This is a genomic window from Roseovarius salincola (genome assembly GCF_026891095.1).
GTDB classification, from domain to species: Bacteria; Pseudomonadota; Alphaproteobacteria; order Rhodobacterales; family Rhodobacteraceae; genus Roseovarius; species Roseovarius salincola.
The window spans coordinates 55673-113343 of record NZ_JAPTNL010000006.1 but is presented as its reverse complement, the minus strand read 5'-3'; the positions used below and the strand labels follow the sequence as shown (position 1 = coordinate 113343).

At 62.2% G+C, this 57671-nt stretch carries 52 protein-coding genes and 2 pseudogenes (2 of these 54 running past the window's edge); 33 read left to right on the top strand and 21 right to left on the bottom strand.

Going from position 1 to position 57671, the window contains the following annotated elements; genetic code table 11:
* On the top strand, positions 1-365 hold the final stretch of the coding sequence (locus N5A93_RS09155) for a Fe(3+) ABC transporter substrate-binding protein (protein WP_268954781.1). The gene continues 658 nt to the left of window position 1, outside the view; 365 of the gene's 1023 nt are visible here — the last part of the coding sequence; its start codon lies beyond the left edge, outside the window; it ends in the stop codon at positions 363-365.
* 108 nt (positions 366-473) lie between these two features.
* Here N5A93_RS09155 and N5A93_RS09150 read toward each other — a convergent pair whose 3' ends face one another.
* Complete coding sequence (locus N5A93_RS09150) at positions 474-1130, bottom strand: GntR family transcriptional regulator (protein ID WP_268954780.1); 657 nt, start codon at positions 1128-1130, stop codon at positions 474-476.
* 139 nt (positions 1131-1269) lie between these two features.
* On the opposite strand from N5A93_RS09150, the gene dctP reads away from it, so the two are divergent.
* The 5 genes from dctP to N5A93_RS09125 all read left to right on the top strand — a co-directional run bounded on the left by dctP (position 1270) and on the right by N5A93_RS09125 (position 6972).
* On the top strand, positions 1270-2256 hold the full coding sequence (gene dctP / locus N5A93_RS09145) for a TRAP transporter substrate-binding protein DctP (protein WP_268954779.1): 987 nt from the start codon (positions 1270-1272) through the stop codon (positions 2254-2256).
* Positions 2257-2332: 76 nt separating this feature from the next.
* Positions 2333-2881: a TRAP transporter small permease gene (locus N5A93_RS09140; RefSeq protein ID WP_268954778.1), complete on the top strand. Its 549-nt coding sequence runs from the start codon at positions 2333-2335 to the stop codon at positions 2879-2881.
* Positions 2881-4197 carry a TRAP transporter large permease gene (locus tag N5A93_RS09135; RefSeq protein ID WP_268954777.1) on the top strand — a complete coding sequence of 439 codons (1317 nt, stop codon included), beginning with the start codon at positions 2881-2883 and terminating at the stop codon, positions 4195-4197. The genes N5A93_RS09140 and N5A93_RS09135 overlap by 1 nt, the downstream gene beginning before the upstream one ends.
* Complete coding sequence (locus N5A93_RS09130) at positions 4194-5450, top strand: malonyl-CoA decarboxylase (RefSeq protein WP_268954776.1); 1257 nt, start codon at positions 4194-4196, stop codon at positions 5448-5450. Before N5A93_RS09135 ends, N5A93_RS09130 begins: the two co-directional genes overlap by 4 nt.
* 4 nt (positions 5451-5454) lie before the next feature.
* Complete coding sequence (locus N5A93_RS09125) at positions 5455-6972, top strand: malonate--CoA ligase (RefSeq protein ID WP_268954775.1); 1518 nt, start codon at positions 5455-5457, stop codon at positions 6970-6972.
* Here the strand turns inward: N5A93_RS09125 and N5A93_RS09120 are convergent.
* Positions 6967-8172, bottom strand: a complete 1206-nt coding sequence (locus tag N5A93_RS09120) for an NnrS family protein (protein WP_268954774.1) — start codon at positions 8170-8172, stop codon at positions 6967-6969. The two genes, N5A93_RS09125 and N5A93_RS09120, sit on opposite strands and share 6 nt — an antisense overlap.
* An 83-nt stretch (positions 8173-8255) precedes the next feature.
* Entirely contained in the window at positions 8256-8684 is a 429-nt protein-coding gene (locus tag N5A93_RS09115; RefSeq protein WP_268954773.1) for a pseudoazurin, read from the bottom strand.
* A gap of 113 nt (positions 8685-8797) precedes the next feature.
* On the opposite strand from N5A93_RS09115, the gene N5A93_RS09110 reads away from it, so the two are divergent.
* Complete coding sequence (locus N5A93_RS09110) at positions 8798-9487, top strand: Crp/Fnr family transcriptional regulator (RefSeq protein WP_268954772.1); 690 nt, start codon at positions 8798-8800, stop codon at positions 9485-9487.
* Positions 9488-9587: 100 nt separating this feature from the next.
* Here N5A93_RS09110 and N5A93_RS09105 read toward each other — a convergent pair whose 3' ends face one another.
* On the bottom strand, positions 9588-9812 hold the full coding sequence (locus tag N5A93_RS09105) for a hypothetical protein (protein WP_372920800.1): 225 nt from the start codon (positions 9810-9812) through the stop codon (positions 9588-9590).
* A gap of 126 nt (positions 9813-9938) precedes the next feature.
* On the opposite strand from N5A93_RS09105, the gene N5A93_RS09100 reads away from it, so the two are divergent.
* Genes N5A93_RS09100 through hemN form a run of 8 tightly spaced genes read left to right on the top strand, consistent with a single transcriptional unit; the run spans position 9939 to position 16975 of the window.
* Positions 9939-10391 (top strand): c-type cytochrome, encoded by a 453-nt coding sequence (locus tag N5A93_RS09100; protein ID WP_268954770.1) that lies wholly within the window; start codon positions 9939-9941, stop codon positions 10389-10391.
* A 12-nt stretch (positions 10392-10403) separates the two neighbouring features.
* Positions 10404-11747: a cbb3-type cytochrome c oxidase subunit I gene (locus tag N5A93_RS09095; RefSeq protein ID WP_268954769.1), complete on the top strand. Its 1344-nt coding sequence runs from the start codon at positions 10404-10406 to the stop codon at positions 11745-11747.
* Positions 11748-11750: 3 nt separating this feature from the next.
* Positions 11751-12545: a CbbQ/NirQ/NorQ/GpvN family protein gene (locus N5A93_RS09090; protein ID WP_268954768.1), complete on the top strand. Its 795-nt coding sequence runs from the start codon at positions 11751-11753 to the stop codon at positions 12543-12545.
* A 4-nt stretch (positions 12546-12549) separates the two neighbouring features.
* Positions 12550-14442 (top strand): nitric oxide reductase activation protein NorD, encoded by a 1893-nt coding sequence (locus N5A93_RS09085; protein WP_268954767.1) that lies wholly within the window; start codon positions 12550-12552, stop codon positions 14440-14442.
* Between the two features lies 1 nt (position 14443).
* Positions 14444-14635: a hypothetical protein gene (locus N5A93_RS09080; protein ID WP_268954766.1), complete on the top strand. Its 192-nt coding sequence runs from the start codon at positions 14444-14446 to the stop codon at positions 14633-14635.
* Positions 14632-14868, top strand: a complete 237-nt coding sequence (locus N5A93_RS09075) for an NnrT protein (RefSeq protein WP_268954765.1) — start codon at positions 14632-14634, stop codon at positions 14866-14868. Before N5A93_RS09080 ends, N5A93_RS09075 begins: the two co-directional genes overlap by 4 nt.
* A 4-nt stretch (positions 14869-14872) precedes the next feature.
* Positions 14873-15565, top strand: a complete 693-nt coding sequence (locus tag N5A93_RS09070; protein WP_268954764.1) for an NnrU family protein — start codon at positions 14873-14875, stop codon at positions 15563-15565.
* 54 nt (positions 15566-15619) lie between these two features.
* Entirely contained in the window at positions 15620-16975 is a 1356-nt protein-coding gene (hemN, locus tag N5A93_RS09065) for an oxygen-independent coproporphyrinogen III oxidase (protein WP_268954830.1), read from the top strand.
* 71 nt (positions 16976-17046) lie between these two features.
* Here the strand turns inward: hemN and N5A93_RS09060 are convergent, their stop codons facing one another.
* The gene (locus N5A93_RS09060) at positions 17047-17853 is read right to left on the bottom strand and encodes a formylglycine-generating enzyme family protein (protein ID WP_268954763.1); all 807 of its coding nucleotides are present in this window, start codon (positions 17851-17853) and stop codon (positions 17047-17049) included.
* Between the two features lie 76 nt (positions 17854-17929).
* A complete protein-coding gene (nirK, locus tag N5A93_RS09055; protein WP_268954762.1) occupies positions 17930-19051 on the bottom strand; it encodes a copper-containing nitrite reductase in 1122 nt (373 codons plus the stop codon).
* A 306-nt stretch (positions 19052-19357) separates the two neighbouring features.
* Between nirK and N5A93_RS09050 the strand changes: the two genes are divergently transcribed.
* The 8 genes from N5A93_RS09050 to N5A93_RS09015 all read left to right on the top strand — a co-directional run bounded on the left by N5A93_RS09050 (position 19358) and on the right by N5A93_RS09015 (position 28418).
* On the top strand, positions 19358-20407 hold the full coding sequence (locus tag N5A93_RS09050) for a dipeptidase (RefSeq protein WP_268954761.1): 1050 nt from the start codon (positions 19358-19360) through the stop codon (positions 20405-20407).
* A gap of 22 nt (positions 20408-20429) precedes the next feature.
* Complete coding sequence (locus N5A93_RS09045; RefSeq protein WP_268954760.1) at positions 20430-22025, top strand: ABC transporter substrate-binding protein; 1596 nt, start codon at positions 20430-20432, stop codon at positions 22023-22025.
* A complete protein-coding gene (locus N5A93_RS09040) occupies positions 22026-23081 on the top strand; it encodes an ABC transporter permease (RefSeq protein WP_268954759.1) in 1056 nt (351 codons plus the stop codon). It begins immediately after the preceding gene.
* Complete coding sequence (locus N5A93_RS09035; RefSeq protein WP_268954758.1) at positions 23078-23992, top strand: ABC transporter permease; 915 nt, start codon at positions 23078-23080, stop codon at positions 23990-23992. The genes N5A93_RS09040 and N5A93_RS09035 overlap by 4 nt, the downstream gene beginning before the upstream one ends.
* Entirely contained in the window at positions 23989-24855 is an 867-nt protein-coding gene (locus N5A93_RS09030; protein ID WP_268954757.1) for an ABC transporter ATP-binding protein, read from the top strand. Before N5A93_RS09035 ends, N5A93_RS09030 begins: the two co-directional genes overlap by 4 nt.
* Positions 24852-25598, top strand: a complete 747-nt coding sequence (locus N5A93_RS09025; protein WP_268954756.1) for an ABC transporter ATP-binding protein — start codon at positions 24852-24854, stop codon at positions 25596-25598. Before N5A93_RS09030 ends, N5A93_RS09025 begins: the two co-directional genes overlap by 4 nt.
* Before the next feature lie 306 nt (positions 25599-25904).
* Positions 25905-26741: a 2OG-Fe(II) oxygenase gene (locus tag N5A93_RS09020; protein WP_268954755.1), complete on the top strand. Its 837-nt coding sequence runs from the start codon at positions 25905-25907 to the stop codon at positions 26739-26741.
* A 516-nt stretch (positions 26742-27257) separates the two neighbouring features.
* Positions 27258-28418, top strand: a complete 1161-nt coding sequence (locus N5A93_RS09015; protein ID WP_268954754.1) for a M24 family metallopeptidase — start codon at positions 27258-27260, stop codon at positions 28416-28418.
* On the opposite strand, the gene N5A93_RS09010 is transcribed toward N5A93_RS09015, so the two are convergent.
* From N5A93_RS09010 to N5A93_RS08975, 8 genes are all read right to left on the bottom strand, one after another.
* Positions 28415-29716: an NAD(P)/FAD-dependent oxidoreductase gene (locus N5A93_RS09010; protein WP_268954753.1), complete on the bottom strand. Its 1302-nt coding sequence runs from the start codon at positions 29714-29716 to the stop codon at positions 28415-28417. The genes N5A93_RS09015 and N5A93_RS09010 overlap by 4 nt on opposite strands.
* Positions 29713-30984 (bottom strand): M20/M25/M40 family metallo-hydrolase, encoded by a 1272-nt coding sequence (locus tag N5A93_RS09005; protein ID WP_268954752.1) that lies wholly within the window; start codon positions 30982-30984, stop codon positions 29713-29715. Before N5A93_RS09005 ends, N5A93_RS09010 begins: the two co-directional genes overlap by 4 nt.
* Positions 30981-32288 carry an NAD(P)/FAD-dependent oxidoreductase gene (locus N5A93_RS09000; protein WP_268954751.1) on the bottom strand — a complete coding sequence of 436 codons (1308 nt, stop codon included), beginning with the start codon at positions 32286-32288 and terminating at the stop codon, positions 30981-30983. The genes N5A93_RS09005 and N5A93_RS09000 overlap by 4 nt, the downstream gene beginning before the upstream one ends.
* A 9-nt stretch (positions 32289-32297) precedes the next feature.
* On the bottom strand, positions 32298-33107 hold the full coding sequence (locus tag N5A93_RS08995; protein ID WP_268954750.1) for an ABC transporter permease: 810 nt from the start codon (positions 33105-33107) through the stop codon (positions 32298-32300).
* Position 33108: 1 nt separating this feature from the next.
* Positions 33109-34011, bottom strand: coding sequence for an ABC transporter permease (locus tag N5A93_RS08990; RefSeq protein WP_268954749.1), 903 nt, complete (start codon positions 34009-34011; stop codon positions 33109-33111).
* Positions 34008-35156, bottom strand: a complete 1149-nt coding sequence (locus N5A93_RS08985; protein WP_268954748.1) for an ABC transporter ATP-binding protein — start codon at positions 35154-35156, stop codon at positions 34008-34010. Before N5A93_RS08985 ends, N5A93_RS08990 begins: the two co-directional genes overlap by 4 nt.
* A gap of 5 nt (positions 35157-35161) precedes the next feature.
* Positions 35162-36184 (bottom strand): ABC transporter substrate-binding protein, encoded by a 1023-nt coding sequence (locus N5A93_RS08980; protein ID WP_268954747.1) that lies wholly within the window; start codon positions 36182-36184, stop codon positions 35162-35164.
* 63 nt (positions 36185-36247) lie between these two features.
* Positions 36248-37267: a dimethylarginine dimethylaminohydrolase family protein gene (locus tag N5A93_RS08975; protein ID WP_268954746.1), complete on the bottom strand. Its 1020-nt coding sequence runs from the start codon at positions 37265-37267 to the stop codon at positions 36248-36250.
* A gap of 166 nt (positions 37268-37433) precedes the next feature.
* Between N5A93_RS08975 and N5A93_RS08970 the strand changes: the two genes are divergently transcribed.
* Positions 37434-38321: a LysR substrate-binding domain-containing protein gene (locus N5A93_RS08970; RefSeq protein WP_268954745.1), complete on the top strand. Its 888-nt coding sequence runs from the start codon at positions 37434-37436 to the stop codon at positions 38319-38321.
* A gap of 71 nt (positions 38322-38392) precedes the next feature.
* Positions 38393-40027 carry an amidohydrolase gene (locus N5A93_RS08965; protein WP_268954744.1) on the top strand — a complete coding sequence of 545 codons (1635 nt, stop codon included), beginning with the start codon at positions 38393-38395 and terminating at the stop codon, positions 40025-40027.
* 28 nt (positions 40028-40055) lie between these two features.
* Here N5A93_RS08965 and N5A93_RS08960 read toward each other — a convergent pair whose 3' ends face one another.
* Positions 40056-40967, bottom strand: coding sequence for a LysR substrate-binding domain-containing protein (locus N5A93_RS08960; protein ID WP_268954743.1), 912 nt, complete (start codon positions 40965-40967; stop codon positions 40056-40058).
* A 110-nt stretch (positions 40968-41077) separates the two neighbouring features.
* Here N5A93_RS08960 and N5A93_RS08955 point away from each other — a divergent pair, with 110 nt between their 5' ends.
* Positions 41078-42016: a dimethylarginine dimethylaminohydrolase family protein gene (locus N5A93_RS08955; RefSeq protein ID WP_268954742.1), complete on the top strand. Its 939-nt coding sequence runs from the start codon at positions 41078-41080 to the stop codon at positions 42014-42016.
* 156 nt (positions 42017-42172) lie between these two features.
* Here N5A93_RS08955 and N5A93_RS08950 read toward each other — a convergent pair whose 3' ends face one another.
* Positions 42173-42538, bottom strand: a complete 366-nt coding sequence (locus N5A93_RS08950; RefSeq protein ID WP_268954741.1) for a nucleotidyltransferase domain-containing protein — start codon at positions 42536-42538, stop codon at positions 42173-42175.
* Positions 42535-43368, bottom strand: coding sequence for a Tc toxin subunit A-related protein (locus tag N5A93_RS08945; protein WP_372920837.1), 834 nt, complete (start codon positions 43366-43368; stop codon positions 42535-42537). The genes N5A93_RS08950 and N5A93_RS08945 overlap by 4 nt, the downstream gene beginning before the upstream one ends.
* A 5-nt stretch (positions 43369-43373) precedes the next feature.
* On the opposite strand from N5A93_RS08945, the pseudogene N5A93_RS08940 reads away from it, so the two are divergent.
* A pseudogene (locus N5A93_RS08940) lies at positions 43374-43775 on the top strand (DDE-type integrase/transposase/recombinase); the annotation flags it as partial.
* Between the two features lie 36 nt (positions 43776-43811).
* Here N5A93_RS08940 and N5A93_RS08935 read toward each other — a convergent pair.
* Together N5A93_RS08935 and N5A93_RS19545 are read right to left on the bottom strand one after the other, a co-directional pair.
* On the bottom strand, positions 43812-44249 hold the full coding sequence (locus tag N5A93_RS08935) for a tyrosine-type recombinase/integrase (RefSeq protein WP_440590574.1): 438 nt from the start codon (positions 44247-44249) through the stop codon (positions 43812-43814).
* Positions 44235-44414, bottom strand: a pseudogene (locus N5A93_RS19545) (Arm DNA-binding domain-containing protein); the annotation flags it as partial. The gene N5A93_RS08935 and the pseudogene N5A93_RS19545, both read right to left, overlap by 15 nt.
* Before the next feature lie 453 nt (positions 44415-44867).
* Between N5A93_RS19545 and N5A93_RS08930 the strand changes: the two are divergent.
* The 5 genes from N5A93_RS08930 (at position 44868) to N5A93_RS08910 (ending at position 55991) form a co-directional block, all read left to right on the top strand.
* On the top strand, positions 44868-47717 hold the full coding sequence (locus N5A93_RS08930; RefSeq protein WP_268954738.1) for a DUF3427 domain-containing protein: 2850 nt from the start codon (positions 44868-44870) through the stop codon (positions 47715-47717).
* A 57-nt stretch (positions 47718-47774) separates the two neighbouring features.
* A complete protein-coding gene (locus tag N5A93_RS08925) occupies positions 47775-51224 on the top strand; it encodes a phospholipase D-like domain-containing protein (protein WP_268954737.1) in 3450 nt (1149 codons plus the stop codon).
* 147 nt (positions 51225-51371) lie between these two features.
* Positions 51372-52391, top strand: coding sequence for an IS110 family RNA-guided transposase (locus N5A93_RS08920; protein WP_268954735.1), 1020 nt, complete (start codon positions 51372-51374; stop codon positions 52389-52391).
* Positions 52392-52826: 435 nt separating this feature from the next.
* The gene (locus N5A93_RS08915) at positions 52827-54671 is read left to right on the top strand and encodes an SLC13 family permease (protein WP_268954736.1); all 1845 of its coding nucleotides are present in this window, start codon (positions 52827-52829) and stop codon (positions 54669-54671) included.
* Between the two features lie 300 nt (positions 54672-54971).
* Positions 54972-55991, top strand: a complete 1020-nt coding sequence (locus tag N5A93_RS08910; protein WP_268954735.1) for an IS110 family RNA-guided transposase — start codon at positions 54972-54974, stop codon at positions 55989-55991.
* A 443-nt stretch (positions 55992-56434) separates the two neighbouring features.
* On the opposite strand, the gene N5A93_RS08905 is transcribed toward N5A93_RS08910, so the two are convergent.
* The gene (locus N5A93_RS08905) at positions 56435-57163 is read right to left on the bottom strand and encodes a DUF5765 domain-containing protein (RefSeq protein ID WP_268954734.1); all 729 of its coding nucleotides are present in this window, start codon (positions 57161-57163) and stop codon (positions 56435-56437) included.
* Between the two features lie 108 nt (positions 57164-57271).
* Between N5A93_RS08905 and N5A93_RS08900 the strand changes: the two genes are divergently transcribed.
* Entirely contained in the window at positions 57272-57466 is a 195-nt protein-coding gene (locus N5A93_RS08900; protein ID WP_268954733.1) for a hypothetical protein, read from the top strand.
* Between the two features lie 84 nt (positions 57467-57550).
* On the opposite strand, the gene N5A93_RS08895 is transcribed toward N5A93_RS08900, so the two are convergent.
* Positions 57551-57671, bottom strand: the end of a protein-coding gene (locus N5A93_RS08895; RefSeq protein WP_268954732.1) for a BCCT family transporter. It continues 1559 nt past the right edge of the window; the window shows 121 of its 1680 coding nt (coding positions 1560-1680); its start codon lies beyond the right edge, outside the window; its stop codon occupies positions 57551-57553.

Here is a 57671-nt window from a genome sequence, read left to right as displayed (position 1 = left end):
ATTACTTCCTGCGAGGCTATGAGCAGGATGTCGAAGGCCTGACCGACGGGATCGAGAATATCGGCTTCGTCTGGCCCAACCAGAGCGGGCGCGGCACGCATGTGAACCTGTCGACCGCCGCCAAGGCCGTGCATGCCCCAAACCCCGAGAATGCCGAGAAGCTGCTGGAATTCTTCACCAGCGACTTTGCGCAGCATCACTTTGCCGGACAGAACAACGAGTATCCGGCCGTAAGCGGCGTGCCGCTGGACGAGGATACCGCGCGTCTGGGCATCTTCATCCCGGACACTACCACCAATACCGCAGTCTATGGCGACAATGCCAAGGCCGCGCAGACGATCTTCAACGAGGTCAGCTGGGACTGATCGCGCCTGATCGTTGAACGAGATTGCCCCGCGCCTTTGCGCGGGGCTTTTCGTTTTTTTGGGGGGGATAAGCGGGCACATCGCCGCTTTCGATGGCGGTTTGCGGTCCTACTCGGCGGCGCTTTTGAGGCTGGCCATCAGGTTGTGGAATTTCTCGCCCTGCACGGCGACGTGCTTATGCAGGGTGTCGCCTGCGCGCGCGCCGTCGCCGTCTTCGAGCGCGGCGACGATGGCCTCGTGTTCGGCCATGGATTGCGCCATGCGGCCACGGAACCCGAGCTGTTTGCGGCGGAAGGGTTTGAGGCGTTTATGCAGCTTGGCGGTTTCCTGTTCGAGGAATCCGTTGCCCGATTCCCGGTAGATGATTCTGTGGAATCGTTCGTTCTCGGTATAGTAGCTGTCTGGATCGCGGGCCGTCACGGCGGCGTGGCAGCGGGCGTTGGCGTCGCGCAGTTCGGCCAGCGCGGCGTCGCTGATGCGGCGCGCGGCGAGGCGCCCGCAGGCGGCTTCGAGTTCGGCCATCACCTCGAACATCTCGATCAGCTCCACGGGGCCGGGCTGGCGCACGAAGGCCCCGCGCCGGGGGATGAGATCGACCAGCCCCGATAGAGCAAGCCGTTGAATCGCCTCGCGAAGCGGGGTGCGCGACACCCCGAACTGATCGGCAAGGCGCACCTCGTCGAGGCGCTGGCCGTCCTGGAAGGTGCCATCGAAAATCAGTTCTTCCAACTGGACTGCGATATGATCGGCGCGGCGTTGCTGCATGGGAGAGAACTCTAGCACGAGATCGTTGCGATGCAATATCTCACATCTTGTATACAAAACTGTTGACTTGAAAAACACGCCGCACGTAGTCTTGCCGGACATCCCCGGCCCTGCCGGGGCAATGCTTTGGGAGGAGAACATGAAAACAATGCTTAGAACCGCCGTGGCGGCTGCGGCGCTCATCTCGGTGGCGGGCCTGGCGCAGGCGACCGAGCTGCGCCTGTCGCATCAATGGTCGAACAACGATGTCCGCCACAAGGTGGCGCAGATCGTCGCCGACGAGGTCGCCGCCGCCGATGTGGACCTCGATATCAAGATCTTCGGGTCGAAATCGCTGTTCAAGCCGCGCGAGCAATACACGCCGCTCAGCCGCGGGCAGCTTGACATGACGGTGCTGCCGCTCAGCTATGCGGGCGGGCAGCAGCCGGCCTATAACCTGACGCTGATGCCGGGCCTGGTGAAGAACCACGACCACGCCGCGCGCCTGTCCGCGAGCCCCTTCATGGAGGCGCTGGAGGCCAAGATGGCCGAGGATGACGTGATGGTGCTGGTGCATGGCTACCTGGCGGGCGGTTTCGCGGGCACGGAAGAGTGTCTGACCAAGCCTTCGGATGTCGAGGGCAAGCAGATGCGCGCCGCCGGCAAGGCATTCGAGCAGATGCTGGCCGGGGCGGGCGCGTCGATCGCGTCGATGGCCTCGTCCGAGATCTACAACGCGATGCAGACCGGCGTGCTGGACGCGGCGAACACGTCGTCCTCGTCCTTCGTGTCCTACCGGATCTACGAGCAGGTCAAATGCTATACCCCGGCGGGCGACGTGGCGCTTTGGTTCATGTACCAGCCGCTGCTGATGAACAAGTCCACCTTCGAGGGGCTGAGCGACGAGCAGCAGGCGGCCCTGCTGGCGGCGAGCGAGAAGGCCGAGGCCTATTACCTGGAAGAGGCCAAGAAGGAAGACGCCGAGTCGGTCAAGGTGTTCCGCGATGCGGGAGTCGAGATCGCCGAGATGTCGCAGGAGGATTTCGAGGCCTGGCGCACGCTGGCGACCGAGACATCCTACAAGGCCTTTGTCGAGGAAGTGTCCGACGGGCAGGCGCTTCTGGATATGGCGCTGGCCGTCGAATAAGCTGACATCCGGGGCGGCGCCCAGACCGCGCCGCCCCGGATCCCCGACCAGATCACACGCTTGAGGGAGGTATCGCATGGCCGTTCCAAGTTCGGCAGGCGCAGCGCGCACGGGCAGCAATCCGTTCCTGCGGGCCGTCGCCGCGATCTCGACATTCGCCGGATGGTGTTCGGCGGCGATGATCGTCGCGGCGGTGGGCATCACCTGCCAGATGATCTTCATCCGCTTCGTGCTGAACGGGTCGACGATCTGGCAGACCGAGGCGGTGGTTTACCTGATGATCGCCGCGACGCTGATCGGGTTGCCCTATGTGCAGCGGCTGCGGGGCCATGTGAACGTGGACCTGTTCCCGCTGATGCTGTCGATGCGGGCGCGGTTCGTGCTGGCGATGCTGACGCTGACGCTGTCGATCGCCATCGTCGCGGTGATGCTGTTTTACGGCTATGAGTTCTGGCATTTCGCCTGGGATCGCAGCTGGCGCTCGGACACGGTCTGGTCCGTCAGGCTGTGGATTCCATATCTGTCCATTCCCGTTGGTTTCGCCCTGTTGCTGTTGCAGCTGGTCGCCGACCTGATCGCCGTGATCATCGGCGTGGACAAACCCTTCGGACTGGAGGACGCCTGATGGACCCCCTTCTTCTTGGAGCCCTCGTTGCGGTGGCGACGATCCTGGTACTGTTTTCGGGCGTGTCGGTGGCGATCGGGCTGCTGATCGTATCGGCCGGGTTCCTGATCGTCTTTGACGGGCTGCGCTCTCTTGAACTGATGCCGGAGCTGCTGTTCGGCAAGCTGGACAATTTCGCGCTGCTGTCGATCCCGATGTTCATCATCATGGGCGCGTCGATATCATCGACGCGGGCGGGGGCCGACCTCTACGAGGCGCTGGAGCGCTGGTTGACGCGGGTGCCCGGCGGGCTGGTGATTTCCAACCTCGGCGCCTGCGCGCTGTTCGCGGCGATGTCGGGGTCAAGCCCTGCGACCTGCGCCGCCATCGGCAAGATGGGCATCCCCGAGATGCGCAAGCGCGGCTATCCCGACGGCGTCGCCGCCGGGTCGATCGCGGCGGGGGGCACGCTGGGCATCCTGATCCCGCCATCGGTGACGATGATCGTCTACGGGATCGCCACGGAGACCTCGATCGGGCGGCTGTTCCTGGCCGGTGTCATTCCGGGGCTGATGCTGGTCATGCTGTTCATGGCGTGGTCGCTTTATTCGACATGGCGCTCGGGGGCGCAATCGGTGCTGAGCGCGGGCAATTACAGCTGGCGCGAGAAATTCGAGATCCTGCCGCGGGTGCTGCCGTTCCTCGCGATCATCGTGGGCGTGCTATACGCCATGTATGGCGGTGTCGCGACACCTTCGGAGACGGCGGCGGTGGGCGCGCTGTTGTGCATGGTCATCGCGATGGTGATCTACAAGCTGTGGGATCCCCGCCAGCTTTGGTCGGTGCTGCGCGACAGCACCCGCGAAAGCGTGATGATCCTTTTCATCATCGCCGCGGCGGGCGTGTTCAGCTACATGCTGTCGTCGCTGTTCATCACCCAGTCGATCGCCGAGTGGATCGGCACGCTGGATGTGAACCGATGGGTGCTGATGGGGGCGATCAACGTCTTTCTGCTGATCGCGGGCTTCTTCCTGCCGCCGGTCGCGGTGATCCTGATGGCCGCGCCGATCCTGTTGCCGATCATCACCACAGCCGGTTTCGATCCGATCTGGTTCGCCGTGGTGCTGACGATCAACATGGAGATCGGGCTGATTTCGCCGCCCGTGGGCTTGAACCTTTACGTGATCAACGGGATCGCGCCGGATATCTCGCTGCGCACGATCCTGACGGGATCGCTGCCCTTCGTGGCCTGCATGGTGATCGGCATCGTTCTGCTGTGCCTGTTTCCGGGCCTCGCCACATGGCTGCCCGATGCGGTAATGGGAACGGCGCGATGACATTGCTGGCGGATCTTCTGTCGACGGTGTTCGAGCGGCGCTATCGCCCTTTCGCGCTGCGCCGGCGCGGCACCCGCCCCCTGCCCGAGCTGGCCGATGAACTGGTGGGCGCGGCGGGGGAAACCTCGGGGGTGAGTCTTGCGACCGAGATCCTGTCGGGGTTCGGCGAGATGGAGGACGACGACAAGCGCGCGTTCTTCAGCCATCTGGCCACCGAGATGAATATCGACCCCGAGGCGGTGCGGGCCGCCCTTGACGCCTATGAGCAGGCCCCGTCAAAGGCCACATACCGCGCTTATATGGCCGCAGCCGAGCCCCGCCGCCAGGAGCTGATCCGGCGGCTCAACGGCGTGCCCGGCGCGACACGCACGCTGGTGGAAATGCGCGCGGAGCTGTTGCGGCTGGGGCGCGGCACCCCGGAACTGGAGGCGCTGGACCTCGATTTCCGGCATCTTTTCGCGTCCTGGTTCAATCGCGGTTTCCTTGTGCTGCGGCCGATCAACTGGGAAAGCCCGGCGCATATCCTGGAAAAGATCACCCAATACGAGGCCGTGCACGCGATCCAGAGCTGGGACGACCTGCGCCGCCGTCTGGAGCCGCAGGACCGGCGCTGTTTCGCCTTTTTCCATCCCGCCATGCCCGACGAGCCGCTGATCTTCGTCGAGGTGGCGCTGACGCGCGGCACGCCGGGATCGGTGCAGGCGCTGCTGACAAGCGAGCGCAGCACGCTGCGCGAGGACGAGGCCGATACGGCCGTGTTCTATTCGATTTCCAACTGTCAGGCGGGGCTGGCCAGCATTTCCTTCGGCAATTCCCTGATCAAGCAGGTGGCGGCGGACCTTTCCGCCGAACTGCCGGGGCTGAAGACTTTCGTGACGCTCTCGCCGATTCCGGGGCTGACCCGCTGGCTGGACTCCGAGGGTTATGAATGGCAAGGGGCCAGCAGTGAGCAGATGCGCGCATTGGCGGCCCATTACCTGCTGAATGCCAAGCTGGATAACGGCGACCCGGTCGATCCGGTGGCGCGGTTCCATCTGGGCAATGGTGCGATCGTCCATGCCGTCCACGCCGAGGCAGACACGTCCGAAAACGGCCAGGCGCAATCAGGGGGCACGATGGTGAATTACCTTTACGATCTGGCCAAGGTCGCGCAAAACCACGAACAATTCGCAACCACGCGGCAGATGGTGGCGACATCGGAGGTCCGGTCGCTTGCCAGTTCCGCTACTCTCGTCAAGGCCGAGGATTCCTGAAATCATGGCAAATATTCTTTACGACACGCTGATGGGCAAACATGCCGGCAAACCCACAGCTTTCCTGTATCTGCCGGATGGCGCGGTCGTCACCCATGCGCAATTTCTGGCGCGCGCCGCGCAGCTGGCCAATGCGATCAGCGCGATGGGGCTGAAGCCCGGCGACCGGCTGGCGGTGCAGGTCGAGAAATCGCCCGAGGCGCTGGCGCTTTATGCCGCCTGCGTGCAGGCCGGGGTGATCTTTCTGCCGCTCAACACCGCCTATACGGTCAGCGAGCTGGCCTATTTCATCGAGAACAGCGGCGCGCGGCTGATCGTCTGCGACAGTGCGCAGAAAGACGCGGTGGCGCCGATGGCCGGGCCGCTCGATGCGCGGGTCGAGACGCTGGACGCGGACGGCACGGGCAGCCTGATGGCGGCGGCGCAAGACCAGCCCGAAAGCTTCGACACGGTGGCGCGCGGGGCCGATGATCTGGCGGCGTTCCTTTATACGTCGGGCACGACCGGGCGATCGAAGGGGGCGATGCTGACGCAGGGCAATCTGTTGTCCAATACCGAGGTGCTGGTCGATCACTGGCGTTTCAGCGGCGATGACGTGTTGCTGCACGCGCTGCCGATCTTTCACACCCATGGCCTGTTCGTGGCGACCAATATCATTCTGGCGACCGGCGGCGCGATGATCTTCCTGCCGAAATTCGATGTCGATCAGGTGATCGAGTGGTTGCCCAGGGCAACAACGATGATGGGCGTGCCGACCTTTTACACAAGGTTGCTGGATGACGCGCGTTTCACCGGCGATCTGGTCGGGCATATGCGGCTGTTCATCTCGGGCTCGGCGCCGCTATTGGCCGAGACCCATGTGCAGTTCGAGGAGCGCACAGGGCATCGCATCCTGGAGCGCTACGGGATGACCGAGACCAACATGAACACCTCGAACCCCTATGACGGCGAGCGGCGCGCGGGGACCGTGGGTTTCGCGCTGCCGGGGGTGGAGCTGAAGGTGACGGACCCCGACAGCGGCGAGACCCTGCCGCAGGGCGAGATCGGCCAGATCGAGGTGCGCGGGCCGAACGTGTTCAAGGGCTATTGGCAGATGCCCGAAAAAACGGCAGCCGAGCTGCGCGAGGACGGGTTCTTCATCACCGGCGATCTGGGGCGGATCGACGAGGATGGCTATATCCATATCGTCGGGCGCAACAAGGATCTGATCATCTCGGGGGGCTATAACATCTACCCCAAGGAGATCGAGCTGTTGCTGGACGAGCAGCCCGGCGTGCTGGAAAGCGCGGTAATCGGCGTGCCGCATCCCGATTTCGGCGAGACGGTTCTGGGGATCCTGGTGCCCGAAAAGGGCCGTGAGCCGGACCCGGAGGCGATCATGGAGGCGGCGCAGGCATCGCTGGCGCGCTTCAAGCATCCCCGCAAGCTGGTGGTCATGGACGCCCTGCCCCGCAACACGATGGGCAAGGTGCAAAAGAACATCCTGCGCGACGAATTCAAGGATATGTTCGCCGCCTCATGAGGCGGGGCGCGGGCTGGCCCGGGAGGGCGCGCGCCGCGCGACGCGCGGGCGCGCCAGCCAAGGCGCGAGCCGCCATGCCAGAAGGCCGAAGGAGAGCGTCCAGAGCAGCGCCGAAAGGGCGATGCCGTCAAGCCCGCCAAGGGTGAGCGCATCCCCTGCGAGGCGCGCCAGCGCCGCCAGAAGCAGCAATGCGAACGACGCCGTGAGGCGGCGGCCTGCCACCAGTTCGCGCCCGGTATGGCCCATGGTGGCGCGCATCATGACCGCCACGGTCATGCCCCCGACCACCCCGATCCCGAAGAGATGCGCCGGTGCCGCCATCGTGGCCAATCCGAGGGCCGTGGCGCCGACGGCGATGAACCCGGCAGGGATGACAAGGTAGGCGGCGTGCAGCATCAAGAGGAGCGGCGAACGCCATGTGGCCTGGCCCTGCCAGCGCGAAAGCCGCGCCAGATGCAGGAGCGCCGCCAGCACGCCCAGCACCGCCGCCGCGATTCCGTATGGTGCGAACACCCATGCCAGCAATGCGACCGCGCCGACCACGAGGCAGACGCCATCGAAACGGTTGAACGGCACCGGAAGCCGGGCTGCGCCGCGCTGCGCCAGCCAGTTGCGGGTGAAGCTGGGCAGGATGCGCCCGCCGATCAGCATGATCAGGAACACCAGCAGCGCCAGCCCCAGCCGCCGGCCCGTATCGGCTGTGCCTTGGGTGATGACTTCGGCGTGATAGAGGATATTGGCGCCCCAGAGCAGGGTCACGGGCAGCAAGACCTTGAGGTTGCGCCAGTTCCTGCCAGCCATGATCTCGCGCGCGATCATGGCGACCACCGCCAGAAGAAAGCCCTGATCGATCAGCAACACCAAGGGCGGTGCGAGCCCGCCAGCCCCTGCCAGCGCCAGACGCCCGGCCAGCCAGAGCGTGAGCAGGGCGGCAAGCGGCCAGCCACGCGTCGGCATGCGGCCTGTCCAGTTGGGCACGGCGGTGAACAGGAAACCCGCAACCACCGCCGCGCCATAGCCGAAGATCATCTCATGGATATGCCAATCCGCCGGGGCAAAATGACTGTGGAGCGCCAGATCCCCGCGCCAGATGAGATACCAGACCGGCACGACGCAAAGCGCGAACAGCGTCGCGCCCAGAAAGAAGGGCCTGAATCCGTAGGAAAACAGCGTCGGGCCGCTGTAGTGTTTGGGCGACATGGTCCTGCATCCTTGTCCGGAAGGGAAACAGGGGCGCCACCCGTGGCGGCGCCCCGGCAGGTCAGGCAGGGCGAGACGCTGCCCTAGCGGACCTGCGCGACCAGATCGGCCATACGCGATTTGGCCTTGCCACGGTGCTTGACGGCGCTGGCTTCATCGAGATTGGCCGCATCGCCCACCTGGATCACGGCGACCATGCCCATCGCGTAATGCGGCGTGCATTTGATGCCGTAGACGCCTTGTTCATCGACCGTCAGCTCGAATTCCTCGTCGAACTTCGTCCTGAAGCTGTCGACGCCGTCGGGAAGCATGCCGTCGATGCTTTCGACATTGTGGCCCTTGTCGGTGGACAGGAAGCGGACAATGTCGCCCGGCGCGGCATTGATATAGGCGGGCTCGAACACCATCGCGCCTTCGGCGCCGCGGTTGAGCATCTTGACCTCGTGGGTCTCGGCGGCGGCGGCCGTGCCCACAAGAGCCAGCGCGGCGGTCAGTATCAGCGGTTTCATCATCGGAGTTTCCTTTCATCCTGTCCGGTTCGTGTCGTCCGGTTGTTTCGCTGGCATTTGTTATGGTGTATGAGGTCGGGGCGAACATTGCTCTTTCACAAACTTCCGAAACATTCGTGGCAAAACTCGACGAAAGCCTGCTGACCGGCCTGCCGCCCTTCTCCCGCCTGAGCCGGGAGCAGATTCGCGGGATATTGGATCACGCGACATCACGGCGATACGACGAAGGCACGGTGATCTTTCGCGAGGGGCATGACGCAGAGCGGTTCTATCTGCTGCTGGATGGCTATCTGCGGGTGGTGCGCACGACGCCGGGGGGCGATCAGATCATCGTGCTGCATATCGCGCCGGGGCAATTGTTCGGGATCGCGCCCGCGCTTCAGCGCGACACCTACCCGGCCAGCGCGATCGCGGCGGCGGAATCCATCGCGCTGTCATGGCCGGTGCGGCTCTGGCCGGACTTCACCGCATCCTATGAGGGGTTCGCCTCGGAAAGCTACAAGACGCTGGGCGAGCGGCTGGGACAGATCCAGGAAACCCTGACCGAGATGGCGACGCAGGCGGTGGAAAAGCGGGTCGCCTCGGCGGTGCTGCGGCTGGTCAACCAGAGCGGGCGCAAGACCGGCGAGGGAATCGAGATCGCCTTTCCGGTGACGCGGCAGAACATTTCGGACATGACCGGCACCACGCTGCATACGGTGAGCCGCCTGCTGTCGGCCTGGGAGAAAAGCGGGATCGTGCGCTCGACCCGTAAGCATATTGTCGTGACCGATCCGCATCGGCTGGTGTTGCTGAGCGACGTTTAGCGGACGGTTTGGTGTTTGCGTCGGCGGGTATCGCCGGGCAGGTGAGCGGTCGGGCGATGCCCGGCGGCGCGTGGTGCGCCTTGATTCCGGGCAAGGAGCCCTAGGACGGGTCGGCCAGCGCGGCTATTTCGGCCAGCAGGGCCTCGCGGAAATCATCCTCGTCCAAGTCATATTCGATACAGGCATCGGTGATCGCGTGAAATGGCGCGATCGGGCAGCCCGGACAGAGCATCCGCTGTTCGATGAAGACCCGCATCAGTTCGGGCCATTGGGCGAACAGGTCCGATAGCGGCAGGTCGGGGTCGTCGAAATCGGGGCGTTTCATGGGGTGCTCCAGTCGTTCCATTCATTCTGCGCGCGCGTTTCGCGTCCTTCTTTGCGATTGCGCAACAAGCGGCGCGGCGGCGGCGGCTATCCAGAGCCCATCCAAAACGAATGTCAGGACCGCGAAATGTCAGAATTACTTACGAAATCGCGGGCCAGGAACGTGTTCTACGGGGGATCCATCTTCTTCGTCGTCGTGTTCGTGGCCCTGACGGCACAGAGTCACCGTCACATCACGCAGAGCTCGACCGCAGGCATGGAACTGAGCGAGGAGGTTATCCTTGGCAAGCATGTCTGGGAGCGCCATTCCTGCATCAACTGTCACACGCTGCATGGCGAGGGCGCCTATTTCGCTCCCGAGCTTGGCAACGTGATGACCCGCTGGGGCGCGCTGGACGATCCAGAGACGGCCTATGAGATCCTTGACGGATGGATGCAGGCGCAGCCTTCGGGAATCGAGGGCCGCCGCCAGATGCCGCATTTCGAGATCACCGAGGAGGAAATGCGGGCGCTGTCCGAATTCCTTCGCTGGGCCGATCAGACCGACACCCAGAACTGGCCGCCCAACGACGCCGGCTGAGGAGACATGAAGATGAAATACCAATCCCAAAAGGTGGCTTACGCCTATTTCCTGGTGGCCATGGGCCTTTTCGCCATTCAGGTCATGGGCGGGCTTCTGGCCGGCTGGATCTATGTCGCGCCCAATACGCTGGCCGAGCTTGTGCCCTTCAACATCATCCGCATGATCCATACCAATGCGCTGATCGTCTGGCTGCTGCTGGGCTTTTTCGGCGCGGCCTATTACCTCGTGCCAGAGGAATCCGAGCGCGAACTCTTCTCGGTCAAGCTGGCCTATATCCAGCTGGCGATCCTGGTGGTCGGCACGCTGGGGGCGGTGGGGTCCTACCTGGTCGGCATTCACGGCGGGCGCGAGTTCCTGGAACAGCCGCTCTGGGTCAAGTTCGGCATTCTGGTCGCCGCGGTGATTTTTCTTGTGAACATTTCGCTCACGGTGCTGGCCGGGCGAAAGACCGCGATCACCAATATCCTGCTGATGGGGCTTTGGCTGTTGTGCCTGCTCTGGGTGTTCGCCTTCATCAATCCCGACAACCTGTCGCTGGACAAGATGTATTGGTGGATGGTCGTGCATCTGTGGGTCGAGGCGACCTGGGAGCTGGTGATGGCCGCGATCCTGGGCTTCCTGATGCTGAAGCTGACCGGCGTGGACCGCGAGGTGATCGAGAAATGGCTTTACGTCATTGTCGCCACGGCGCTGTTTTCCGGCATCCTCGGGACCGGGCACCATTTCTACTGGATCGGCACGCCGGGTTACTGGCAATGGATCGGGTCGATCTTCTCGACCTTCGAGGTGATCCCGTTCTTCGCGATGATGTCCTTTGCCTTCCTGATGGTCTGGAAGGGGCGCAAGAACCACCCCAACAAGGCCGCGCTTCTGTGGTCGCTGGGCGCGTCGACGGTGGCGTTCTTCGGGGCCGGCGTCTGGGGTTTCCTGCACACGCTGCACGGGGTCAATTTCTATACTCACGGCACGCAGATCACCGCAGCACACGGGCACCTTGCCTTTTACGGGGCCTATGTGGCGCTGAATCTCGCGATGTTCACCTATGCGATGCCGCAGCTGAAGGGACGCGCGCCTTATAACCAGGTGCTCAACATGGCCTCGTTCTGGCTGATGACGGGGGGCATGGCGTTCATGACCTTCACGCTGACCTTCGCGGGCACGATCCAGACCCATATGCAGCGGATCGTGGGCGACTATTTCATGGACGTGCAGGATCAGCTGGACCTGTTCTACCTGATGCGCTTCGGCTCGGGTGTGGCGGTCGTGCTGGGTGCGTTGCTGTTCATCTATGCCATGCTGGTGGTGCGGCGCGAGGTCGTCGAACCCGGCCCGCTGACCGTTCCGGGAGAATAAGCCATGACCGTCATGACCAAACCCGACCTGCCCTTCTACCAACCCGTCGCGGATGAATGCGATCTGTTTCGCACCGCGCATGAAAACGGTTTGCCCCTTCTGCTGAAGGGGCCGACCGGCTGCGGCAAGACCCGCTTTGTCGAGCATATGGCCGCGAAACTGGGCCTGCCGCTCCATACGGTGGCCTGCCATGACGACCTGTCGGCGGCGGACCTGATCGGGCGCTATCTGCTGAAGGGCGGCGAGACCGTCTGGGTGGACGGGCCGCTGACGCGGGCCGTGCGCGAGGGGGGGATTTGTTACCTCGACGAGGTGGTGGAGGCGCGCAAGGACGTGACCGTCGTGCTGCACCCGCTGAGCGACGACCGGCGGCGGCTGATGATCGACCGCACCGGCGAGGAGCTGGTGGCGCCCAAGGGCTTCATGCTGGTGGCCAGCTACAACCCCGGCTACCAGAACATCCTCAAGAAGCTGAAACCCTCGACCCGGCAACGGTTCCTGTCGATCGGCTTCGATTTCCCGCAACCGGGTGTGGAAACCGCCGTGGTGGTGCGCGTAAGCGGACTGGACGAGGCGCGCAGCGCCGCGCTGGTGCGGCTGGCGGGGCATATCCGCACGCTGTCGGGCATGGATCTGGAGGAGGGTATCTCGACCCGGCTGCTGATATATGCGGCGACGATGATCGCGCGCGGCACCAAGGTCGAGCGCGCCATCGAGGCGGCGATCATCGAACCCCTGAGCGACGAGCCGGACGTGCAGCAGGCGCTGCGCGATCTTGCCGCCAGCGTCTACGGGTGACGCCATGATCCATCTGCTTGACCTCATGGAGCCGGAGGAAACCGTCGGCAACCTCTGGCATGACATGGCGACGCGGCGCGCGCGCGAAGGTGGCGGCGAGGGCGCAGAGGCGCGCACCGTCACCTTTGCGGCGATCCGTCCGAGCGCGGCCACGCTTTACCGCGCGCTTGGCGGCGCGGCGGGGACCGAGATCGTCCCCGCCCCGGCGGCCTGTTCGGATCACCGGCCCGACCGGCTGCGCCGGATCGGCACACCGCGCGAGATGCTGCATGTGGCGGATTTCGACGGCGAGAAGCTGCGCCTGCCGCCGGTCATGGATGCTTTTCCCAGCCGCGAGATGAACCGCACCGCCTATCTTTGGCTGGCGGCGCTGGCGGCCTGTGTCGAAATTCCGGCGCGGCGCGACGATCCGCTGGCCGCCGACCGGGCCGAGATCGCCGCCATCGCCGAGGGCGCGGATCGCGCCTATGACGCCTGCCCGGGATTGCGCGCGCCTTATGCGGCGCTCTGCCGTCATGTGGCCGAAAACCGGGCGCGAACTGGCCTGCCCGCCTGCGAGCGCGGCGTGGAGCGATTGATCCTTGACCAGCTCAACGGCATCAGCCCGGCCGAAGAGTGCCTGACCTGCCCTGCCCCGCGCGGCTATCGCAGCTATGCGCCGGTGCCGGTCTGGCTGCGCCTGCGCACCCGCGAGACCGGCCCCGGTGCCGCGCCAAATGGTGACGAGGCCGCCGCGAACCAGCCGGCCTTTGCGGCACGAACGCGAAAGCAAGCGCGGCGCGAAGAGCGCGATCAGGCCAACCGCAACGACAGTTTCATCATCCACCGTTTCGAATCGATCATGTCCTGGGCCGAAAGCCTCAACATCAACCGGATGGTGGATGACGACGATCAGGACAACGCCCAGAAGGCCGCCGAGGATCAGGACCATATATCGCTCAGCCAGCATTTCAAACGCGCCGCCACACGCCTGCGCCTGTCGCTGGACCTGTCGCCGCAGGATGCCGAACACGAGCGGCTGGCGGGCAAGTTCACCTATCCCGAATGGAACCGGCGCAGCGGCGATTACATGCCCGATCACACGCGGGTTCTGGAGATCGAGGCGAAGCCGGCGGCGCAGTATTGCCCCGACCCGCGATTGGTCGAGCGGGTGAAGCGGCAATTCGCGCCGCTGCATCCGCGCCGGGTGATCCTGCCCCGGCAACTGGATGGCGACGATCTGGACCTTGATGCGGTGATCGCGTCGCAAAGCGATCTTGCCGCCGGGCATGAGGGCAGCGACCGGGTCTGGCAGGCCGGGCGCGCGGTGGCGCGCGATCTGTCGGTGGCGATACTGCTGGACTGTTCGCGCTCGACCGAGGCGGCACTGGGCGATCACACGGTGATCGGGGCTGCGCGAGAGGCGCTTTCGGCGCTGGCCGCCGGGATCAACACGGCGGGCGACCGGCTGGGCATCTGGAGCTTTTCATCGCTGCGCCGCGACCGGGTGTTCATCCAGCGCGCCAAGGGGTTCGACGCGCCGATGTCACCCGATGTGACCGCGCGGATCGGGGGATTCCGGCCGGGGCATTACACGCGGCTCGGGGCGGCGATCCGTCATGTCTCGGCGCAATTGGCCGAAGAGGGCGCGACGCGCCGCCTGCTCTTGGTGCTGACCGATGGCAAGCCCAACGATCTTGACCATTACGAGGGCGTTCACGGGATCGAGGACAGCCGCATGGCGGTGCGCGAAGCGCGCGCGCTTGGGCAGGCGGTTCACGGGGTGATCGTGGATGCCGACGGGCAGGACTGGTTCGCGCGCATCTTCGGGCGCGCCGGATTCACCCTGCTGCCCGATCCCGACCGCCTGCCCCGTGCCCTGCCCGAGATCTACCAGACACTGACACAGGAGACCTGACATGAAAAAGATATGCTTCCCTGCCCGCCTCGCAGCCCTTGCCATGCTTTTGCCCGGCCAGCTTGCCGCGGCGACATTCGAGAGGCCGATACCGCAACCCCAGACCGATGCGGCGGAAGCCTGGTATTTTGTCGCCTCGCTGGTGCTGGTCGTCGCGCTGGCGATGGTGCAGGTGATGGTGAACCGGCGATGAGGCCGCGCCCGTCACCGCGCCCTTCACTGCGCCTGTTCCTGGCGCTTTACCCGTTCGGCGCGGGCGCGATGGGCGTGAACCTGTTCTTTGCCGCGCTGATCGGCAGCTGGCTTGGCTGGCCGGTGCTGACGCCGTGGCAGGCCGCCGCCGGAGGGCTGGTGATCGGCCTGCCCGCGACATGGGCCTTCGCCTGTCATATCGTCAGGCTGATGCAACAGGCCGGGGACGGGTGAGAATATGGGCGGATGGGGCGAATATGGGCTGGCCATGGGGCTGTTCATCGCCAGCCATTTCCTGCCGCGAATCGGCGGGCTGCGGGAGCGGCTGATCGGCGCCGTTGGGCGGCGAATGTATTTCCTGGTCTACGGGCTGGTGTCGCTTTTGCTGCTGGCCTGGGTGATCGTGGCCGCCGGGCGCGCGCCTTATGTCGAGCTTTGGGCGCAGATGCCGTGGATGCGCTGGCTGCTTAATCTGGCGATGCCCCTGGCGGGGCTGCTGGCGATCTGCGGCGCGGGCGTGAACAACCCCTGGACATTGGGCGGGCGCGGCGATGGCGCAAGCGCCACGAGCGGCGCGCCGGGATTCGCGGCGCTGTCGCGTCATCCGCTGCTGCTGGCGCTGGGGCTTTGGGCGGCGGCGCATGCGGTGGTGAATGGCGATCTGGCGCATCTGACGCTGTTCGGGGGATTCGCCTTGCTGGCTTTCGGGGCGATTGCGCTGTTTGACCGGCGCGCGGCGCGGGCGCTTGGCGGGCAGGCACCCGCGTTCTTCGCACGCACGGCGATTCTGTCGCCTGCGCCGCTGGCAAACCTTGGCTGGTGGCGGGCGATGGCGCCGCGAATGGCGGTCCGCGCGGCAATCGCGCTGGCCCTGTGGTTGGCGCTCTTGCATCTGCACGCGCCTGTTATCGGTGTTTCACCATTTCCTTGACGAAACTTGATCCGGCGCAAAGTCAGCGCCCCAGGAAACCGGCATATGAGATTCATGAAACAGATCATCCGCCTTGCCGAACTCGGGTTGTTCGACTCGAGAGTGCCCCGCTACACATCCTATCCGACCGCACCGGTTTTCACCCCGGCAGTCGGTGCCACGCAACAGGCGGCCGAGCTGGCCGCGCTCGATCCGGCGGTGCCGGTCTCGGTCTATCTGCATATCCCGTTCTGCGAGCGGCTGTGCTGGTTCTGCGCCTGCCGCACGCAGGGGACCAAGACCCTGGGTCCGGTCGAAAGCTACATCGGGACGCTCGAACAGGAGCTGGCGCTGATGCGCAAGGTGCTGCCCGAGGGGTTGCGGATGGGGCGCATGCATTGGGGTGGCGGCACGCCAACCATCCTGCCGCCCGCGCTGATCCACCGCCTGGCGCAGGCGGTGAAGGCGGTGATCCCGCCGGCGGATGACTGGGAGTTCTCGGTCGAGATCGACCCGACGATGGTGGATCGCGCCAAGATCGACGCGCTGGCCCGCGAGGGCATGAACCGAGCCAGCATCGGCATTCAGGATTTCGACCCCGAGGTACAGGCGGCGATCGGGCGCATCCAGCCCTATGACATCACGAAAGCCTGCGTGGAGGACCTGCGCGCGGCGGGGATCAACTCACTCAATGCCGATCTGGTTTACGGGCTGCCGCATCAGGATCTGGTGCGGATCGACGACACGGTGAGCCGGGTGCTTGAACTGGCCCCGGATCGGGTGGCCCTGTTCGGTTACGCGCATGTGCCCTGGGTGTCGAAGCGCCAGAAGCTGATCGACGATACCGCGCTGCCGGCTGATCTGGACCGCTATCACCTGGCCGAACAGGCGGCTGCGCGGTTCCGCGCTGCGGGGTTCGACGCGATCGGCATCGACCATTTTGCGCTTCGTGACGACGGGCTGGCGCGTGCCGCCCGCGAGGGGCGCTTGCGGCGCAATTTCCAGGGTTACACCGATGACACCTGCCCCACGCTGATCGGCATGGGCGCGTCGTCGATCTCGCGCCTGCCGGGGGGCTACGTTCAGAACGCGGCCGCGACGGCGGCCTATGTGCAGCGCATCGAGGCCGGAGAGCTGGCGGGCGCGCGCGGCCATGTGATGACGCAGGACGATCTGCTGCGGGCGCGCGCCATCGAGATGCTGATGTGTGAATTTCGTCTGAACCGGCGTGAATTGCAGGCCACGTTCGGTGCGCAGGCATCCTCGCTTGATGCGACGCTGGCGCTGCTGGCGGAGCGGTACGGCGATCTGGTGGCGCTGGACGATGATGCGCTGGAGATCCGCCCGGAGGGGCGCGCACTGACGCGGATCGTGGCCAGCGCGCTTGATGCGCATATGCCCGAGGGTGTGCGTTACAGCCGCGCCTCGTGAGGCGCGGCGCAGCATCGCGACGAGACCGGCGCAGGGCGGCGTGATCCGACCTGCGCCTTTTTGCTGCTGTGTCAGTCCTCGCGCACCAGGCGAAAGCCCAGGAAATCGGGCGGCAGGCCCGCGGCGCAGCCTCCGACGCTGGCGTCGCGGATGAAGTCGATCACCGCCGCGCGGTGTCGCCCGCCCGCGATGCGCACGCCGCAATAGGGCTCGGTTTCCGCAAGGCTGCCATCCTCGAGGATGGTGCCGTTGCGAAAGCAATCGTCGGTCCATTCCCAGACATTCCCGGCCATGTCGGCCACGCCAAGGCTGTTGTCGCCAAAGCCGCCGGGCGGCCTGAGCGCCAGATTGGCGCTGCCGCGCAACAGGATACCGGATTGGTATTGCGCCAGCATCCGTTGCCCCGGATCGAGGTCCTCGGGTTCAGGCAGGGCATCGCCGTGGCGCTCGGCGGCGGCGCGCTGCCATTCGGCTTCGGTGGGCAGGCGCCATGTCATGCCGCTGCGCTGCGAGAACCAGACGGCATAGGCGCTGGCGTCCTGCCAGCTTACATGGGTCTGGGGCAGGCTGCCGCCCTGTGCGGGCACTTCGGCGCAGCCGCCATCGGCCACGCATTGCGCGTAGGCATCGCGCGTGACCTGGTGCTTCATGATCTCGAACGCCGCGACCGGCACCGTTGTCCAGCCCGGCTGGCGGGTCTTGCCCGCCTGGCTGAAATTTCCCAGCGGCCGGAAAGCGATTTCGCCTGCGGGAATGGCGACGGTCGCGGGCAGGTCCTGTGGCGGCAGCGACGGCGCGGGCGCGAGGGACTCGCGCTGCACAAGCACTCCGGCCAGCGCGGTGACGGCAAGCAATGGCAGCAACAGCAAGGATTTCATGATCCCGATCCTTTCAAGGACAAGCGGGGCGGCCGTTTTGCACGACCGCCCCACCCTGCCCGGTCTTCCGGTTGGTTCAGATTCCGGTCAGTTCGGTCGGCGCAAGCACCTGTTCCATCAGGTCGTTGTTCCAGTCGCCCTCGACCACCACATGGCCTGTCGCGCCGAGATTCACGGCCTCGATCAGGTTGTGGTTCACATAGGCGTAGACGCCCGGTTGCAGGAACTCGTAGAGCGCCGCCCCGGCGGAACCGCCACGGATGAACCAGGTTTCAAGGTCGCGTTCGGGCGGGTTGTTGAACTTGCCCGTCTCCCAGACCAGGTCGCCATGCCCACCGATCAGGTGGGGCCGGGTGTCGCGGTTGGCCTGGCTGTGGACGAACAGCACCTTTTCGCCCTGGTTGGCCTTGAGCGCGTTATCCCCGGTCAAGGCGCCGACCGAGCCGTTGAAGACAACGTGGCTGGGGATCAGCCCGTTCATCAGGTCGACCGTGTCGCCATAGCTTTCACCGACATCAGCGAAACGCATGTAGCTGCCATCGGCGTTCTTGGGAATGTAGTATTCGTTCTCGCCGATATAGTAGACGCGGTCGTATTTCACCTGCCGTCCTTCATGGTCGCGCAGGCCGTCGCGCGGCAGCACCATGATCGTGCCGGCCATGCCGGCAACCACATGCCAGGGGATCATCGGGCCGCCCGGCGCACAGTGATAGACGAAAGTGCCCGGGCGCGTCGCCTTGAAGCGCAGGATCGTCTTTTCGCCGGGATTGACCAGCGTCAGCGCCCCGCCACCAAGCGCGCCGGTGGCGGCGTGGAAGTCGATATTGTGCTGAAGCATGTTATCGACCGGGTTGATCAGGGTCAGTTCGACGTAATCGCCCTCGTGCACCACCATCATCGGGCCGGGCACCGAGCCGTCGAAAGTCATCGCCTGCAACCAGGCGTCATCGGCGACCTGCAGTTCCTTTTCGATGATCGTCATCTCGAATTCGACGATGCAAGGGTCATTGGTCGCGACCTGCTCGTGCTCGTGCACAAAGGGCGGCGCGACCAGCTCGCGGCGGATGCGCTTGAGCTTGGACAGGTCAGCGGGCGCGGCGACGGGCGTGAAGGATTCATCGGCTTTCGCGGCCTTGGCGAGGATGGGCAGGGAGGCCATTCCGGCGACCCCCATCAGTGCGGCTCTTCTCGTCAGCATTGTCATTCTCCTTTCAGGTATGAATGTCGTTTGAAAGGAGATTAGGGCCGATGCGGACACGGAACGTTGTGCAAATGCAATATAGAATGCGGAAGCGGGTGATTGAGCGCCGCAAAACCGCGTTTCGCATAAGGCCGCGCCGCCGGGGACAGGCTGTGTCTGATCGATGCGAATAATCCGATTGCAGTCCGGCGCGCATTGGTCGAGGTTTGAGCGGCGACATGCAGTCGGGCGAATTGCGCCCGGAGCATCTGCCTGCGCCCCGGGATCGCGGCGGCTTTATATCAAGACAATACAGGTGAAAGAATGAGCGGATTTCCAGTTTTTGACGGTCATAACGACCTGACCCTGCGCCTGCTTCGCGGCGATGTGACCGCCGAGGGCGTGGCCGGGGGGCTGGCGGATGGCCATATCGACAAGCCGCGCGCCAGGCGCGGCGGCTTTGGCGGGGGGATGTTCGCGATCTTCGTGCCCAGCCCCGGCAACAAGGATATCCGCCATGACGAAATGCGCAACGCGTCCTATGACATCCCCCTGCCCGACCCGGTGACGGAGGACGAGGCGCTTGCCTGGACCGAACGCGGCTTTGACGTGATGGACGACCTTGAAAGCGCGGGGGCGGTGCGGATCTGCCGGACCGCTGACGAGGTGGCGGCAACGCTGCCTGCCGACGAAATGGCCGCCGTCATTCACATCGAAGGCGCGGAGGCCATCGACCGGGAGTTCGAACGCCTGAACGCCTGGTATGATCGCGGGCTGCGCTCGCTCGGCCCGGTCTGGAGCCGCGACACCGTTTGGGGGCATGGGGTGCCCTTCCGTTATCCGTCGGATCCGGATACCGGGCCAGGGCTGACCGAGGCCGGCAAGGCCCTGATCCGGGAGTGCAACCGACTGGGCATCCTCGTCGACCTGTCGCATCTCAACGCGAAGGGGGTCGAGGACGTGGCGCGCATTTCCGATGCGCCGCTTGTGGCCACGCATTCCAACGCCTGGGCCGTCTGCCCGCATTCGCGCAACCTGACGGACCGCCAACTGGGCATGATCCGCGACAGTGATGGAATGGTGGGCATCAATTTCGCCAGCGCCTTTTTGCGGCCCGACGGACGGATGGATTCGGAGTTTGAGCTTGACATCGTGCTCAGACACTTTGACCATCTGGTCGAGAATCTGGGTGAGAACCGGGTTGGCTTTGGATCCGATTTCGACGGCGCGCTGGTTCCCGAACCCATCGGTGACTGCGCGGGCCTGCCTCATCTGCTGAGTGCGCTGCGTTCTCATGGTGTGGATGATGGTCTGATGACCAAGGTCACGCATGGAAACTGGATACGGGTCCTGCGCAATACGTGGAAAGAATAAAAATGAAACAGGCAGTTACACCATGAAGAAATCATTTGTCGCAGCTGCGGTCGCGTCATTCCTGGCCGTCGGCCTTGCCGTGCCGGTTGTCGCGGAAACGCCACCCAACATGCTGGTCATCGCCAATAGAATCGATGACATCAAGACTTTCGATCCGGCGGAGAGCTTTGAATTCGCCGGCGCCGATGTCAGCCGCAATGTCTATCAGAAGCTGGTCAATTTCGACCCGCTCGACCTTGACGCAGGATATCAGCCGCAACTGGCCGAAAGCTGGGAAATTTCCGAGGACGGCAAGACCATCACCTTCACGATGGCCGAGGGGCATGTCTTTGCCTCCGGCAATCCGGTGACGGCCCAAGATGCGGAATTTTCTCTGCGCCGTGCGGTGACGCTGAACAAGACACCGTCCTTCATCCTCACCCAGTTCGGCTTCACGCCCGAGAACGTCGAAGAGACCATCGTCGCGACGGATGACAGGACGCTCGTGCTGACGCTGGACAAGCCCTATGCGCTGTCCTTCGTGCTGAACTGCCTGACAGCGACCATCGGCGGGATCGTCGACATGGAAACCGTGATGGCGAATGAAACCGATGGCGACATGGGGAATGACTGGCTGCGCACGAACACCGCCGGGTCCGGCCCCTACAAGGTGGTGGAATGGCGCCCGAGCGAAAGCGTGCTGCTGGACCTCAACCCGAATTATGGCGGCGAGACACCGGCGATGGAGCGGGTGATCGTTCAGCACATCCAGGAAAGCGCCACACAGCGCCTTCAGCTTGAGCGCGGCGATATCGACGTGGCGCGCAACCTGTCGCCCGAAGACGTTGCGGGCCTTGAGGATGCCGAAGGCGTCAAGATCGTCGACGAGCTGCGCGGCCGCCTGATGTACTGGGCCGCCAACCAGAAGAAAGAGATGCTGTCGGACCCGAAGGTTCTGGAGGCACTGAAGCTGGCGACCGATTACGAGGGCATGTCGGATTCATTCCTCAAGGGGCAGTATACCGTGCATCAGGCATTCCTGCCGCGCACGTTCCTTGGGGCGCTGGAGGAAACGCCCTATTCGTTCGACATGGACGCCGCCAAGGCGGCCTTGGCCGAGTCGGCGCATCCCGACTGCGGGCCGATCAAGATCTCGGTGCGCGACGCGCAGGAACGTCTGGATATCGGCCAGTCGCTTCAGAACACCTGGGGTGAGTTGGGCTGCGATATCGAGCTGATTGTCGGGACCGGGGCGCAGACGCTGGATCGCTATCGCGCGCGCGAGCATGACATCTATCTTGGTGCATGGGGGCCGGACTATCCCGACCCCAATACCAACGCCGGGACATTCGCGGTCAATCCCGACAATTCGGACGAGGCGGGCGCAACCGGCCTGCTGGCATGGCGCAATGCCTGGGGCATCCCCGAAATGACCGAAAAGACCCTTGCCGCGGTGGTCGAGAACGACACCGACGCCCGCCGCGAGATGTATCGCGAATTGCAGCGCGAGCATCAACAGGTCAGCCCGTTCGGCGTGATGTTCCAGCAGATCGAACAGAACGGCATGAATGAAAGTGTCGAGAACTTCGTGGCCGGTGGTGCGACCACCGCGGTTTCCTACTGGGTCATCACCAAGTAAATGGCGGATACGACACATGGGGAGGGACGGCCCGGGCCGTCCCTCCCGCCTTGGCTGAAGAAGACCCTGGCCACGCTGGCAACCGTGGCGGCGACGATCCTCGGCCTTCTTTTCGTGACATTCATGATCGGCCGGGTGATGCCGATTGACCCGGTTCTGGCGGTCATCGGTGAACGGGCGACGCAGGAGCAATACAACCAGACCTTCCGCGATCTCGGGCTGGACAAGCCGCTGCTGGTGCAGTTCTGGATCTATGTCACCGATGTTCTTCAGGGTGATCTGGGCAAATCCATCCGCACCGGCCAGGAGGTCACGACCGACATCGCGCGCGTGTTTCCCGCAACGCTGGAACTGGCGACGCTGGGCACGCTGTTCGGCGTCGTTCTGGGTGTTCCGCTGGGTGTCATAGCGGCCGTGCGCCGCGGAAGCTGGATCGACCAGCTGGCGCGCTTCGTCGGGCTGATCGGGTATTCGATGCCGATCTTCTGGCTGGGCCTTGTGGGACTGCTGATCTTTTACGGGATACTGGGCTGGGTGTCCGGCCCGGGACGGCTCGGCATTTTCTACCAGGGCATTGTCGAACCGATCACCGGGATGCTGCTTCTGGACAGCGCGCTGCGCGGCGAGTGGGCGGTTTTTCGCAGCGCGTTTTCGCACATCATCCTGCCGGCGTCCCTGCTGGGCTATTTCAGCCTCGCCTATATCAGCCGGATGACGCGGTCCTTCATGCTCGAACAGCTTGGATCGGAATATGTCATCACCGCCAGGGTCAAGGGCCTGAGCGAGTGGCAGGTGGTCTGGGGACATGCCTTTCGCAACATCCGCATCCAACTGGTCACGGTGATCGCGCTGGCCTATGCGAACCTGCTGGAGGGCTCCGTGCTGACCGAGATCATCTTCGCCTGGCCCGGCCTTGGGCAGTATATCACCACATCGCTGCTGGCCAATGACATGAACTCGGTGCTGGGCGGAACGATCGTCATCGGCACGATCTTCGTGGCGATCAATATCTTCTCCGACCTGCTGTACCGCTTTTTCGATCCGAGGTCCAAATGAGTGCATCCCAAGGGCTACGCGACTGGCTTCTGGCCGAAGAGCCGACCTCGCGGCGGCAGGCGCGCTTCGCCGCCTGGTACAAGGGCTGGCTGACGCTCAGGTCGAACACGCTGGCGATGCTGGGGCTTTTCGTGCTGGCCTTTCTGATCCTCGCGGCCATCTTCGCACCGTTCCTTGCAACGCATGATCCCTTTGCACAGGACCTGGGGCAGCGATTGCTGGCGCCGGGCGTGAACGGCCATCTTTTCGGCACCGACAGTCTTGGACGAGACATCTATTCAAGGCTGCTTTACGGGGCGCGGATCTCGATCTACATCGTCGCGCTTGTCGTCATGGTCGCGCCGGTCGTCGGGCTGATCATGGGGACCGTCTCGGGCTATGCAGGTGGCTGGATCGACGTGGTCCTGATGCGGGTGACCGACATCTTCCTGGCCTTTCCGCGGCTGATCCTTGCGCTGGCCTTTGTCGCCGCACTCGGCGCGGGCATCGAAAACGCGGTACTGGCGATTTCACTGACGGCATGGCCCCCCTATGCCCGTATCGCACGGGCCGAGACCCTGACTATCCGCAATACCGATTTCATCCACGCGATCAAGCTGCAGGGGGCGGGGCCGTTCCGCATCGTCACGCGCCATATCTGGCCGCTATGCATATCTTCGCTGGTCATCCGGGTCACGCTGGACATGGCAGGAATCATCCTGACGGCGGCGGGACTCGGCTTTCTGGGACTGGGGGCGCAACCGCCCAGCCCGGAATGGGGCGCGATGATATCGGGGGGGCGCAAATACATCCTCGATTACTGGTGGGTCGCGACGGTCCCCGGAATCGCCATCTTCGCCATCAGTCTCGCCTTCAACCTGCTGGGCGACGGGATGCGCGACGTGCTTGACCCGAAAGAGGACAATTCATGAGCGATGATGCCCCCCTTCTGGATGTGGAAAACCTGTGGGTCCGTTTTCGTACGCGATCAGGCGTGTTCGACGCGGTGCGCGGCGTGTCCTTTACCCTGGGCAAGGAACGCCTTGGCATCGTAGGTGAAAGCGGCTCGGGGAAATCCATGACCGGCCGCGCCATCCTGCGGCTGATCCGTCCGCCGGGCATGATCGAGGCCGACAAGCTGGAAATGCATGGCGAGGATATCCTGAGCGCGCCGGAAAAACGCATGCGCCAGCTCAGGGGCGGGCGCGTCTCGATGATCATGCAGGATCCGAAGTTTTCGCTGAACCCGGTGATGAGCGTCGGCCAGCAACTGGTCGAGGCGTTGCGCGCCCATGAAAATGTGTCGCGCGGCGAGGCGCGCCGCCGTGCGCTGGCGATGCTGGACGAAGTGGCGATCCGCGACCCGGAACGGGTCTATGACCTTTACCCGCACGAAGTGTCCGGCGGCATGGGGCAACGGATCATGATCGCCATGATGCTGCTGCCCAATCCCGAAATCCTGATCGCGGACGAACCCACTTCGGCGCTGGACGTGTCGGTGCAGCTTCAGGTGCTGGACATCATCGACAAACTGGTGCGCGACCGCGGCATGGGCCTGATGTTCATCAGCCATGACCTCAATCTTGTGGCCAAGTTCTGCGACCGGATCGTCATCATGTATGCCGGCCGGATCGTCGAGACGTGCAAGGCAAGCGAGCTGGGCAACGCGCGCCATCCCTACACGCTTGGCCTGCTCAATTCAGTGCCCGATCTGGAACACCCGCGCGACCGGCTCGAGGTGCTGAAACGCGATCCCGAGTGGCGAAAAGCCCCGTCCGTGAGTGCGCGGCAATGAGCGCGCTGACGGTCTCGGGTCTGAATGTCTGGTTCGGCACGGACCGGGCCTATGCCGTGCGCGATGTGAGTTTCGATGTCGCTCGGGGCGAGAGTTTCGGGCTTGTCGGCGAAAGCGGCTCGGGCAAATCCACGATCCTGCGCGCCATCGCCGGGCTGGTTCCCACCTGGTCGGGGACGATGATGGTGGATGGTGAAACGCTTGGCCCGCGTCGCAGCAAGGCGTTCTACAGCAAGGTGCAGATGGTGTTCCAGGATCCCTATGCGTCCCTGCACCCGCGTCAGACCGTGGATCGCGTGCTATCCGAAGCGATGAGTTTGCATGGCGTGAAGGACATCAATACGCGGATCGGGCGCTTGCTGGACGATGTCGGCCTTGGGCCGGGGTTCCGCTTTCGCTATCCACACCAGTTGTCGGGTGGGCAGCGACAACGCGTCGCCATCGCCCGCGCCCTGGCCTGCGACCCATCTATCCTGTTGCTGGACGAGCCGACCTCGGCGCTGGATGTTTCGGTCCAGGCGGAGATCCTGAACCTTCTGGTGGACCTGCGGCGCGAACACAAGCTGACATATATCATGGTCTCGCATGACCTGGGCGTGGTGGGCCATCTGTGCGAACGGATCGCGGTGATGCAGCAAGGCGCGTTCGAGGAGGTCCTGAGCGTCGCGGAAATGCGTCGTCTAGAGGCGAAATCGCCCTACACGCGACACTTGCTGAAAAGCTCGATCAAGTCGATCCGCTGAGTTCAGGGTGAGGTGTCAAACCGCTGACCTGAGACCTGGGCACAAAAGGGGTAACGAGCGACCCAGATTCATCGCTTGACAGAAAAACACCCGATCAAGCCTACTGGGCTGAGCCTGTGATCAAAGCGACAGGGGCACAAGCAAGATGAAAAGCGACAAGGAAGTAATTCGTAATTTATTGATATAAATGACTGTCCTACATTTCCGGGACGACCAGATCATGCCCCTTCACAAAGGTGGCGTTGGTATCGATGCCTTCAGGTATCGCTCGTTTGCCCGTTCTTTGAAGAAGAAGGAAACAATATAATGACCGATCCGATTTACGCTCTCGACCCTTCCACCCTTCATATTTCCAATTCACTTGCCAAGGAGACTGGTGCGCGCCTTGCGGCCCAGTATCAAGGTAAGAAACCCTATGACTACGGTTGTTTCGATAACTTCCTGCCGCTTGATGTCGTGGAGCGTGTGCGAGAAGAAGCACTTTCGGCCGGCTCCAAGGACGCCGAGAACGCCAGCGGCAACGAGAAGCTCAAGACATCCTTCAAGCCCTATGACCTGCCCCCCTACACGAAGGCGGTGTTTCATGCCCTGAGTGCGCGCCCCTTTATCCAGTTTCTCGAAGAGATGTCGGGCATCAAAGGATTGATTCCGGACCCCTATTACCTGGGTGGGGGTATCCACCGGACAGAAACCGGGGGCTTCCTCGATATCCACGCGGATTTCGATCATCATAAAGCGATGAATCTGGAGCGCCGCCTGAACGTCCTGATTTACCTGAATCCGGACTGGAAAGAAGAGTATGGTGGGTCATTCGAAGTCTGGACCGATGACATGTTCGAGAAGGTCGCGGGCTTTACGCCGGTCATGAACCGGATGTGCTGTTTTTCGACCGGGCGAGATACCATGCATGGCAATCCCGAACCGGTGAACCATCCAGATGACGAGCCTCGCCTTTCGATAGCGCTTTATTACTACACCGCAACCTGGGAAGAGGGTCGAACCGCGCAATCCACTGTCTTCAAGCCGCGCCCGGGCAAGAGTGACGCAAAAAGCAATGAGGCCGTGCTTCGCGTCGTGCGAGATCTCGTGCCGCCTCTGATCTATCGAAAGTCCCGTAATCTCGTTCGCAGGTTCAAAAGTTGAGCCGCGATGGCGGATCTCTGGCCATTGCAAACGAGGTGAAATGATCCGACGGGATCAGGCGTGGGAAAATAAGCGTGAGATTTGCCCGCTCTGTGCATTTTGGGCGGCACTTCTGTGCGTGAGTTGTCGGCCCTGGTGTGCAGCGCTGTCATGATGACGATACCGCATCAGACCAAGCGTTTTCGCATGTCTCGAATCTCCGGCCATCGATACAGATTTGCGCGATACTGCAATGATCGCCAAAGTACGCGCGGCGTGCGGCTCATGGAAGCGCCACTGTCGGACAATACCGAGTGGGTTTGCCAATTGCCCCGTCATCCGGTCAGAAGCGCGGATCAATCATGCCATATGTTAGTTTCGCTCCGCCAAAGGTGAGAATTAATACCGCAGGAGCGCGTTAGCGCATCTTGCCTTGGGGTCTCGCTTGGCGCAGCCTTGAAGCTGCATTCCGATCCCTGCACCGCTGATCGCGGACGGGGATCCATCACGCAGGTCAGAGGGCAAGGGGCAAGCATCATGCTGCATTTCGAGCGATCAGAATTCGACATGAGACTGGCAGCGGCGCGCAAGCTCATGAAACGCGACGGTCTTGATGCCCTGCTGGTCTTTTCCCAGGAAAGCCATTTCTACCTGACAGGGTTCGACACCAAGGGTTTCGTGTTCTTTCAATGCGCGCTGGTGACGGCGGACGAAGCGCCGGTGATCCTGTTGACGCGCCGTCCCGATCTGGAACAGGCGCGGCGCACTTCGATCATCGAGGATATCCGCCTGTGGTACGATGCGCCGGGGGCGGACCCGACCTCTCAATTGCAGGACATCATGACCGAGAAAGGGTTGAAGGGCGCGCGGGTGGGCGTCGAGTTGCGCAGCTTCGGGCTGACCGGCGACAATCACCAGTTGTTGCGCCAGCGGTTTGAGGGTTGGTGCGCGCTGGTTGACGCATCGCATCTGGTGCGCGAATTGCGCCTGATCAAGTCCGAGACCGAGATCGCTTATGTCCGGCGGGCCGCCGAACTGGCCGACCAGTCCCTTGAGGCGATGGTCGACGCCGCTGGCCCCGGCGTGTTCGAGGGCCGCATCGCCGCCGCCGGGATCGCGCCGATCCTCGAGGGTGGCGGCGACATGCCACCATCGGGGCCGGTTCTGGGTTCGGGCGACCGGGCGTTGCTGGTGCGCAGCGCCACGGGATACCGGCACCTGGACGCCGAGGACCAACTGACCATCGAACATGCGGGCAGCTACCGCCACTATTGTGCTTGCCTGATGCGGACGTTGACCATCGGCAAGGCAGGTACGGCGCATCGCGCCATGTTCGATGCGACGCGCGACGCCCTCGCCGCCATGACCGACGCCGCGCGCAGCAGCAACACCATCGGGCAGATCGACGACGCGCATCGCGCCACATTCGACGCGGCGGGTTATGGGGAGGTGCGCATGTCGGCCTGCGGCTATTCCCTGGGCGCGACCTATTCGCCCTCCTGGATGGACGTGCCGCCGATCATCCATTCCGGCAACGACATGCCGATCCGCGCCGGGATGATCCTTTTCCTGCATGCGATCCTGATCGACGGGCCGGGCAACCTTGCCATGTCGGCGGGCTACACGATCCTGACTCGCGATAACGGCGAGGCGCCCGAGGTTCTGAGCCGCCTGCCGCTGGAGCTGATCAGCCGCTAGCGGCGTCTCCCGGCGCGTTCGAGCCGGTCACGCAGCCATGCCCAGCCGATCGCCCCGGCCATTGCCGGGCGGCGCAGCGCGTGGAAGGGTAGCGGGCGCATGGGCGTCACGGGCAGCGGCAGGCCGTCGGTGCTGTCCCGCATCACCGCCCCGGCGAGCGCCTTGCCCACGGCAGGGGCGATGGCCACGCCGCGCCCGCTGAACCCGATTACCGCCCAGAAACCCGGCTCGGGGTGATGAACACGCAGGGCGCGTTCGGGCGTCAGATCGACCTGCCCGGCCCAGCGATATCGCAATGGAATGTCGCCGATCTGCGGGAAATACTGCCGCATGGTGGCTTCGAGCCGTGCGAGATGGGCGGGTTTCATCGCCTCGCCCCCGGTCGAGCCGCGCCCGCCAAAGACCAGGCGGCCTTCCTCGTTCAGGCGGAAATAGAGCAGCAGGCGGCGCGTATCGCTGACGACGTGATCCTTGGGCAGGATCGTAGCGCGCAGATCGGCAGGCAGCGGTTCGGTAGCGATCTGGAGCGACTGCATCGGCAGGATGCTGCGCCGCAAGGCTGGCACCAAGTCGTCTGAATAGGCCCCTGTCGCCAACACGATCTGATTGCAGCGCACAGCACCGAGGGGCGTGGTGACCCGCCATCCATCGCCTTGGCGCGCGATCCGCCGGGCAGGGCTGGCGGCATGAAGGCGTGCGCCGGCGCGCTGCGCCGCACGCGCCATCCCGCGCGCCAGTGACATCGGGTTGAGCCCGCCGCCGCTGGGATCGAGATAGCCGGCGACATAATCATTGCAGCCGGTCAGCGCCGCGACCTCGTCGCGTCCCAGCATACGCACATCGCGCCCGCGTGCCTGCCATTGGCGCGCACGTCCCTCGATCGCGGGCAGCGCGGATTGCGAATGCACCGCATGAATCCACCCATCACGGTGGAACGCGCAATCGATTTCGTGACGCGCGATCAGGTCGGCGACAAGATCGCCGCCGCCCGCACCCAAATCGGCCATTGCCCCGCCCAGGTCAGGGCCATGGCGCGCGATCAGGTCTTCGGGATTGTCCTTGAAACAGGGAATCAGCTGACCGCCATTGCGCCCCGATGCGCCCCAGCCGAAGCCATGCGACTCGAGCAGCATCGTGTCGCAGCCGCCCTCGGCCAGGTGAAGCGCGCAGGAGAGTCCGCAGAATCCGCCGCCAATGACCACGACATCCGCGCGCTCTTCGGCCGCGAGGGCGGGCGCATCGGGTTCAGGCTGCGCGGTGGCCTGCCAGAGCGAATCCGGCGGCACGGCGCGGATCACTGTCCGGACCCGACGCTCAGGTAATCCCAGGCCGAAAGAACATGGGTGCGCACGACATGCAGAAACTCTTCGATATCCACATGCTCGTCATGCGAGCCCATGCCATGCGGATAAGGTCCGTAGACATAGGCCGGCACGCCGTGATGACGCCATAGGCGCGCATCGGTACCGCCGAGGCTCACGATCGGTGTCGGGCGGGGATGGCCGAAGGCCTCGACATTGCGTTGCAGGATGGAAACCATCTCGTGATAAGGGTCGCACCAGGAGGGCGCATCGCCGCCCGCCACCTCCCATTCGACGCCCGGATGGCGCGCGGCGATCTCGTCGATCCGGGGCAGAAGATCGGACTTGTCCATGCCCACGGGCAAGCGCAGATCGGCGGTAAAGCGACATTCCGTGGGGATCATATTGGCCTTTTCGCCCCCCTTGATCAGGCCGATATTGAGCGTCACGCGCGAGACCAGATCGCCCGCACCCGCGCCCATCATCCGGTCCATCACCGGGCGGCCCGCGTCCACCGCGCTGGCGACGTTATGGGGCAGGTCGCCTTCGAGTTCAGTCAGTTCCTCAAGATCGCGCGCGACGGCCATCGCCACCTTTGTGGCGCTTTCGGTGGCATGCACATAGGCGCCATGCGCGCCCTTGGCGCGGACCGTGAATTCAACCCAGAGCGGGCCGCGTTCACCGAAGCGGATCGATTCCGGACCGCCGGGTTCGCCATTCAGAAGGCAGTCGCCATGCACCTCGGGGTGATGTTCCATCAGGTAACGTGCGCCCCAGGGGCCAAAGGTTTCCTCGTCCGAGACGCAGGTCAGGGTCAGCGTGCCGCAAAGGTCGGGCTGCAACCGGCTGAGCAGGCAATAAGTGATGATCGAAGCGGTGGTGCCCGGCTTCATGTCGCAGGCACCACGGCCATAGATCTTGCCGTCGGCCTCCTCGCCGGCCCAAGGATCATGGCTCCAGCCGTGATGATCCTCTGGGACGGGAAAGACATCCATGTGACCGTTCAGCACCAGGTGCCGCCCGGGCGCGCCACCTTCCAGCGCCGACACGATATTGGGCATCCGGGGATGCGGGTCAATGACGCGATAGTCAAGCCCCGCCGCATCGAGACGATCACGCACCACCTGCGCCGCATCAAGCGTATCGCCGGGGGGATTGGGCGAGCGCGCACGCAGGAAAGCCTTGAGCAACGCGATGATTTCGTCGCGCTCTTCGTCGAGCCAGTCGAGGATGCGCTCGCGGCCCTGTTCGTGTTTCGAGGTCATGAACGGCTCCTTTCAATCTGATCGCGCAGGCGGAACCACATCAGGATGAGCGGCAGCACCCAGGGGTTGCCACGATAGCCGGGGAAGGTTGGAAAGCGCCCCTCGGCGAAGGCGCTTTCGCTATTGCCCCGCAGCATCATGCGCGCCGTCTGATAGCCCATCCAGGTCTGCATCGCGACGCCGCTGCCCTGACAGCCGAGCGCGAAATGCACGCCCTCGTGTTCGCCCAGATGCGGGATGAAGTCGAAGGTGAAGGCGACGTGGCCGTTCCAGCTATGGCTGATGCGCACATCTTCGAGCTGCGGCCAGACCCGTGTCATCACCCTGTGCAGGCGGCGCGCGCTTTCGCGCGGGTCCATCGCCGCCGTGCCGACGCGCCCGCCCCACAGAACCCGCTTGTGATCGGGCGACAGGCGGAAATAGCTGAGAACCCGGCGGGTATCGGCAAGGCCACGGGCATTGGGCACCAGTTCGCGCGCCAGTTCGGGGGGGATTTCCTCGGTGGCGATCAGGAAGCTCGCGACCGGGACGACCCGGCGGCGGAACCATGGCGCCTCGCGTCCGGTATAGCCGTTGGTGCCCAGCATGACCTTGTCGGCGCGGATCGTGCCCCGATCGGTTTCTATGCGCCAGCCATCCGGGCCGCGCGTCATGCCCGTCATGTGGGTCTGCCCCAGCAGGGTCGCACCTGCGCGCTGCGCCGCGTCGGCCAGCCCGCGCACATATTTCGCCGGATGGATCGTCGCGGCACCCTCGGCCACCTGGCCGCCGCGATAGAAATCGCTGCCGACCTCCTCGCGCTGGCGTTCGGGCGGGACCATGCGCACAGGTTCGCCGGTCAGTTCCTCGGTCAGTTCGGCGCTGCGCGCCAACGCATCGTAATGCCCCCGCGTCCAGGCGCAGGAGAACCGCCCGACCCGCGCGAAATCGCAGTCGATCCCCTCGCGCGTGATCAGATCGTCAATGAAGGGCAGCGTGCCGGCCGCCTCTTGCATGAGCCGGGTTGCGCGTTCCCGGCCGACTTCCTTGACCAGCCCCTTTTCGGCATGTTTGAGCCCGCCGGACACCAGCCCGCCGTTGCGCGAGCTGGCACCCTGCCCGATCCTCTTGGTGTCGAGCACAGCGCATTCGGTCCCATTGCGCGCCAGTTCCAGCGCGCAGGACAGCCCCGCATAGCCGCCACCGATGATGCAGACATCGACCCGGCCCGGCATGGTCTGGGCTGCGCCGATGCCGGGGCGCGCCGCATCCCACCAGTAGGGCTGCGCCTTGAAATCGGCGGTAAAGATGTGATCGTCGCTCATGACCGGGCCTCAATCCCGTTTCGATTGCAGAAATTGCGAGAGAGCAAGAAGCAGGATCGACAGCCCGATCAGCAGGGTCGAGATGGCCGCGATGGTCGGGTCGATCTCGTCGCGCAATGCCAGGAACATCCGCCGTGTCAGAGTCGCCTTGTCTCCGCCTGCGATCAGCAGGGCGATGACCACCTCGTCAAGCGAGATGATGAAGGCCAGAAGCGCCGCCGACAGGACCGAGTTGCGGATCTGCGGCAGTGTCACGGTCAGGAAGGCCCAGGGGCGCGATGCGCCCATGGAGCGCGCGACCATCTCCTGGTTGATGTCGAAGTTGCGCATCCCCGCCGTCACGGTGATCAACACCAGCGGAATGGCCAGGATCGAATGCGCCAGCACCAGTCCGAGGATCGTCGAGTTCAGCCCCACCGGCGCGAAGGTCAGGAAAATCCCGACCGCCAGCAGGATCACCGGGATGATCATCGGCAGGGTCAACAACACCGAGACGTATTTGCCCGCCTTGACCCGGCTGACATGCAGCCCGTAGGCCGCCAGCGTCCCGGTAATCGTGGCGACCACCATGGTCAGCCCCGCCACCTGCAGCGAGACCACAGTCGCGCGTCGCCATTCAAGCGAGCCAAGATAGGCCTCATACCAGCGCAGGGACCAAGACTCCGGCGGGAACTGAAGATAGCGCGAATCCGAGAAGCTCATCGGCACCACCAGAAGCGTCGGCGCGACAAGGAACACGATCACCAGCGCGCAGACGACATAGAGCCACAAGCGTTGCAGGTGGGTGATCTGGGTTGCGGTTGCGGCTTTCCTGAGCATCTCAGCGTCCTCCCGCGCCGGCGAAGGCACCGGTCAGCCGCCCCAGCAGCCACAGGATACCCAGCGTCATCACCAGAAGCACGACCCCCAGCGCGCTGGCCGCGCCCCAATCGCCATAAACGGCCATGGAGCGTTCGATCTGCATGGCCCACATCATCACGCGCCCGCCGCCCAAGAGGGCCGGCGTGACATAAAATCCGAGCGACAGCACGAACACCAGAATGACCCCTGCGCCGAGGCCTGGCAGGGTCAGGGGCACGTAGATTTCCCAGAAAGCCCGCGTCGGCGAAGCACCGAGGTTGGACGCCGCTTTCATCAGGTCGAAATCGATCGTCTTCATGCTGGCGTAGAGCGGCAGGACAAGGAACGGCAGCATGATATGCACCATGCCGATCGTCGTGCCGGTGAAATTGTGCACCAGCTTCAGCGGCGTGTCGATCAGCCCCATATCCATCAGCCAGGTATTGATGACCCCGCGCCGTTGCAGCAGCACCAGCCACGCATAGGTACGCACCAGAAGCGAGGTCCAGAATGGAAACAGCACGCAGAGCATGACCAGGCTGGCCCAGCGCGGACTGAGCTGCGAGGCCACGTAGGACAACGGATAGCCCAGCAGGATGCACAGCCCGGTCACCAGGAAGGCCAGCTCGAAAGTGGTGATCAGGGTTTCCTTGTAGGCAGGGTGCAGAAGGCGGGTATAATTCTCGAGCGTGAATCCGTCAGAGCCGTAAACCGATAGCCAGAACAACCAGCCCATCGGCAGAAGCACCAGTGTCCCCACAAGAATGAAGGCGGGCAGAGACAGCGCCAGAAGCCTGCTCTGCTCGCCGCGTGCCTGAGATCTGAGCGCGCGGCGGTTAGTGGGTTCGGCGGCGGAATCGTTGGCTGGGGTGGTCCGCGTCATGATGAACCGTCCCCCTCGGGCAGGATCACGGTATCCTGAACCAGCCAGCCAAGCTGGATATCGCTGCCGGGCGCGAGCTCGGTTTCATCGCTGCGGTGCTGGCGGCGCACAGCGAGTTCGCGCTCGCCCTCGACGGTCACATAGGTCACGACACTGTCGCCCTGAAAGACGTGCTGGCGCACCTTGCCCGAAAGCCGGTTCATCCCGGGATCGGGGTCACCCTCGAACATGTGCAGGATTTCGGGCCGCAGGATCAGCGACTGGTTCTTATCGCCATGGGCAAGCGGTGCGCCGGTCTCGATCGGCTGACCGAACAGCGTGACGGAATCGCCCGCCACCTCGACCGGCAGAGAGAATGTCTCGCCGATGAAGTTCGCAACGAAATAGGTCTCGGGTTTCTCGTAAAGGGCGCGCGGGCCATCGACCTGCTGGATCCGCCCGTCATTGATGACGGCGATCCGGTCCGACATGGTCAGGGCCTCGCGCTGGTCATGGGTCACATAGACGGTTGTGATGCCAAGCTGCTCGTGCAGGCGGCGGACCTCGAACTGCATCTGTTCGCGCAGGTTCTTGTCGAGCGCGGATAGCGGCTCGTCCATCAGCAGGATACGCGGCTCGAAGATGATCGCGCGGGCCAGCGCGACGCGCTGGCGCTGTCCGCCCGAAAGCTCCTGGATATCACGGTGGCCAAGGCCGCCAAGCTGAACGAGGTCAAGGGCGCGTTCCACACGTTCACGGATTTCGGCCTTGCCGACGCGGCGCAATTTGAGCGGATAGGCCAGATTCTCGGCGACCGTCATATGCGGAAAGAGGGCGTAGTTCTGAAACACCATGCCGATGTCGCGCTTGTGGGGCGGCAACAGCAGAATTTCCTTGTCGCCAAAAGTGACCGATCCTGAATCAGGGCGTACGAAACCGGCCAGCACCATCAGAAGCGTGGTCTTGCCCGAGCCCGACGGCCCCAGAAGGGTCATGAATTCGCCACTGCGGATGTCGATGCTGACATCGTCCAGCGCCCGGAATGCCCCGTAGGACTTGACCAGCGACTTGACCGAGATCGGCAGCGAATGGTCCTGGGCGGAGGCAGCGGAAGCGTCGCCCGGCCCGGCGAATGCCGGGCCGGTGTCGGAGCTTGCGTCATGCATCAGGTTCACTCCTGGATGAAGAAGTCGAAATCCTGAACGAGCTTGTCCAGATTGTCTGCCCAATACTCGGAGTTGAGGACAAAACCCTTGGCTGCATTGTCGGGATGACTGGGCAGGCCCTTGGCCACATCCTCGGGGATCACGCCCGTATCGAAGGCATCCTCGTTGGCGGGACCATAGTTGATGAACAGCGCGATGCGCGCCTGAACTTCGGGGCGGCTCATGATCTCGATCGCCTTCATCGCCAGGTCTTTGTTCTTGGCGCCTTTCGGAACGACCCAGCAATCGCTGAGCACGATCTGCTGGTCGAAGGTGATGCTGACGGGCGCGCCCTCATCGGCAATGGATTGCGCGCGGCCGTTCCAGACCATCGCCATATCCACTTCACCGTCCTGAAGCACTTGGGCGGATTGTGCCCCCGAACTCCACCAGACCGCCACGTCGTCCTTGATCTCCTCGAGCTTCTTCATGGCGCGATCCACGTCGAGCGGGTAAAGGTCTTCGACAGGGACACCATCGGCCAGCAACGCCGCCTCGAGGTTGTAGACCGGATGACGGCGCATGCTGCGCGGGCCGGGGAACTTTTCGGTATCCCAGAAATCATCCCAGGAATCGGGCTTTTCATCGGGATAGGCCTCGTCGCTATAGGCCAGCACGGCCCCATAGACGAGATTGCCGATCCAGCCGTCGCTCTTCATGCTGTCGGGAATGCCCGGAATTTCGAGGATCGCCGGATCAAGCGGTTCGACATTGCCCTCTTTCTCGAGGATGGCACAGCTGTAGTTGCCTTGCTGCACGAGATCCCATGTGGGGCTGCCCGAGGCCACCTGAACCCGCACATCCGCCGGGCCAGAAGTCGTGTCCTCGATCATCTTGATGCCCAGCTCTTCCTCTACCACGTCGAACCATGCCTTGCGCTGTGCTTCCTGATAGGCGCCGCCCCAGGAGGCGACAGTCAGCGAGTCCTGCGCATAGACCGGAGCCGCGCCGCCGCTCAGCAGCGCGGCAATCGCCGTGGCCTGAATCATTCTACGTTTCAATACCATTTTTATTACTCCCTGTTTTTGTCCCGTTTCGGGGATTGGACAGTATCAGTCGACACTGTCGCGGATCAGCGGCGACGTGGAACAGTGAATGCCGCCGCCATTCATTTGCACGCGGTCGTAAGGCACGGTCAGTATCTCGACCCCCTGCCCTTCCAATGCGGTGCGTGTTTCGTCGCTTATACCTTCGGGCATGATCACCCGCCCCGGCGCGATCGCCAGCCCGTTGACGATCCAGCGATTGTCATGCGGGGTCATCTCGATCGCGCGGATACCCAATTCCTTCAACTTCTCCAGAAATGTAAACGGCAGACCGGGTGCCCAGACTAGTGCCAGATCGGGTGCGATCATCAGAAAATGTCCGTCCAGATGAATGTCATAGCCCCGCAGATCAATGACCAGAAGCTCGACCCCCAGATGGGCCAGCACATCGGATATCTGTGCAATTCCCTCATCATTGTTGCGAATGCCGCGCCCGATCACGGCGGTACGGCTGTTGAGCCAGGCAAAGCTGCCGCCCTCGGTCATCGCCCGGCCATGCAGCGTGCGCAGGATCGGTGCGCCCGCCTGCGCCAAGGCCCGCGTGACCGGCAATTCCTCGCCCTGACGCATGCGCGGGGCGAGCCGGGTCACGATGCAGCCGCCGCGCACAGTAATACATGAATCGCGCGTATACACCGATTTGAAACGTCCGTCTGCGACACCGTCGAGATAGATCACTTCGACCCCTTGGGCGCGCAGCAGGTCGGTCAGCGCATCGTGCTGGGCCTGCAGTTCCTCGAGCTTGGGTATCTCGCGGGTCTGCCAGTACCATCCAGCATCGGGATCGCCATAGCCGCCGGTCTGGGGCAGATACTTGTCGCGGTCGATCACGTCGAATTCCGGGCCGGGCCGGTGCATGAGCACCGTGCGCAGCGTCCCGACATCCGTGTCGCAGCCCCATTCACGGCCCCAGATGCGCGCCATGCGGTCGGGATGCTCGAAGGCGGGATCGGGTTCCGAACCGAAGAGTTTGATCGTGGCGTTGTAAACACCGTTATCTTTCTGAACTGGAGCCGCTTTGGACATCATGACTTTCCGCTGGAGACTTGTGTGACGTTCAAAATACGCTAGGCTGTGAGTAAATTTATGGCAACAGTAGGAAATTTCCGATTATATGGAAAAAAACTCACAAACAAAAAAGCCTGTCTCTGGCGGTGGAAAGGCAAAAAAACAGGCGAAAGTCACGGGTGTCATGCGCCGTTTGCCTCCATTCAGTGCGCTTCGCGCATTCGAGGCCACCGGCAGGCGCGGCAATCTCAGCCACGCCGCCGAGGAACTTTACGTGACGCACGGCGCGGTGAGCAAACAGGTCAAGGCACTGGAAGAGACACTGGGTATCACACTGACCCGACGCGCAGGGCGCGGGATCGAACTCACCTCGAAGGGGCGGCGCCTGATTCCCTATCTCACCAAGGCATTCGACGATATCGACGCCGCGCTGCGCACGCTCAGCAGCGAGACATTCGAAGGGCACATGATCGTCTCGTGCATGCCCGGCCTGACGAATTCATGGCTTATTCCCCGGTTGCCGCTTTTCCTTGACCAATATCCCAACATCTCGCTGACGGTACTTTCGGCCACGCAGCCGAACGGCCAGGAGGCCGATATCGAGATCCGATACGGGCGTCCGGACTGGCCTGACCGCAATATCAGGATGCTGCGCCAGCTGGATGTTTTCCCGGTTTGCAGCCCACGGCTGATGAACGGCCCGAACCCGGTGCGCCGTGTCGATGACCTGTTCAAGCACACGCTGATCGACGAGCCGGGCGGCGCGCATTGGCGCGAGTTCTTCGTATCGCAAGGCAAGGACCCTTCGAAGGTGACGCGCACCCTGCGATTTCAGGATTTCACCCACGGCATGACCGCGGTGCGCGCAGGGCTGGGCGTTGCCATGGGGGACGACCTGACCATGGAAAACGACCTGGCCACAGGCCAACTCATACGGCCATTGCCCGCGATGATCCGACGGCAAAGTCTGGCCTATTACCTTTTGACCGCCTCGGATCAACCGCTCACCGGCGCGATGAGCGCCTTCATCGACTGGCTGACAATGGAGATCCAGCGCAAGGACCGCGACTGATCGCGGAACCCCCTGTACTGCCCCGGAAGGCCGTTTCCCGGCCGGAAAGACTGATCAAGGAACACCACCAGATGGACATCACACCTGTAGACACGATCGTCATCAACGGGCGCATTGCAACGATGCACGCGCCTGGCGAATTCATCGAGGCCATGGCGGTTTCGCGCGGCTGGATCGTGGCAACCGGCAGCACCGCCGATATCCGTGCTCTCGCCCCCCATGCCCAGGTCATCGATTGCGCGGGGCGCACCGTGCTGCCCGGCTTCATCGACAGCCATTGCCACCCCGATATGCACGGCGCGCGGCTGGGTCGCTGGACCGATCTTTCGCAAGGCCCCGATACGATGTCGGAGTTGCTGGAACTGGTCGCACAGCAGACCAGGGACACCCCGCAAGACGCCTGGTTCGTGGGTTTCGGCTATGACGATCTGCGCCTTGGCGGCTATCCGGCCCGCGATGCGCTGGACGCCGCCGCAGGCGGGCGACCGGCCTTTCTTTACCGTCGCGATTCACACCTGGGTTTCGCCAATAGCGGGGCGCTTGCGAAAGTCGGGTTCGACAGCGATTCGCCTGACCCGCCATTCGGGCGGATCGACCGCCATCCCGACAACGGCGAGCCCACCGGATTGCTGCGCGAAACCGCCGCCCATGCGGTCGTCAACCTGTGTCAGAGCGAGTTCACGACCGAGGATTTCATCGCCGGGCTACAGCGCGTCTTCGCCGATTTCGCGAGCTACGGCATCACGTCGGTTCACAATGCGCTGGCCTCGACGCAGGGGATCGAGGCCTATCAGCGGATGCGCGAATCCGGGGTTTTGAAGATGCGCGTCGGCCTGCTGGCCAGCGGGCGCGAGGATGCGCTGATCGACGCGATCATCCGATCGGGCTGGCGCACCGGGTTCGGTGACGAATGGGTCCGCCTGACCGGGGTCGAATGGTGCCCCGACTGTTCGACCAGCGGGCGCACCGCCGCCTATTACGATCCCTATGTGGGCAAGAAGGTGATCGGCGAGCCCGAGGACAATCGCGGGATGCTGCTTTATGAGGCGGGTGATTTCAACCAGCGGGTGCTGCGCGCGCATCGTGCGGGCCTTCTGGTGGGGGCCGACGGTGTCGGTGATCGGGGCATAGATTTCGTGCTCGACGCCTATGAGCATGCGCTTCGCCATCATCCGGTCGAGGATCACAGAATGCGGGTCGAGCATTGCTGCAATGTGACCCCGTCGATCCTGAAGCGTTTGCAGCGCCTCAAGGTGATCTGTTCTTCGGCCACCGGGTTCGCCTATGATCTGGGCGATGCCTATATACGCAACAGGGGCGCAGACGCGATGCGTTACATGTGGCCCCACCGCACCATGATCGATGCCGGCATCATCGCGCCCGGTCACTCGGATTCACCGGTGTGCCATCCCAACCCGATGCGTGGTATTCATGCGCTGGTCAACCGACGCACCCCAAGCGGCGCCGACCTTTGCGCCGACGAGGCGATCACCGTCTTTGAGGCGCTTCAGGCCTATACGATGCTGGGCGCCTATGCGGGCAAGGAAGAGCATATCAAGGGTCTGTTGACGGTTGGCAGGCTGGCGGATTTCACCGTGCTCGAGGATGACATCTTTGCAATGCCCCATGAGCTGCTGGCCGAGACGCGGGTCGCGCAGACGTATATCGGGGGCGAGCGCATCTTCGATCGTGCCAACCCAAGCTGACGCGCGGTTGCGCCGCGTGCCCTCCGTGTCAGCGCGGCACATCCGTCATCCGCGCCATTTCGGCATCGCGCATCAGCCAGTCGATCAACGCCTGTGCCGGGCTGTCCGGCGCAAGGTTCGTGCGCGTCACGATATAATAGCTCTCGTTTTCCAGCTCGCGCGGACCGAAGGCCTGCACCAGCTTGCCCGCTCTTAGTGCCTCACCGCCAAGGAACCAATCGGTCATGGCGAAACCCGCTCTGTGACGGGCGAAAGCCACCGCGTCATGATGCGATCCGGCATGGATTTCACGCGCGGGGCGGATCTGTTCGATGCCACGGCTGGCAAACCATTGCGACCAGAGATCCCCGTCATCCTCATGAATGATGGTAGAGCGGCGCAGGATGTCGGGATCCAGAGGCAACGGTCCACGCGCCAGTTCCGGCGCGCATACCGGAAAGACGCGTGTGCGCATGAAAGGTATCACCTTGCAGCCGGGAAAGGCGTGCGCAGAGAACACGATCGCCATATCCACATCCGACGGCAGAACCGACATCCTGCGCTCCGAATAGGTGCAGCGCAAAGAAAGATTCGCAAAACGTCCGAGAAACACGGCAAGCTTGGGGACCAGCCATTCGACCATCAGCGAGACCGGCACGGCGATCGACAATCGACCCGAGAACGCATCAGCCGACAGCGACAGCGCGGTCGAGGATATCCCGTCAAAGCCCGCCTGGATCGACTGCAACAGCCGTTCGCCCGCGGCATTGAGCATGATCCCCCGGCCCCGACGCTCGAACAGCACCACGCCGAGCGCGTTTTCCAACGCGCGCACCTGATGGCTCACGGCGCTTTGGGTCACGTTCAGCTCCTGTGCGGCGCGGCCCATATGCTCATGGCGGGCGGCGACTTCGAATGTCTGCAAGGCATTCAGCGACACCCAAGTGTTTGCGATCTTCATGCAAGCCTCAACAGATGAATTCAGATCATATATCCAAACAGATTTACTCGTTAGAACAAAAGATACTCCACTATTACCCTACTCGAGATCACAGCACAGGACGAGCACCCATGCCCAAGGACAAAGCCCCGCAGACGGTTCCACTTCAGGCACGCAAACCCGGCGGCGGAACGAAGCCACTGGAAAACTGGGGGATCGATTCCGAATATGGCGTATTGCGTGATGTGCTGCTTGGACCCATCGAAACCTTCGGTCATATGGACAACGCCGCCTTCAGTTCGATCTATCGCGAGACCGCGGTGCTGGAGCGCCCATGGGACCAACAGGCAGCGATGCGCCAATATCGCGAGATGTGCGACGCTTACCGCGAGGCAGGCGTCACGATCCACACGCTGCCGGCCGATGATCATCTGAAATACGGGCTCTATGCCCGCGATTCCAGCTTCATGACACCATGGGGTGCGGTCATCACCCAGATGGCCAACCCGCGCCGACGCGGCGAATACGCCGCCGCGCTGCGCTTCTATCTGGAGGCCGAGATCCCGATCTACGACATGGTGAGCGCGGGCAATTTCGAGGGTGGCGATTTCCACATCGTCGAACCGGGCGCAGTGCTGATCGGCTATACGGGCCTGCGGTGCGAAGAAGTCTCCGCGAGGCAGATCGGTGCATGGGTCGAACAGGAAGGCTGGGACGTGCACTATGCCTATATCGACCCCTATTACGTACATATCGACCTGATGGTCTGCATGATCGCGCCTAAATGCGCCGCCGTATGCATCGAGACCACGCCGGAGCATGTGATCGACTGGCTCAAGTCCAGAAAGATCGAGCTGATTCCGGTTGGGTTCAAGGACACGATGGCGCTTGGCTGCAATGTCATGTCGCTGGGTGATGAACGCGTCCTGGCGCCGGCCGCGAGCAAGGACCTTATCGCGAGGCTGCGCGCCAACGGCTTCAAGGTCTATGACCCGGAGGCGGACATGTTCACGATGATGGGTGGCGGGCTGCACTGCATGGCCCAATCGCTTCGTCGCGATACAGGCTGATGCACGATCATGAACCAGAGTATGGCAGGACCAATCCGTCACTGTGCCGATCTGGTTTTCCCGAACGTCATTTGCCGGGCGAGACCGGGTGTTGCTGACACCTGGCAGAAGCGAATGCGACTCGCGCGGCGTGTCCGACGCCCTCCGCGCGCGCCGTCAGAAGACCTGTTTAGGCTTGATCGACCCCAGAAAGCTCAATGGCGCCGCAGTTCTCGCCTTGAACTGCGCTTCGGTCACAAGCAGGACATCGGCGCCGACATGCGAGTTGCAGGTAATCGCCCCGGCCTCCTTTCGGGTGTCGATGTCCACCTTCGCGCCGGGGATGACCAGTATCAGGTCGATGTCGCTACCCGTCCTGGCGAGCCCCGTGACACGACTGCCGAAGATATCGATGGCCTGAGGGTTGACCCCGCTGGCCAGCGCCGCGATGAGCCGTTGCATCGGGCGCGGCAGCGTCGCCAGAAGCGCCGCGCGTTCGCTGTCCGGCGCTCCGTGCCTTCGCGGCATCGCCACCGCGCTCATGAGACTTCGAAGCCGATGAGCAAGGTCATATCGGCGATCTTGTCTGGATCAAGGCGCAAGTGGCTCACGTCGCCTTCCTCCTCGCTGATCGTCAAATCGGCGGAGACGCTGGCCAACGCGTCCTCGGACAAGGCAAAGGTCCAGTCCCCGAGTGATCTGGCTGGTGTGAAGCTTTCGATGCGGGTCTGGCGCAAGTTCACGCTGGTATCGCCCTCCAGCAGGAAGACGGCGGCGCTGCCCGTCGGCGGAGTGACATCCACCGACAGTGCCGCCCCGGCCTCGTAGTCTTCATAGTCTTGCGAAGTCTTCAGGTTAAGCACCAGAGTGAGCGACGTTATGGCGATCTCCTTCTCGGCGTAGGCCCATGGAAGATACCGCTTATCGAGCGCAACAGACAGCCTCTGGCCCGCGTCCGCTGGCGCAAGCAAGCGGCGCCATTCAGCGGGGAAATCCTGTGCGGCGCTCAAACCGACGACCCCCTGCTTCGGACTGGCCTCGACAACTTCGCTCATCGCTGAATCGCGCAGCACATCTCCGCCACTGCGCGCCGTGTAATCAAGATGAATGATGAAGTCGGTGATCGTATCCAGATCGAAGCGGTTGGTCCGCTGATCCATCTGGATATGCCAGCGGCTGATCGTCCCGGCGCCCTCGAACGGGAGATAGCGTTCATCGCGGAAATCGAGCCTGTGCAACCCGCTGTCGCCTTGGCCGTGCGAGGTCGCAATCGCCTGTATGCCGCCGAGCCCCGATATGAATCGCGGATCATCGGCAAAGTTGCCATCGGCGTCTTCGGCATGTGCATAGCCGCCATCAAGTGACGGCGAGATGCGCGTCACGCTCGCCGCAAACCCAGTTCGTGCTGGATGCTTTGGAACAGGCGCTCTATGAGCGGCGGCCAGATGGCGATCTCATTCATCACAGCGATCGAGGCAGTCAATACGTATCGATCCGCTATACCGAGCGCCTGGCCGAGTCCGGGATCGAACCTTCGGTCGGCAGCGTCGGCGACAGCTATGACAACGCCCTGGCTGAGACGATCACAGGTCTGTTTAAGGCCGAAGTTATCCACCGGCTGGGGCCATGGAAAACCGCAGATGCGGTCGAGTGGGAAACCTTGAAATGGGTCGACTGGCTCAACAATCGCCGCCTGCTGCAACCGATCGGAAATATCCCGCCAGCAGAGGCCGAGGAGAAGTTCTATGAACAGCGTAACGAGTTCGATAAAGTCGCGTGAAACGGAGTGACCAGCCTCCGGGAAAACCGGGGCGGTTCAGTACTCGTTTATGGCGACCAACAGCTTGCCGAGTTTTTTCTTGTCGGTTATGGCCGACCGGGACTTTACGCGCTTGCGAACCAGCGCGCCTTTCAGGGCCACCGTCGGATCGTTAACAGTGACACCCGTTGCAATGGCGTAGCGAAAGACCTCGCCGATGGTCGAGCGCAGGCGACTGGCGGTTTCCAGATTTCCAGCCTGCTCCTGTTTCTTGAGAACAGCCAGAACCTCGCTGGGCGTAATCTCCATGATAGGCCGCTTGCCCAGCTTTGCGTTTGCCATGTCGAGCAGCCAGGACTTCTTCTTGATGGTTTGCTCGGCCTTACCTTCGCGCTTGTTCTTATCCAGCAACTCTTCGGCCAGCACTTCGAACTGGCCGCGCTGAGCAATCTCGGCGGCCAGTTTGCGTTCTTTCTTCACGGATGCTGGGTCGATGCCCTCAAGCAGCAGCTTCTTGTCTCGGTCGCGCTTATCCCGGGCTTCCTTCAAAGAGATCAGCGGATACGGCCCGTAGGACATCAGCTTTTCTTTTCCCAAGAAGCGGTACTTGAAATGCCAGTGCTTCGATCCGTTTGGTTTTACCCAAATGAACAAGCCGTTCGAGTCGGCTTTCTTCTAAGCACGCTCGAAAGGCTTCAATTTTTTCACGCCAATATCGGTCAAAGGCATACCATTTGATCGCATTTTGGCACCCCATATTCTACCCCCAATCTTCCTGGCTTGAGGCGGACAAACGCGGAACACGCTGGACAACCAATAGCCGAAACTACTGATTTAACAGACCTTTAGGACTTTTCTGGACTATCTCGGAAGTTGTAGTGGTGCCCGGGGGCGGCATAACCTGTTGTTTTCATTATAACAAGTTGCGGGTCGGTGGGACTTTTTTCCTTCACCATGTTTATTGGATTTTTTCGGATTTGTGTCCCACTTTTTTCGAAGGCGATTAAGGCCGGAAATAACAGATCGAGCCGGCGCCGCATCGCCCCAGCGCCTGGACATGCCAGCGGCGATCTTTACCAATGGTTTGAGAAGACAAGAACGATTTGGACGAGTGTGACTGACCCGCGCCTCACCTGCCCGATCTGCATGCACCGTGAGGCCGGATTGATCCCCGCCCCTCGGCATGTACCGGCGTGGGATGACCTGACCGGCCCGGAACAGATGGCGATGTTGGCCGAAGTGGGCGCCGCACTCGGTCGCGGCACGGCTGGTTTCGTTGCCGCATCCGATCACGGCCATTTCCACCTACGGGAAGCAAGTAGCGCGCGTCTGACAACGGGCGGCCGCGATCCGCTCCTGCCCTTGCTCGCCGAACGGCTGGACACCGCGCAATCCGTCAACCTTGCGATTGCCTTTGCCATGGATAGCGGCGTGGCCCTGCTCGAGCCTTGGTTCCGTGAACTGCTGGCGCGCGGCGGACGGCTCAGGATCGTGGTGGGCGACTATCTGGACACGACCGACCCGACAGCCTTGGCGCGCCTGCTGGACCTGGAGGGTGCAGAGCTGTTCGTGTTCGAAACGGGAGGCCTCAGCTTTCACCCGAAGGCTTGGCTTTTCCGCGCCGCCGATGCACGTGGGGCGGCGATTGTCGGTAGTTCGAACCTGTCACAATCGGCCCTCACCGATGGCGTGGAATGGAACCTGCATTCCGAGGATGCCGCGGATAACGTCGGAGCGGCCTTTGAGGACCTGCTGGCACGCACCGAGGTGAAGCCCCTGACGGCGGCCTGGATCGATGCCTATGTGAAACGTCGCAGGGCGCGGCCGATGCCCGAGTTCACTGCCCGCGTCGTCGCCGAGGAAGGCCCGCCGCCAGAGCCGCACACGATCCAGCAGGAGGCGCTGGCAGCGCTCGCGCAGAGCCGATCGAACGGCCACCGTGCCGGGCTTGTCGTGCTGGCCACCGGGCTAGGCAAGACCTGGCTCGCCGCCTTTGACACGATCCGTGCCGAGGCGGGCCGCATCCTCTTCGTTGCCCATCGCGACGAAATCCTGACCCAAGCGATGGCAGCCTTTCGCAAGGTCCGCCCAGAAGCGAAGCTGGGCCGCTACACGGGCACCGAGAAAGAAGCGGACGCGGAAATCCTTTTCGCCTCGGTCCAGACACTGGGCCGCATCGGTCACTTGCGCCAGTTCGACCGAGACCATTTCGACTACATCGTGGTCGATGAATTCCACCACGCCGCCGCCCGCACCTATCAGAAGCTGATCGAGCATTTCACACCCGGTTTTCTGTTGGGCCTGACCGCGACGCCCGACCGGACCGATGGCGCGGACCTCCTCGGCCTGTGTGGTGAAAACCTCGTCTACGAATGTGACCTGTTCCGCGGGATCGACGCGGGACACCTGTCGCCTTTTCACTATTTCGGCGTGCCGGATGACGTGGATTACGCGCAGATCCCCTGGCGCTCCGGCCAGTTCGATCCGACCGCGCTAGACGCAGCCCTGGCCACCGAGGCGCGGGCGCTGAACGCGCTGGACCAATACCGCAAACGCGCAAGCGGCCCCGCGATCGGCTTTTGCTGTTCCATGCGTCACGCCGATTACATGGCGGAGTATTTCCGCGCCGCCGGGCTAAAGGCTGTCGCCGTCCATTCGGGCCAAAGCTCCGCACCTCGAGCAAGTTCCCTGGCAGCGCTTGGTCGCGGCGAGATCGACATCCTCTTCGCAGTCGACATGTTCAACGAAGGCGTGGACGTGCCCGAGATCGGCACCGTCCTAATGCTGCGCCCCACCGAAAGCGCGATCATCTGGCTGCAGCAGCTTGGCCGTGGCTTGCGCCGCGTCGAAGGCAAGGTGCTGCAGGTGATCGACTATATCGGCAACCACCGCAGCTTCCTCACCAAAGTCGCAACCCTTCTGCAGGCCGGCGCAGGGGATCGCTCGATCTCGACCAAGCTGGAGGCGCTTCAGGTCGGTGAGTTCCAGATGCCGAAGGGCTGCGAGATCACTTATGAGCTCGAGGTCATCGACATCCTGCGGAATCTTCTCCGCCCGAAAGAAGGCGCGGCGGAGCTCGAAGCCTTCTACATCGACTTCCGGGACCGGAACGGCATCCGGCCCACGGCCGTCGAAGTCTTCCGCAACGGCTTCGATCCTCGCGCTTCCGGCCATGGCGGCTGGTTCGACTTCGTCCGGGACATGGGCGACCCCTTGGCTGAACGTCCTTTCGCTACTCACGGTCGTCTCTTACGCGAGTTGGAACGGCCCAGGGGTTTGTCCGGATCCGCCTTGACCGGCTTGCGCGACGTCGCAGCCGGGCGGCAACCGAGCAACGGCGCGTCAGAGCTGGCCTTCAACCCGCACCTGGCCAAAGGCAGCGACGGCTTTCGGCTGGCCCGCCCTGACGCCTCCGGCGAGTTGGAATCGCTTGTGCGCGAGTTGGTCGAATGGCGCCTGGCGGAAACGCCCATCGTCCGCGAGGCCGCCGAGACGTCTGCGACCTTTGCCGGCAAGCCGCAGGCTCTGGAGCTTTGGCAGCGCTACTACGTGCCGGACATCGCCGAGTTCTTTGGCGAAGAGTATCAGCAGAACCTATGGCGCACCGGGATGAAGGCGCTGCCCGAAAAGAAGATCATGATCCTTCTTGCCAATGTCTCAACTCAGGACTTGACCTACGAAAATGCATTCCTCAGCCCGTCACGGCTGAAATGGTTCAGCCAGAACCAGACGCGCCAGGACAGCAAGCATGGCCGGGTCATCAGCGGCGAGGAAGGCCACGAGGTACATTTGTTCATCCGACGGGGGAACAAGGTAAACGGCAAGGTCAATCCGTTCATCTATTGCGGACAGCCCAGGTTTGGCGGATGGGAAAGAGAGAAACCAATTGAAGTACAGTGGGAATTAGCTTCGCCAGCGCCGCGCGCGCTTTGGGCGGAGCTGGGAATTCCAATTCAAGACTGACGGCTTAGACAAAACCAAGTTAGCGTTGCCCCTGAGGGCTTAGGAAGACAACAGCACATGGCAAACACGGAGCGGCAAGGACTGATTTCACGCTTTTTCGCGCGGGCCAGCGACACAGACCGTGACTTGCGGACGACCGAAGGGCCTCCTTCGTCTCGCCATGAGGCCTGGGGCGATAATGCAACGCGTTCTGTCAGTAGCTTGGTCAAGTCCATTCTACAGCAACCAAGTTGTCTGATTGTAACAGGTTATCAGGACTTCCTGTCTTCGCTCACCATCTTGCTCGAAACAATCGAAAACCTTGAAGAACGCTCAGAGGGCAGTATTCGCATCGCCTTTGGATCCAACACCGAAGCACGACAGGTTTTGGGTGGCGTCGGCCGGTCAGTGGCCGATGAAGCGCGCCAGCATTTCCTTGGGGCAAGAGGCTTTTCGGTTGTTGATTTAGCCGATCTGCGCGCAGTTCTTGCAATGGACGCAATCGAGCGCGGAATTATCAGATTCCGCATTTTCGATCCCGATCTGGCAGAAGAAAAACTAGGGCGCCGTCCACCAATGCTTCACGCGAAGCTTTTTGTAGGTGGGGACAAAGCACTTTCGGGAAGTGCCAATTTCTCTATCAACGGTTTGCGCCGCAATCTGGAATTCATGGACGACGCCGATGCCTGGCCCGAACTTGCGACTGCGCGTCGCGCGGCCGCCGAGCAGTATTGGGACATGGGGCGCGATTGGACTGAAACAGCGCTGGAAATCCTGCGAGCGCTGATCCGCCTTGTCTCACCCGAAGAAGCAGTGGCCAGAACGGTTCACGAAGCCACAACCTTCACCCCCTGGCGTGTCGCAGGCGAGACCAGCGCCGGACGTCCGCCTCAACCCTTCCAAGCCGATCTTGTCTATGAGGCTGCAGGGACGGTCTATGAACACGGCTTTGCCTTTGTCGAAGCGCCAACCGGTGCCGGGAAAACCGACATCGGAAAACACCTGGCGACGGTTCTACCGGTCAGCCATGGGCAGACGGTCTTTTCCTGGGGAGAGCGCGCCGATCAACAACGGCTTGGCTCACTCGCCCTGATACCTGCCAGTGTTCTAAAGAACTGGACAACAAATGCGCCTGCGAACTTCAAACCCATCAAGCACAGTCACCTGTCGCGGCGAGGTAAGGAGGAGACTGCAGAACTCGAAGAAATCAATCGGGCGGTCCGTTCGTCCGCATCAATGATCGTTGATGAAAGCCACAGGTTGAGCTCCAGATATCTTGCACCGTCCGCGCGTTCGCTTGTCTTCGAGCGCAGCCCAGCCATCTGGACTTCCTGTTTGTCGGCAACGCTCATGGGAAACCAAGGTCTGGATGGCTTGCTTGCATTCCATGAGAAGCGCGCCTCGATCTATGTCCCTCCTGCCATCACGGAACAGATCAACCAACATATGGCGAAGGTTCGAAAGCGTGGCGAACTCGTGCGCCACCTCGACCAGATGAACCGCCGGATCGAAGATCAAAGCGTACAGGACGATCTGTTCGACAGCGCGGAAGCTCTACAGGTCGAAGTCAACAAAGTCGAACGCCAGCTAGAGACCGGCGGGCTGCAAATCAGTGCGCTTCAGGAAGGATTGGCCGACGCCCTGGCGCCATACGTCGTGCGGCGCCAACGGGATTGCATTGGGGAGAGTGCGGATCGAAAGTCCGGCGCTTTCGTTTACCCAACGATCCGAAGCCACCGAGAGGATACGGCGCTGAGTGATCAGCAGCGCCAAATTATTGAGCGGATCAAGGCATTGGCGGAATGCATTACGACTGGGGTGACCCTTGTGTCTGCTGATCCCCAACGCGCCGCCCACACAGAAATCAAATTCCATGACAAATCGCGTATCCACATTCGGAACTTTCTTGCACTGCTACGTGCGTCGATAACCTTTGCGCGCGAAGAATGGGCCCGCGAGCGCGACAGCGAAGCCGATCAACGAGGGCGGGCATCAATCGGAGAAAACCTAAGACGCGCCGAGAAACAGAACGCCCGCGGTATTGCCATTCCGGATGGCGCGTTAACCGAAGAAGTCGATGCCGAAGCTGAGGACAGCGAAACGCCGATTTGTGACCGGATCAGCAGGCTTCTGAATCATTCCAGCCTCGACAGCATTGATGAAGCCCGGGCCGACGTCATGCGAGGCATCCTTCGAAAGCATGGCCATGCCATCTTCCTTGCTGAGCGGGTCGGCGTGCTCGAGGTCTATGCCAGGCTTCTTGCTGGGCATCGCGGAAGAGGACCCGAGGTCTTCGTGGTCGCACCTGGTGCACGGATCAAGACCGGTAAGAAGCTGCATCACATCCGATCCGGAGCAGATGCGCAGGAGTATTTCGGCATCGATGGGAAGCATGTCGACCCGTTAAAGCCACGGGCCATGTTCCTCACATTCCAGATGGCGGAAGGGATCAACCTCCAAATCGCCTCTGCGCTTGGGATCATTGGCGTCACGTCTGACGTCAAGAGCCTCATTCAGGGGTTGGGCCGGATCGACCGGATCGACAGTCCCAATTCCCGCATCCACTACTACACCTTCGACCTTCCCGGGCTGGTTCTGTCATCAGATCACAAGGCGCGCGCTCGTGTCGCTAGCATCGCGCTCCTGTCGGGTGTTGGCGCGGAAGACCTACCATCAGAGCTGGTTGAGTTTTCTGCCGGTGATCTGACCGATCTTGTTCTCGAACAGGTCAAGAAACCGCGCATCCTCCGTTCCAACAACTACTTCGATCAGTTGGAAGCTCTGCGGCGTGTATTGCCAGCTGACGTTCTGGACCGGGTCTCGAACGCAAAACCTCGCGGTCTCTGGGGAGCCGAACTCTGCCTTCTGTCCTCAGTTGAACCAGTCACCATCCTCCTCTTGGGCGGTCGTACAGGCAGCCCCCAAGACCCTACGGTCCTACCGCCTCGCTTGATTGCCGTTCGAGATGTCGATGGGCGCGCAGAGATCATTGGAGACCAGGTTGAAGCAGCTAGGCTCCTTTCCGCCGCCTATGCCGAAACGCGGCGCCTAGGCATGCAAAGCCACCGCCCAGAACTAAACGCGATATCCGCCACGTTTAGCCGGCTCGGCAGCACCCTTGCGCATCTGACCCACTGGGATGTTCGGCCAGCTCGAACCGTTTCACTTCTTGCGTCCCTCGCAAGTTTTCTATCTGGACGCGACACCGGTGACGCTGGTGCAGCGCTCTTTGGTTCCTTAACCCTGCCGACCCTGGAAAAGCTGGCAGAAGCCTGGGCACACGAACTCGATGTCTTCTGGATCGAGGCGAAGGAGACGGTTAGTCAAAGGAGTGCGTCTGGAGGTGAAATCCCCGACTATCTAGGGATCGATGCGATCTACCTAGCCTTTCAAGAGCAAGCAGACGAAGTGCGCTCAGCTGTAAGTGAAAGGATGCAGGACCTGTTTGTTCGCTGCACGACAATGTCGGAGGGGCAACAGATCGACGTTCTCAGCCGGGTGGCCGTCATCTTCGAAGCCAGACAGTAGGCCGAAACCTCTTCCGAGCTCTGCCACGATTGGCTTTGCGGAGTTGACGCTCTCGGCCCGAAGCGGATGAGGTGGGTGGCTCCTGCTCCACCGGCATCGAATGTGCCAAAGTGCAGTTATCATTGACTGCAGGGAAAGGAGCACCCAATGACAGTAAAGACCGTCGGCCTGGATTTGGCCAAGGACGTTTTTCAAGTGCACGGCATTTCAGAGAACGGCCGTGTGATCTTCAATAAAGCCATCAAACGCGCGAAGCTGCTCGCCTTCTTTGAAACGCTTCCGCCCTGCCGGGTCGGGATGGAAGCCTGCGGGTCGTCCCATCACTGGGGCCGCCAGCTACGCAAATTGGGGCACGACGTGAAGCTCATGCCCGCTGGCTACGTCAAACCTTACGTGAAGCGCGGGAAGAGCGACGCTGTTGACGCCGAGGCAATCTGTGAAGCGGTTCGGCGCCCAACCATGCGCTTTGTCGAGATCAAGGCAGAGGAACAGCAGGCTATTCTTTCAATCCATCGGACGCGCGATCTGGCCGTCAGGCAACGCACGCAGATGGCCAACATGATCCGCAGCTTGTTACGCGAGTTTGGGCATATCTTGCCCATTGGGATCGAAGCGGTAACGGCTTTTGCAAAGCGCCATCTGGATGGAGATCACCCCGACATGCCGGAGATCGCCAACGGCATGCTCGGTATCCAGTGCTATCAGTTCATCGGCTTGAACGAGCGCATCGACGGCTATTCCAAGATGATCGAACAACATGCCCTGCTGAATGCCGACGCACGCAGATTGATGCGCATGCCGGGAATTGGCCCAATCACAGCCTCGGCGATAGTCGCGACGATCGGCGATGCACAACAGTTCCGGACCGGGCGCGATCTGGCGGCTTGGCTCGGACTGACCCCGCTCAACAAATCCAGCGGCGGCAAGGAACGTCTGGGCAAGATCACGAAGCAGGGTGATCGCTACATCCGCAAGCTGCTGGTCGTGGGCATGACGTCTCGCGCTGTGATGGCGAAGCGTTCGCCTGAGAAGGTGGATCTGTGGACCGCGAAGATCATCGCAGACAAACCGTTCCGCTTGGCAACAACCGCGATGGCCAACAAAGCAGCAAGGAGCATCTGGGCGATGCTCACAAAGAAACAGGAATATCGGCAGCCTGCGTTCTGATCGCACCAGCTGCCCACGAGATGCAAGACGTTGACGTGATGATGCGGAAATAAGTCAACCAAGAGCAAGGACACTCCGGGAAGGTCAGCGGCCCTCTGAGGTCGATAAGCCGATTGGAACCTCGCTTGCGGAATTCATCAGGGCCAGTGGCGACAATGCCGCCACACAAACAGGCCGGACAGACGACAGTACTGACGAAAATATCCGCAGAAAATCGCCAGAAAACGCTTGCAATGCAGGAGCCACCCACAGATGCCGTTCATCGTCGGCTGCTTGCCGCAGCGTAGCATTCTCTGAACCGGCCGTTCGTGCGTCGTGCAGCAATTTCAGGGGATTGATGATCCCAGAGATGAATGGGTCATTCGCTCATTAAATCAAATAATGTATAGCGTGTCTGAAAAGCGCAACACGCTCTAATTCACAGGATGGATAGTGATGACCACCGACCAGCTTTTGATTTTCTGTATTCTGGTCGTGACGATGGGGCTGTTCCTTTGGGGGCGGTTTCGACACGATGTCGTGGCTTTGGCAGCACTTATGGCATGCGTAATTGCGGGTCTGCTTCCAGCAGCTGATGCCTTTCTGGGGTTCGGTCATCCGGCGGTCATCACCGTGGCTTGCGTTCTCATCCTTAGCCAAGGCTTGCAGAATACCGGTGCCGTTGACTGGCTCGCGCGCAGTGTCTTACCGCGTGATGCCGGACGGGTGACAAGCATGGTCGCGCTGATGGGGTTGGGTGCCTTATTATCAGGGTTCATGAACAATGTCGGCGCTATGGCGCTGTTGATGCCAATCGCGGTGCAACTGTCGGACCGATTGGACCTAACGCCGGGACAAGTGCTGATGCCACTAGCGTTTGGCACCATTCTGGGGGGAATGACAACACTGATCGGCACCCCGCCCAACCTGATTGTCTCAGGCTTTCGGGCCGAGGCGGGGCTTGGCCATTTTGCGATCTTCGATTTTGCGCCTGTCGGTGCGGCTGTCGCTGTTGTCGGGGTGCTTTTCGTGGCCGTGATCGGGTGGACGCTGGTGCCGGTACGCAAGTCGGCCATGGCAGATGGTTTTGATACGGGTGCCTATTTCACGGAACTGCGTGTTCCTGAATCCAGCAAGGCTGTTGGACTGACCCTGCGCGCCTTCGAGCGCGAGATCGAAAACAGCGATGTGCAGATCGTCGGTCTTGTTCGCAACGACGTTCGCCTTACCGCACCACACGGGGGACGACGTATCCGCGCGGAGGATGTCCTTGTGCTCGAGGCGGATGTGGATGCACTGGCAGAGGCGCTTTCCGTTTTCGACATAAAGCTCGAACAATCCATCGTTGCGCCCGATGAATTTGATGACATTCGCGCTGATGATACTCAAGTCGACACACAGGCTGCCGCCGATGGGGAGGAGGACACCGAGCAAAAGACCAAGAGCGATATCGTGCTTCGTGAACTGGCGGTGCTTCCGGGGTCAAGCATCGTCGGGCGTTCGGCCCAGGAGATGCATCTGCGCGCGCGCTATGGCCTGAATTTGCTGGCCGTGTCGCGGGAAGGGCATCCGCCCCGATCGGGATTGAGAAAAATAAAATTGAGCTCTGGCGACCTGCTTCTCGTTCAGGGCCCTGTGGATGCTGTGACCGAGTTCATCAATGACACAGGCTGTGTGCCCCTGGGCGCGCGCGAATTGCGTATTCCCGACAAGCGTATGGCCATTGTCGCCGCCGCGATCATGCTCGGCGCGATCGCTCTGGTGACACTTGGTCTACTTCCGGCGGCTGCAGCGTTTGCGCTTGGCGTTCTGGTGTCGATGGTGTTACGCACGGTGCCGCTGCGACAGGTCTATACGTCCATCGATTGGCCGGTGATCGTCTTGCTGGCGGCGCTGATCCCGGTCGCTGGCGCGATGCAAAGCACCGGTGCCGCCGAAATGCTGGCGCGGTTTCTGGTCGATACCGTTGCTCAAGGCAATGCGGTCGCGGCGCTCGTCGTGGTTCTGGTCACGACAATGTTCCTGTCGGACGTTATGAACAATGCCGCCACGGCAGCGGTTCTGTGCCCGATCGCGCTTGGCATCTCCTCTACATTGGGCGTCAACCCTGACAGTTTCCTGATGGCTGTTGCTATCGGGGCTTCCTGTGCCTTTCTCACGCCAATCGGCCATCAGAATAACACCCTGATCCTGGGTCCGGGCGGGTTCCGTTTTGGAGATTACTGGAAGCTCGGCCTGCCGTTGGAGGTGATTGTGGTTGTCGTCAGCGTGCCGTTGCTGCTGCTTGTCTGGCCTTTGTGACATTTCGAGCAATCAGAGGTGCCGAATGCATCGGAGGCACCACCGAGAAACCGGTGTGGTCTCTCACGTGTAATCGCCCCCATTCGACCGCTGTGCTTGGACTCACAGACGTCCTCGTGGGCAGTGCAGCATCCATCCTTTCTACGATTGCCATGATCGGAAGGTAATCTCCCCATGAGAAATGGGGAGATTACCGGAACGACGGACGGCCCGAAGCGGATGAGGTGGGTGGCTCCTGCTCCACCGGCATCGAATGTGCCAAAGTGCAGTTATCATTGACTGCAGGGAAAGGAGCACCCAATGACAGTAAAGACCGTCGGCCTGGATTTGGCCAAGGACGTTTTTCAAGTGCACGGCATTTCAGAGAACGGCCGTGTGATCTTCAATAAAGCCATCAAACGCGCGAAGCTGCTCGCCTTCTTTGAAACGCTTCCGCCCTGCCGGGTCGGGATGGAAGCCTGCGGGTCGTCCCATCACTGGGGCCGCCAGCTACGCAAATTGGGGCACGACGTGAAGCTCATGCCCGCTGGCTACGTCAAACCTTACGTGAAGCGCGGGAAGAGCGACGCTGTTGACGCCGAGGCAATCTGTGAAGCGGTTCGGCGCCCAACCATGCGCTTTGTCGAGATCAAGGCAGAGGAACAGCAGGCTATTCTTTCAATCCATCGGACGCGCGATCTGGCCGTCAGGCAACGCACGCAGATGGCCAACATGATCCGCAGCTTGTTACGCGAGTTTGGGCATATCTTGCCCATTGGGATCGAAGCGGTAACGGCTTTTGCAAAGCGCCATCTGGATGGAGATCACCCCGACATGCCGGAGATCGCCAACGGCATGCTCGGTATCCAGTGCTATCAGTTCATCGGCTTGAACGAGCGCATCGACGGCTATTCCAAGATGATCGAACAACATGCCCTGCTGAATGCCGACGCACGCAGATTGATGCGCATGCCGGGAATTGGCCCAATCACAGCCTCGGCGATAGTCGCGACGATCGGCGATGCACAACAGTTCCGGACCGGGCGCGATCTGGCGGCTTGGCTCGGACTGACCCCGCTCAACAAATCCAGCGGCGGCAAGGAACGTCTGGGCAAGATCACGAAGCAGGGTGATCGCTACATCCGCAAGCTGCTGGTCGTGGGCATGACGTCTCGCGCTGTGATGGCGAAGCGTTCGCCTGAGAAGGTGGATCTGTGGACCGCGAAGATCATCGCAGACAAACCGTTCCGCTTGGCAACAACCGCGATGGCCAACAAAGCAGCAAGGAGCATCTGGGCGATGCTCACAAAGAAACAGGAATATCGGCAGCCTGCGTTCTGATCGCACCAGCTGCCCACGAGATGCAAGACGTTGACGTGATGATGCGGAAATAAGTCAACCAAGAGCAAGGACACTCCGGGAAGGTCAGCGGCCCTCTGAGGTCGATAAGCCGATTGGAACCTCGCTTGCGGAATTCATCAGGGCCAGTGGCGACAATGCCGCCACACAAACAGGCCGGACAGACGACAGTACTGACGAAAATATCCGCAGAAAATCGCCAGAAAACGCTTGCAATGCAGGAGCCACCCACAGACGACCTCCGCGGTCAGTTACGATGCCGCGGTGCAGCCTCGCCAGACCTGCCATTGGTGCATCGTGCAGCATTTTGTTGGCTCAATCGTCGGTCGGCAGGACAAAATCGCCGTTCGCTGCAGGCGCATCTTACTCTACCATGCCGGAGCAGACTCCAGATTCATCAGCGGAAACCTGCCCCTTGATAACCGTTATGCCGCTTGATGTGCGCCCATCACCCTAATCCGGATAAAAGGGCTTAACGAAATCAGGATTATACCTATCGAGAACAGACACCAGATCGCGGGTTGTTCATTGAGATTGGTCGTCAGCATGAAGGCCAAAAATGGCCCCATCAAAAGGTGGAAAAGCGCAAAGCGCCACGCACCATACCAAAATGGCAGGGCAAAGACCGCAATGAAATAGGCGGGGAAATAGACGTTGATAGGCAGATATGAGCCGCCCCATTCCATCAAGCCATTCAGCGGCAAGATCCATCCAATATGCCAGTCGCCCGAGATCAGGCATGTTTGCATGGCGCACATTGGCGAGCCGGCTGTGCAGGATCCAAATGCCTCAAGCGGAACCAGTTTGAGCAGCATGAATCCGGTGGCGATTGCAGCAAGGCCATACACGATGTGCCTTTGCCAGTCGGAAACCGCAGCGGGCGCGATAGCCATAGCAAAGGCGTTGATGAACAAGGGCTGAAACGCAATGTGCAAATACGAGAGCGTAGTGATCGTTATGTTGGTAGGATTGGAACATTCATCCACGACCGCGTATCCGGCGGCCTGCAATCCCTCCATCAGGGTAAAAAAACCAAGCGTGATCCAGATTGCCTTCGGTTCACCCCGCATCGCAGTAACCGCAACCGCCGCGGCACCAACTGCCACCATCGCTACCGAAGCCGATGCACTCCAACACATGATGAATGCCCCCACCCATACGACTGTGCGGAAAGCGAACCGCGATAGCAAGGGCCCTGATGGCTGCCATTGGTCACAACACGAGGAGGAATTGAACGCGGACACGGGAATTAAAGTAGTTGAATGACTTCTACCTATTCGAAGGAACATGACGGATTTCCGACGACTGCCCTGATGCTGAGTATGCGGGCGCGACCAATCGCCGGTATAGTGGGCCATGCTGCAGAATCGGAAGCTCAAATTGAATATCAGCTTCAGGCTGCCCTTCCCGCTTTCGGTATTCTGCGCCTGATTTTTCCGCTTTCCTGCCCGTTTTGAAGTGGCCGTCTGATCGAAATGGGCCCAGAGCTGATCTCAAGCACCAGATGCGCGTCACAGCTCAGCTTCCCTAAACCTGTGCGCTCACGGACTGGCGCTGCCGTTCCGTTCATCAGGTGCCTCGTCCGACTGTCCGTTTTCTGGGACGGTCGGATGAACTTCGGCCTCGGCCTTCTCGGCCTTCTCGCGTTCGGATTCCCGCAGC

Coding starts and splice junctions, on each gene's coding strand:
- N5A93_RS09045 (WP_268954760.1), top strand. CDS start 20,430: ATGAAGAAATCATTTGTCGCAGCTGCGGTCGCGTCATTCCTGGCCGTC.
- N5A93_RS08900 (WP_268954733.1), top strand. CDS start 57,272: ATGACTTCTACCTATTCGAAGGAACATGACGGATTTCCGACGACTGCC.
- N5A93_RS09130 (WP_268954776.1), top strand. CDS start 4,194: ATGACATTGCTGGCGGATCTTCTGTCGACGGTGTTCGAGCGGCGCTAT.
- N5A93_RS09035 (WP_268954758.1), top strand. CDS start 23,078: ATGAGTGCATCCCAAGGGCTACGCGACTGGCTTCTGGCCGAAGAGCCG.
- N5A93_RS08960 (WP_268954743.1), bottom strand. CDS start 40,967: ATGAAGATCGCAAACACTTGGGTGTCGCTGAATGCCTTGCAGACATTC.
- N5A93_RS09120 (WP_268954774.1), bottom strand. CDS start 8,172: ATGTCGCCCAAACACTACAGCGGCCCGACGCTGTTTTCCTACGGATTC.
- N5A93_RS09050 (WP_268954761.1), top strand. CDS start 19,358: ATGAGCGGATTTCCAGTTTTTGACGGTCATAACGACCTGACCCTGCGC.
- N5A93_RS09070 (WP_268954764.1), top strand. CDS start 14,873: ATGGGCGGATGGGGCGAATATGGGCTGGCCATGGGGCTGTTCATCGCC.
- N5A93_RS08950 (WP_268954741.1), bottom strand. CDS start 42,538: ATGAGCGCGGTGGCGATGCCGCGAAGGCACGGAGCGCCGGACAGCGAA.
- N5A93_RS08975 (WP_268954746.1), bottom strand. CDS start 37,267: ATGTCCAAAGCGGCTCCAGTTCAGAAAGATAACGGTGTTTACAACGCC.
- N5A93_RS08970 (WP_268954745.1), top strand. CDS start 37,434: ATGCGCCGTTTGCCTCCATTCAGTGCGCTTCGCGCATTCGAGGCCACC.
- N5A93_RS08955 (WP_268954742.1), top strand. CDS start 41,078: ATGCCCAAGGACAAAGCCCCGCAGACGGTTCCACTTCAGGCACGCAAA.
- N5A93_RS09075 (WP_268954765.1), top strand. CDS start 14,632: ATGAGGCCGCGCCCGTCACCGCGCCCTTCACTGCGCCTGTTCCTGGCG.
- N5A93_RS09125 (WP_268954775.1), top strand. CDS start 5,455: ATGGCAAATATTCTTTACGACACGCTGATGGGCAAACATGCCGGCAAA.
- N5A93_RS09015 (WP_268954754.1), top strand. CDS start 27,258: ATGCTGCATTTCGAGCGATCAGAATTCGACATGAGACTGGCAGCGGCG.
- hemN (WP_268954830.1), top strand. CDS start 15,620: ATGAAACAGATCATCCGCCTTGCCGAACTCGGGTTGTTCGACTCGAGA.
- N5A93_RS09025 (WP_268954756.1), top strand. CDS start 24,852: ATGAGCGCGCTGACGGTCTCGGGTCTGAATGTCTGGTTCGGCACGGAC.
- N5A93_RS08995 (WP_268954750.1), bottom strand. CDS start 33,107: ATGCTCAGGAAAGCCGCAACCGCAACCCAGATCACCCACCTGCAACGC.
- N5A93_RS09080 (WP_268954766.1), top strand. CDS start 14,444: ATGAAAAAGATATGCTTCCCTGCCCGCCTCGCAGCCCTTGCCATGCTT.
- N5A93_RS09005 (WP_268954752.1), bottom strand. CDS start 30,984: ATGACCTCGAAACACGAACAGGGCCGCGAGCGCATCCTCGACTGGCTC.
- N5A93_RS09020 (WP_268954755.1), top strand. CDS start 25,905: ATGACCGATCCGATTTACGCTCTCGACCCTTCCACCCTTCATATTTCC.
- N5A93_RS08925 (WP_268954737.1), top strand. CDS start 47,775: ATGGCAAACACGGAGCGGCAAGGACTGATTTCACGCTTTTTCGCGCGG.
- N5A93_RS09000 (WP_268954751.1), bottom strand. CDS start 32,288: ATGAGCGACGATCACATCTTTACCGCCGATTTCAAGGCGCAGCCCTAC.
- N5A93_RS08910 (WP_268954735.1), top strand. CDS start 54,972: ATGACAGTAAAGACCGTCGGCCTGGATTTGGCCAAGGACGTTTTTCAA.
- N5A93_RS09030 (WP_268954757.1), top strand. CDS start 23,989: ATGAGCGATGATGCCCCCCTTCTGGATGTGGAAAACCTGTGGGTCCGT.
- N5A93_RS09085 (WP_268954767.1), top strand. CDS start 12,550: ATGATCCATCTGCTTGACCTCATGGAGCCGGAGGAAACCGTCGGCAAC.
- N5A93_RS08990 (WP_268954749.1), bottom strand. CDS start 34,011: ATGACGCGGACCACCCCAGCCAACGATTCCGCCGCCGAACCCACTAAC.
- N5A93_RS09150 (WP_268954780.1), bottom strand. CDS start 1,130: ATGCAGCAACGCCGCGCCGATCATATCGCAGTCCAGTTGGAAGAACTG.
- N5A93_RS08915 (WP_268954736.1), top strand. CDS start 52,827: ATGACCACCGACCAGCTTTTGATTTTCTGTATTCTGGTCGTGACGATG.
- dctP (WP_268954779.1), top strand. CDS start 1,270: ATGAAAACAATGCTTAGAACCGCCGTGGCGGCTGCGGCGCTCATCTCG.
- N5A93_RS09060 (WP_268954763.1), bottom strand. CDS start 17,853: ATGAAATCCTTGCTGTTGCTGCCATTGCTTGCCGTCACCGCGCTGGCC.
- N5A93_RS09105 (WP_372920800.1), bottom strand. CDS start 9,812: ATGAAACGCCCCGATTTCGACGACCCCGACCTGCCGCTATCGGACCTG.
- N5A93_RS09095 (WP_268954769.1), top strand. CDS start 10,404: ATGAAATACCAATCCCAAAAGGTGGCTTACGCCTATTTCCTGGTGGCC.
- N5A93_RS09090 (WP_268954768.1), top strand. CDS start 11,751: ATGACCGTCATGACCAAACCCGACCTGCCCTTCTACCAACCCGTCGCG.
- N5A93_RS09135 (WP_268954777.1), top strand. CDS start 2,881: ATGGACCCCCTTCTTCTTGGAGCCCTCGTTGCGGTGGCGACGATCCTG.
- nirK (WP_268954762.1), bottom strand. CDS start 19,051: ATGCTGACGAGAAGAGCCGCACTGATGGGGGTCGCCGGAATGGCCTCC.
- N5A93_RS09040 (WP_268954759.1), top strand. CDS start 22,026: ATGGCGGATACGACACATGGGGAGGGACGGCCCGGGCCGTCCCTCCCG.
- N5A93_RS08965 (WP_268954744.1), top strand. CDS start 38,393: ATGGACATCACACCTGTAGACACGATCGTCATCAACGGGCGCATTGCA.
- N5A93_RS09115 (WP_268954773.1), bottom strand. CDS start 8,684: ATGATGAAACCGCTGATACTGACCGCCGCGCTGGCTCTTGTGGGCACG.
- N5A93_RS08985 (WP_268954748.1), bottom strand. CDS start 35,156: ATGCATGACGCAAGCTCCGACACCGGCCCGGCATTCGCCGGGCCGGGC.
- N5A93_RS09140 (WP_268954778.1), top strand. CDS start 2,333: ATGGCCGTTCCAAGTTCGGCAGGCGCAGCGCGCACGGGCAGCAATCCG.
- N5A93_RS08980 (WP_268954747.1), bottom strand. CDS start 36,184: ATGATTCAGGCCACGGCGATTGCCGCGCTGCTGAGCGGCGGCGCGGCT.
- N5A93_RS08920 (WP_268954735.1), top strand. CDS start 51,372: ATGACAGTAAAGACCGTCGGCCTGGATTTGGCCAAGGACGTTTTTCAA.
- N5A93_RS09100 (WP_268954770.1), top strand. CDS start 9,939: ATGTCAGAATTACTTACGAAATCGCGGGCCAGGAACGTGTTCTACGGG.